The sequence below is a fragment of the Rhizobium fabae genome, from assembly GCF_003985135.1.
In the GTDB taxonomy this organism is placed as follows: Bacteria; Pseudomonadota; Alphaproteobacteria; order Rhizobiales; family Rhizobiaceae; genus Rhizobium; species Rhizobium pisi.
Genome location: NZ_ML133668.1, coordinates 1 through 45,338, shown reverse-complemented (window position 1 = coordinate 45,338; position 45,338 = coordinate 1). Strand labels below are relative to the sequence as shown.

At 57.8% G+C, this 45,338-nt stretch carries 53 protein-coding genes and 4 pseudogenes; 30 read left to right on the top strand and 27 right to left on the bottom strand.

Annotated elements, in window-relative coordinates; translation table 11 throughout:
- Nucleotides 1-353: 353 nt before the first annotated feature.
- The 3 genes from EFB14_RS31980 to EFB14_RS31970 form a co-directional block, all read right to left on the bottom strand.
- A complete protein-coding gene (locus EFB14_RS31980; protein WP_245438356.1) occupies nucleotides 354-599 on the bottom strand; it encodes a hypothetical protein in 246 nt (81 codons plus the stop codon).
- A 393-nt stretch (nucleotides 600-992) separates the two neighbouring features.
- Nucleotides 993-1,448: a hypothetical protein gene (locus tag EFB14_RS31975; protein WP_126830773.1), complete on the bottom strand. Its 456-nt coding sequence runs from the start codon at nucleotides 1,446-1,448 to the stop codon at nucleotides 993-995.
- A gap of 121 nt (nucleotides 1,449-1,569) precedes the next feature.
- Entirely contained in the window at nucleotides 1,570-1,851 is a 282-nt protein-coding gene (locus tag EFB14_RS31970) for a hypothetical protein (RefSeq protein ID WP_126830770.1), read from the bottom strand.
- 342 nt (nucleotides 1,852-2,193) lie between these two features.
- Between EFB14_RS31970 and EFB14_RS31965 the strand changes: the two genes are divergently transcribed.
- Complete coding sequence (locus tag EFB14_RS31965) at nucleotides 2,194-4,125, top strand: adenylate/guanylate cyclase domain-containing protein (protein ID WP_126830783.1); 1,932 nt, start codon at nucleotides 2,194-2,196, stop codon at nucleotides 4,123-4,125.
- 426 nt (nucleotides 4,126-4,551) lie between these two features.
- Here EFB14_RS31965 and EFB14_RS31955 read toward each other — a convergent pair whose 3' ends face one another.
- Complete coding sequence (locus EFB14_RS31955) at nucleotides 4,552-5,307, bottom strand: SDR family NAD(P)-dependent oxidoreductase (protein ID WP_126830768.1); 756 nt, start codon at nucleotides 5,305-5,307, stop codon at nucleotides 4,552-4,554.
- Between the two features lie 211 nt (nucleotides 5,308-5,518).
- Between EFB14_RS31955 and EFB14_RS31950 the strand changes: the two genes are divergently transcribed.
- The 6 genes from EFB14_RS31950 to EFB14_RS31925 all read left to right on the top strand — a co-directional run bounded on the left by EFB14_RS31950 (nucleotide 5,519) and on the right by EFB14_RS31925 (nucleotide 9,503).
- Nucleotides 5,519-6,112 (top strand): L,D-transpeptidase, encoded by a 594-nt coding sequence (locus tag EFB14_RS31950; RefSeq protein WP_164737629.1) that lies wholly within the window; start codon nucleotides 5,519-5,521, stop codon nucleotides 6,110-6,112.
- A 166-nt stretch (nucleotides 6,113-6,278) separates the two neighbouring features.
- Entirely contained in the window at nucleotides 6,279-6,398 is a 120-nt protein-coding gene (locus EFB14_RS33695; RefSeq protein WP_125851033.1) for an ABC transporter, read from the top strand.
- 161 nt (nucleotides 6,399-6,559) lie between these two features.
- Entirely contained in the window at nucleotides 6,560-7,144 is a 585-nt protein-coding gene (locus EFB14_RS31940; protein ID WP_126830764.1) for a hypothetical protein, read from the top strand.
- 64 nt (nucleotides 7,145-7,208) lie between these two features.
- Entirely contained in the window at nucleotides 7,209-7,802 is a 594-nt protein-coding gene (locus tag EFB14_RS31935; protein ID WP_125851015.1) for a protein-S-isoprenylcysteine O-methyltransferase, read from the top strand.
- 10 nt (nucleotides 7,803-7,812) lie between these two features.
- Nucleotides 7,813-8,598: a hypothetical protein gene (locus EFB14_RS31930; RefSeq protein ID WP_126830762.1), complete on the top strand. Its 786-nt coding sequence runs from the start codon at nucleotides 7,813-7,815 to the stop codon at nucleotides 8,596-8,598.
- On the top strand, nucleotides 8,595-9,503 hold the full coding sequence (locus EFB14_RS31925) for an SDR family NAD(P)-dependent oxidoreductase (RefSeq protein ID WP_183605267.1): 909 nt from the start codon (nucleotides 8,595-8,597) through the stop codon (nucleotides 9,501-9,503). The genes EFB14_RS31930 and EFB14_RS31925 overlap by 4 nt, the downstream gene beginning before the upstream one ends.
- A gap of 193 nt (nucleotides 9,504-9,696) precedes the next feature.
- Here EFB14_RS31925 and EFB14_RS31920 read toward each other — a convergent pair.
- Nucleotides 9,697-9,852: pseudogene (locus tag EFB14_RS31920) on the bottom strand (transposase); the annotation flags it as partial.
- Between EFB14_RS31920 and EFB14_RS31915 the strand changes: the two are divergent.
- From EFB14_RS31915 to EFB14_RS31905, 3 genes and pseudogenes are all read left to right on the top strand, one after another.
- Nucleotides 9,825-10,064, top strand: a complete 240-nt coding sequence (locus EFB14_RS31915; protein ID WP_164737621.1) for a hypothetical protein — start codon at nucleotides 9,825-9,827, stop codon at nucleotides 10,062-10,064. The pseudogene EFB14_RS31920 and the gene EFB14_RS31915 sit on opposite strands and share 28 nt — an antisense overlap.
- Before the next feature lie 116 nt (nucleotides 10,065-10,180).
- Nucleotides 10,181-11,017 carry a type IV toxin-antitoxin system AbiEi family antitoxin domain-containing protein gene (locus EFB14_RS31910; protein WP_164737630.1) on the top strand — a complete coding sequence of 279 codons (837 nt, stop codon included), beginning with the start codon at nucleotides 10,181-10,183 and terminating at the stop codon, nucleotides 11,015-11,017.
- Nucleotides 11,007-11,228, top strand: a pseudogene (locus tag EFB14_RS31905) (nucleotidyl transferase AbiEii/AbiGii toxin family protein); the annotation flags it as partial. The gene EFB14_RS31910 and the pseudogene EFB14_RS31905, both read left to right, overlap by 11 nt.
- Nucleotides 11,229-11,298: 70 nt before the next feature.
- Here the strand turns inward: EFB14_RS31905 and EFB14_RS31900 are convergent.
- The 13 genes from EFB14_RS31900 to EFB14_RS31845 all read right to left on the bottom strand — a co-directional run bounded on the left by EFB14_RS31900 (nucleotide 11,299) and on the right by EFB14_RS31845 (nucleotide 22,544).
- Nucleotides 11,299-12,447, bottom strand: a complete 1,149-nt coding sequence (locus EFB14_RS31900) for an alpha-hydroxy-acid oxidizing protein (RefSeq protein ID WP_126830758.1) — start codon at nucleotides 12,445-12,447, stop codon at nucleotides 11,299-11,301.
- Nucleotides 12,447-14,159 (bottom strand): thiamine pyrophosphate-requiring protein, encoded by a 1,713-nt coding sequence (locus tag EFB14_RS31895; RefSeq protein ID WP_126830756.1) that lies wholly within the window; start codon nucleotides 14,157-14,159, stop codon nucleotides 12,447-12,449. The genes EFB14_RS31900 and EFB14_RS31895 overlap by 1 nt, the downstream gene beginning before the upstream one ends.
- A 22-nt stretch (nucleotides 14,160-14,181) precedes the next feature.
- Entirely contained in the window at nucleotides 14,182-14,340 is a 159-nt protein-coding gene (locus tag EFB14_RS33165; protein ID WP_164737628.1) for a hypothetical protein, read from the bottom strand.
- Nucleotides 14,341-14,408: 68 nt separating this feature from the next.
- Entirely contained in the window at nucleotides 14,409-15,392 is a 984-nt protein-coding gene (locus EFB14_RS31890) for a branched-chain amino acid ABC transporter permease (RefSeq protein ID WP_126830753.1), read from the bottom strand.
- Nucleotides 15,389-16,249, bottom strand: a complete 861-nt coding sequence (locus EFB14_RS31885; protein WP_126830751.1) for a branched-chain amino acid ABC transporter permease — start codon at nucleotides 16,247-16,249, stop codon at nucleotides 15,389-15,391. The genes EFB14_RS31890 and EFB14_RS31885 overlap by 4 nt, the downstream gene beginning before the upstream one ends.
- 1 nt (nucleotide 16,250) lies before the next feature.
- Nucleotides 16,251-16,946 (bottom strand): ABC transporter ATP-binding protein, encoded by a 696-nt coding sequence (locus tag EFB14_RS31880; protein ID WP_126830749.1) that lies wholly within the window; start codon nucleotides 16,944-16,946, stop codon nucleotides 16,251-16,253.
- On the bottom strand, nucleotides 16,930-17,691 hold the full coding sequence (locus EFB14_RS31875) for an ABC transporter ATP-binding protein (protein ID WP_245438355.1): 762 nt from the start codon (nucleotides 17,689-17,691) through the stop codon (nucleotides 16,930-16,932). Before EFB14_RS31875 ends, EFB14_RS31880 begins: the two co-directional genes overlap by 17 nt.
- Complete coding sequence (locus EFB14_RS31870) at nucleotides 17,688-18,995, bottom strand: ABC transporter substrate-binding protein (protein WP_208661935.1); 1,308 nt, start codon at nucleotides 18,993-18,995, stop codon at nucleotides 17,688-17,690. The genes EFB14_RS31875 and EFB14_RS31870 overlap by 4 nt, the downstream gene beginning before the upstream one ends.
- 254 nt (nucleotides 18,996-19,249) lie before the next feature.
- The gene (locus tag EFB14_RS31865) at nucleotides 19,250-19,735 is read right to left on the bottom strand and encodes a nitrile hydratase accessory protein (RefSeq protein ID WP_126830748.1); all 486 of its coding nucleotides are present in this window, start codon (nucleotides 19,733-19,735) and stop codon (nucleotides 19,250-19,252) included.
- A complete protein-coding gene (locus tag EFB14_RS33795) occupies nucleotides 19,735-20,088 on the bottom strand; it encodes an SH3-like domain-containing protein (protein ID WP_126830746.1) in 354 nt (117 codons plus the stop codon). The genes EFB14_RS31865 and EFB14_RS33795 overlap by 1 nt, the downstream gene beginning before the upstream one ends.
- Complete coding sequence (locus EFB14_RS33790) at nucleotides 20,078-20,401, bottom strand: SH3-like domain-containing protein (RefSeq protein WP_126830743.1); 324 nt, start codon at nucleotides 20,399-20,401, stop codon at nucleotides 20,078-20,080. Before EFB14_RS33790 ends, EFB14_RS33795 begins: the two co-directional genes overlap by 11 nt.
- A gap of 13 nt (nucleotides 20,402-20,414) precedes the next feature.
- Nucleotides 20,415-21,023 carry a nitrile hydratase subunit alpha gene (nthA, locus tag EFB14_RS31850; protein ID WP_126830741.1) on the bottom strand — a complete coding sequence of 203 codons (609 nt, stop codon included), beginning with the start codon at nucleotides 21,021-21,023 and terminating at the stop codon, nucleotides 20,415-20,417.
- Between the two features lie 135 nt (nucleotides 21,024-21,158).
- On the bottom strand, nucleotides 21,159-22,544 hold the full coding sequence (locus EFB14_RS31845; protein ID WP_164737627.1) for an amidase family protein: 1,386 nt from the start codon (nucleotides 22,542-22,544) through the stop codon (nucleotides 21,159-21,161).
- A gap of 281 nt (nucleotides 22,545-22,825) precedes the next feature.
- On the opposite strand from EFB14_RS31845, the gene EFB14_RS31840 reads away from it, so the two are divergent.
- Both EFB14_RS31840 and EFB14_RS33925 read left to right on the top strand, forming a co-directional pair.
- Nucleotides 22,826-23,551, top strand: coding sequence for a response regulator transcription factor (locus tag EFB14_RS31840; RefSeq protein ID WP_126830737.1), 726 nt, complete (start codon nucleotides 22,826-22,828; stop codon nucleotides 23,549-23,551).
- A 335-nt stretch (nucleotides 23,552-23,886) separates the two neighbouring features.
- Nucleotides 23,887-24,006, top strand: a complete 120-nt coding sequence (locus tag EFB14_RS33925; RefSeq protein WP_126830735.1) for a winged helix-turn-helix transcriptional regulator — start codon at nucleotides 23,887-23,889, stop codon at nucleotides 24,004-24,006.
- Between the two features lie 218 nt (nucleotides 24,007-24,224).
- On the opposite strand, the gene EFB14_RS31830 is transcribed toward EFB14_RS33925, so the two are convergent.
- On the bottom strand, nucleotides 24,225-25,136 hold the full coding sequence (locus EFB14_RS31830; RefSeq protein ID WP_125851023.1) for a LysR family transcriptional regulator: 912 nt from the start codon (nucleotides 25,134-25,136) through the stop codon (nucleotides 24,225-24,227).
- 121 nt (nucleotides 25,137-25,257) lie between these two features.
- Between EFB14_RS31830 and EFB14_RS31825 the strand changes: the two genes are divergently transcribed.
- Nucleotides 25,258-26,121 carry an NmrA family NAD(P)-binding protein gene (locus EFB14_RS31825; RefSeq protein WP_126830733.1) on the top strand — a complete coding sequence of 288 codons (864 nt, stop codon included), beginning with the start codon at nucleotides 25,258-25,260 and terminating at the stop codon, nucleotides 26,119-26,121.
- 265 nt (nucleotides 26,122-26,386) lie between these two features.
- Here EFB14_RS31825 and EFB14_RS31820 read toward each other — a convergent pair whose 3' ends face one another.
- Entirely contained in the window at nucleotides 26,387-27,061 is a 675-nt protein-coding gene (locus EFB14_RS31820; RefSeq protein ID WP_126830730.1) for a nucleotidyl transferase AbiEii/AbiGii toxin family protein, read from the bottom strand.
- A 543-nt stretch (nucleotides 27,062-27,604) separates the two neighbouring features.
- On the opposite strand from EFB14_RS31820, the gene EFB14_RS33685 reads away from it, so the two are divergent.
- From EFB14_RS33685 to EFB14_RS33680, 4 genes are all read left to right on the top strand, one after another.
- On the top strand, nucleotides 27,605-28,204 hold the full coding sequence (locus tag EFB14_RS33685) for a helix-turn-helix transcriptional regulator (protein WP_245438354.1): 600 nt from the start codon (nucleotides 27,605-27,607) through the stop codon (nucleotides 28,202-28,204).
- Nucleotides 28,205-28,230: 26 nt separating this feature from the next.
- On the top strand, nucleotides 28,231-29,556 hold the full coding sequence (locus EFB14_RS31805) for a HipA domain-containing protein (protein ID WP_208661927.1): 1,326 nt from the start codon (nucleotides 28,231-28,233) through the stop codon (nucleotides 29,554-29,556).
- Complete coding sequence (locus tag EFB14_RS31800; protein WP_125850666.1) at nucleotides 29,541-29,753, top strand: hypothetical protein; 213 nt, start codon at nucleotides 29,541-29,543, stop codon at nucleotides 29,751-29,753. The genes EFB14_RS31805 and EFB14_RS31800 overlap by 16 nt, the downstream gene beginning before the upstream one ends.
- A gap of 139 nt (nucleotides 29,754-29,892) precedes the next feature.
- A complete protein-coding gene (locus EFB14_RS33680; protein WP_125850668.1) occupies nucleotides 29,893-30,165 on the top strand; it encodes a hypothetical protein in 273 nt (90 codons plus the stop codon).
- Between the two features lie 84 nt (nucleotides 30,166-30,249).
- On the opposite strand, the gene EFB14_RS31790 is transcribed toward EFB14_RS33680, so the two are convergent.
- Both EFB14_RS31790 and EFB14_RS31785 read right to left on the bottom strand, forming a co-directional pair.
- Nucleotides 30,250-30,444 (bottom strand): hypothetical protein, encoded by a 195-nt coding sequence (locus tag EFB14_RS31790; RefSeq protein WP_125850670.1) that lies wholly within the window; start codon nucleotides 30,442-30,444, stop codon nucleotides 30,250-30,252.
- Between the two features lie 821 nt (nucleotides 30,445-31,265).
- Nucleotides 31,266-32,174: a LysR family transcriptional regulator gene (locus EFB14_RS31785; protein ID WP_125850672.1), complete on the bottom strand. Its 909-nt coding sequence runs from the start codon at nucleotides 32,172-32,174 to the stop codon at nucleotides 31,266-31,268.
- Nucleotides 32,175-32,339: 165 nt separating this feature from the next.
- Between EFB14_RS31785 and EFB14_RS31780 the strand changes: the two genes are divergently transcribed.
- The 3 genes from EFB14_RS31780 to EFB14_RS31770 all read left to right on the top strand — a co-directional run bounded on the left by EFB14_RS31780 (nucleotide 32,340) and on the right by EFB14_RS31770 (nucleotide 34,882).
- Nucleotides 32,340-33,038, top strand: a complete 699-nt coding sequence (locus tag EFB14_RS31780) for a type 1 glutamine amidotransferase domain-containing protein (protein WP_126830726.1) — start codon at nucleotides 32,340-32,342, stop codon at nucleotides 33,036-33,038.
- Between the two features lie 69 nt (nucleotides 33,039-33,107).
- Nucleotides 33,108-33,524, top strand: a complete 417-nt coding sequence (locus EFB14_RS31775) for a GlcG/HbpS family heme-binding protein (RefSeq protein ID WP_125850676.1) — start codon at nucleotides 33,108-33,110, stop codon at nucleotides 33,522-33,524.
- Nucleotides 33,525-33,670: 146 nt separating this feature from the next.
- Nucleotides 33,671-34,882 carry an MFS transporter gene (locus EFB14_RS31770; RefSeq protein WP_245438353.1) on the top strand — a complete coding sequence of 404 codons (1,212 nt, stop codon included), beginning with the start codon at nucleotides 33,671-33,673 and terminating at the stop codon, nucleotides 34,880-34,882.
- Between the two features lie 400 nt (nucleotides 34,883-35,282).
- On the opposite strand, the gene EFB14_RS33675 is transcribed toward EFB14_RS31770, so the two are convergent.
- Entirely contained in the window at nucleotides 35,283-35,501 is a 219-nt protein-coding gene (locus EFB14_RS33675; protein WP_125850678.1) for a DUF6500 family protein, read from the bottom strand.
- A gap of 291 nt (nucleotides 35,502-35,792) precedes the next feature.
- On the opposite strand from EFB14_RS33675, the gene ilvB reads away from it, so the two are divergent.
- The 4 genes from ilvB (at nucleotide 35,793) to EFB14_RS31750 (ending at nucleotide 38,902) form a co-directional block, all read left to right on the top strand.
- Nucleotides 35,793-37,490, top strand: coding sequence for a biosynthetic-type acetolactate synthase large subunit (gene ilvB, locus EFB14_RS31760; protein WP_126830724.1), 1,698 nt, complete (start codon nucleotides 35,793-35,795; stop codon nucleotides 37,488-37,490).
- Nucleotides 37,491-37,549: 59 nt separating this feature from the next.
- Complete coding sequence (locus EFB14_RS33160; RefSeq protein WP_164737624.1) at nucleotides 37,550-37,720, top strand: hypothetical protein; 171 nt, start codon at nucleotides 37,550-37,552, stop codon at nucleotides 37,718-37,720.
- A 272-nt stretch (nucleotides 37,721-37,992) separates the two neighbouring features.
- Nucleotides 37,993-38,331 (top strand): hypothetical protein, encoded by a 339-nt coding sequence (locus tag EFB14_RS31755; protein WP_245438352.1) that lies wholly within the window; start codon nucleotides 37,993-37,995, stop codon nucleotides 38,329-38,331.
- Nucleotide 38,332: 1 nt separating this feature from the next.
- The gene (locus tag EFB14_RS31750; RefSeq protein WP_126830722.1) at nucleotides 38,333-38,902 is read left to right on the top strand and encodes a type II toxin-antitoxin system VapC family toxin; all 570 of its coding nucleotides are present in this window, start codon (nucleotides 38,333-38,335) and stop codon (nucleotides 38,900-38,902) included.
- A gap of 74 nt (nucleotides 38,903-38,976) precedes the next feature.
- On the opposite strand, the gene EFB14_RS31745 is transcribed toward EFB14_RS31750, so the two are convergent.
- Complete coding sequence (locus EFB14_RS31745) at nucleotides 38,977-40,191, bottom strand: AAA family ATPase (protein ID WP_126830720.1); 1,215 nt, start codon at nucleotides 40,189-40,191, stop codon at nucleotides 38,977-38,979.
- A gap of 210 nt (nucleotides 40,192-40,401) precedes the next feature.
- Between EFB14_RS31745 and EFB14_RS33670 the strand changes: the two are divergent.
- Nucleotides 40,402-40,699 (top strand): annotated as a pseudogene (locus EFB14_RS33670) (DDE-type integrase/transposase/recombinase); the annotation flags it as partial.
- 3 nt (nucleotides 40,700-40,702) lie between these two features.
- Nucleotides 40,703-41,335: pseudogene (locus tag EFB14_RS31740) on the top strand (AraC family transcriptional regulator); the annotation flags it as partial.
- Nucleotides 41,336-41,553: 218 nt separating this feature from the next.
- On the opposite strand, the gene EFB14_RS31730 reads toward EFB14_RS31740, so the two are convergent.
- Entirely contained in the window at nucleotides 41,554-42,381 is an 828-nt protein-coding gene (locus tag EFB14_RS31730) for an AraC family transcriptional regulator (protein WP_126830718.1), read from the bottom strand.
- A gap of 73 nt (nucleotides 42,382-42,454) precedes the next feature.
- On the opposite strand from EFB14_RS31730, the gene EFB14_RS31725 reads away from it, so the two are divergent.
- Nucleotides 42,455-43,390 carry an NmrA family NAD(P)-binding protein gene (locus tag EFB14_RS31725; protein ID WP_125850687.1) on the top strand — a complete coding sequence of 312 codons (936 nt, stop codon included), beginning with the start codon at nucleotides 42,455-42,457 and terminating at the stop codon, nucleotides 43,388-43,390.
- A 114-nt stretch (nucleotides 43,391-43,504) separates the two neighbouring features.
- On the opposite strand, the gene EFB14_RS33155 is transcribed toward EFB14_RS31725, so the two are convergent.
- Nucleotides 43,505-43,678: a hypothetical protein gene (locus EFB14_RS33155; protein WP_164737623.1), complete on the bottom strand. Its 174-nt coding sequence runs from the start codon at nucleotides 43,676-43,678 to the stop codon at nucleotides 43,505-43,507.
- 287 nt (nucleotides 43,679-43,965) lie between these two features.
- Between EFB14_RS33155 and EFB14_RS31720 the strand changes: the two genes are divergently transcribed.
- From EFB14_RS31720 to EFB14_RS33150, 3 genes are read left to right on the top strand one after another with little or no spacing between them, the layout of a single operon-like run.
- A complete protein-coding gene (locus tag EFB14_RS31720; RefSeq protein WP_125850689.1) occupies nucleotides 43,966-44,232 on the top strand; it encodes a type II toxin-antitoxin system ParD family antitoxin in 267 nt (88 codons plus the stop codon).
- A complete protein-coding gene (locus tag EFB14_RS31715; RefSeq protein WP_125850691.1) occupies nucleotides 44,229-44,525 on the top strand; it encodes a type II toxin-antitoxin system RelE/ParE family toxin in 297 nt (98 codons plus the stop codon). The genes EFB14_RS31720 and EFB14_RS31715 overlap by 4 nt, the downstream gene beginning before the upstream one ends.
- 34 nt (nucleotides 44,526-44,559) lie before the next feature.
- Nucleotides 44,560-44,997: a hypothetical protein gene (locus tag EFB14_RS33150; RefSeq protein ID WP_164737622.1), complete on the top strand. Its 438-nt coding sequence runs from the start codon at nucleotides 44,560-44,562 to the stop codon at nucleotides 44,995-44,997.
- Nucleotides 44,998-45,140: 143 nt separating this feature from the next.
- Here the strand turns inward: EFB14_RS33150 and EFB14_RS33290 are convergent.
- A partial coding sequence (locus EFB14_RS33290) for a hypothetical protein (RefSeq protein WP_208661925.1) occupies nucleotides 45,141-45,338 on the bottom strand: 198 nt, incomplete at its 5' end.

Here is a 45,338-nt window from a genome sequence, read left to right as displayed (position 1 = left end):
ACTTGAGACAATCGCCACAATGAGCGATGATCCCCTCATCAGCCTGCCAGCAGCAAGCTGACACTCATCCGGCCCTCTGGGATGAGCCGTGGTCGTCTAAGCTACACCACGTCCTGGGACATGATCGAACGACACGCCCATACACGATGTTCCTCGCTGCTCAGTCCCGCCTCGAACACGCAATGAATGAATACCAGGCGCCTCCATCGAAGAGCGGACTTTTCAAAGGTGCAAACAACACGAGCAGTGACGTTTTCTAGGAGTTTTGGCGTATTATGACCAAGCCAGACACTGCCACTATGCTGGAAGATGCCGCCAACCGAATCGAGGATATCGGGCGATATCGAGAGCCGCTATTCAAACACCTTTTCAAAAGCGGGACGACTTTTGACGCCTGAGGCGGCTACCAGCCAGAACAGCCCCCCGGCAGCAATGCCGAACACAGCTATCTCTGCAAGTAATTCGACGGCTTCCAGCAATCCCCACCACGTCATCATCCCGTTATGGTAGGTGATGTGATCATTCGTGTAGGCCTCATCCGGGCCGAAAAATACAGTTAGACAAAACCACGGGAAGGTCGCAATGGAGGCCCCGCCCATCGCACAATTTGCAAGGAATGCCCGTACTCGTCCCCTGACCGAGACGGGCCGAGGACGTGCACATATTTCTGAGAACGCTCCCCATTATGCTGGACCTGTGATTCTCATCGATGATGTCTAGTTAATGGCCGATCCGACGCCTCGCCGGAATGCGAGACGTTAAGAAACCTATTTGGCGAGGCGAAACCCTTTAGAAGCTGGCAGAGGCACAGACGCCAAGGGAGGAGGCGATTATCACTGCCATTAATCCGCAGATCACTGCCGTCAAAAAGAGAGGAAAAATCGCAAACGAAGCACGCAAAGGGCTGGAAGCCTCTCGCTGGCATTGGCCTCAACGAGAAAGATCGCCCGGGGAGGCGGTCTTTCTCACTTCTGAATCAATGAAAGCTTCGTTCACCCAGCAGCCTTGATGCTGGAGTTGCAGAGGCTCCAATATCCGCCGCCCTTCTGGATCCACTTCAGATCACCGAGCGTGCCGGCATCCTTCGCGGCATGATAAGCGTCGACGCAAGTATGAAGGCGGGCTTTAGCGGGCGCTTCGCTCGAGTATTTCTTGTCGATAGCCTTCGGGAGCTTGACGCTCTTCGGCGCCGCTGTCGTCGGCTTTTCAGGTTCCTTTTCGGTTGTTTTTGCGATGTCCGCCTCGTCTTCCTTATCCGCGGCGGCAGCATCCGCGCCACAGAATTTGGCGCGGAAATCATTCCACTTCATGTCTTTGGCGGAACCGTCAGCCTTGGCAGCCTGATACTTTGTGCTGCATTCCTTCATCGTCAACGCATGCGCCGGCGACGATATGACGAAAGCGGCAAGCAACGAGCCGGCAGCAGAGAGAAGCAATTTGTGCGACATGTGATTGGCCTCGGTCGATGATGTTGACGTTTCAGTCTTCTCTCCCGCCTGAGCTATGACGCTGATGACGAAAGAGTGCCCCATTGGGGCTTCCGCTCAATGAACCTCCGATGAACAGTCGTTACAACTGGACCGGAATGAACGTCGATTTTTGACGCGGGGTGGCCGCCTCGGTATTCGACGATCCGCCGGCCTGCGCAGCCCTTTGAAAGCGAATGCTTTCCCTTCCAAAGCGATGCACGATCGGCTGGGAACAGTTGATGGGCTCCTCCGCTGAGTTCAGAAGAGATCGGATTGATTGCCGCCTAGTGGAAGTTGCGCGCTTTACTGAATTGCTGCGGGCATTTGCGGGATAGGTTCTCTCGACGCTGTTGTTGTCGATCTCGATGCGGCGGTCGATCAAGAATATGCAAGCGCCTCCTGCTCCTAGCCCCTGTGCCGCTCACCCGCGGCCGTGGATCTTCACCACGCGTCACCCAAGCGAGGGTCAGAAGGCTTCTACTTTGCAAAGTCGTGCGCATCCGGGCAGCCAGCCGCCGGGGGTGGCAAGCAGATTGTCTAGTGCACGATCGAGGCTAGTCCACGCGCACAAGTGCGGAATTCGGTAGCAGATGCCACCGGCCGAAGTAAATTCGCGGCCGCATTGCGCCGCAAGCAGACATGCCGTTTTGGCGGTGTGCTGGTTGCGGCGCTTCCCTGGGTGTAGACTGCCGACACTGTTGCATGTGCATGCAAGGCAACGATGATGAGTACCCCCACGCTCGACCGGAAGCTGCTTGCGATTCTGGCAGCGGATATGGTTGGCTACTCGAAGGCGATGGAGGCCGATGAAGCCGGCACCATCAGGCGACTGAAGGCCATTCGCGCCGACCTGATCAATCCCGCCATCTCTGAGCGCCATGGCACCGTTATCAAGCTGATGGGCGACGGCGCGCTCGTCGCCTTCGACAGCGTGGTTGATGCGGTTGCCTGCGCCGCGGAGTTTCAGAATAGCGTGGCCGCGCGCAACGCCGACCTGCCGGAGCCTGAGCGCGTCGTATTCCGCGTCGGGATCAATCTGGGCGATGTCGCCTTGGTGGATGGCGATCTGTATGGGGATGGAGTGAATGTCGCCGCGCGACTGGAGCATTTCGCCGAGCCGGGGGGCGTGATGGTGTCGGGGACGGCATACGATCATCTCCAGGGCAAACTCGACTGGCCGCTCGATTTCGCCGGCGAGCAGCAGGTCAAGAACATCAGCCGCCCGGTGCGGATGTATCGGCTGAGACTCGACGGCAAACGGGCGCGGCGCCCGCTTCTGGGAATGATACCACGCTGGGCCGGGACGGCTGCGGCGGCGATGGTCGCGTTGGCTCTGGCAGGCGGCGGGGCCGCCTGGTGGTTCCTCCAGCCGGAAACTCCGATCGGCAAGCCTTCGGTGGCGGTGCTGCCCTTCGAAAATTATGGCGGCGACGAGGCAAGCGGGCGTCTGGCCGATGGCCTGACCGAGGACGTCATCACCGACCTCGCGCGGTTTCCCGAATTCGAGGTGGTGGCGCGGAATTCGACGGAAGCTTACAAGGGCAGGCCGGTGGATGCCCTCCAGGTCGCAACTGCGCTCCATGTCGGCTTTGTGCTGGAAGGCTCGATCCAGCGGCAGAGTGGGCGGGTACGGATCACTGCACAGCTGATCGATGCAAAAACCGGCCGCCATCTTTGGTCGGAGAACTGGGACCGGCCCGCCGAGGACGTGTTCGCCGTTCAGACCGAAATCGCAGAGCAGGTCGCCAACCGTCTCGGCGGCGGAGTGGGACTGATTCAAGAGGCCGGGCGGGCTGCAGCCAAACGCAAACGGCCTGAAAACCTGAACGCCTATGATTACTACCTGCTCGGGTCCGAGAAGATTGAAAAGCTCACCAAAGCCGATGACGAGGAGGCCATCACCTTTCTCAATCGCGCCGTGGAACTGGACCCCGGGCTGGCACGGGCCTGGGTAGAACTTTACCACGCTCATGATCTGATGGGTGTGTTCGGCGTCGATCCCGAGGGCAACCGCAAGGCGGCTGCCGATGTGGCCGAACGCGCGGTGAGGCTTGATCCGCGCGACGCTGAAGCACACGTGGTGTTTGCGATGAGCCTTGCCAATAAGGGCGACATGGGCCGCGCCAAGTCCGAATTCGACACGGCCCTTCGCCTCGCTCCGGGCTCGTCCGAAATCCTGACTTTTTACAGCGGCTTCGCCGCACGCTTAGGAGAGCCGGAACGCGGCGCTCAAATGGTCGACAAGGTCATGCGGCTCGACCCGAACTATCCGATGTGGGCGTCCAACTTCTTCGCACCTGCCTATTTTATGGCGGGGCGGTATCAGGACGCGGTGACGATGCTGGAGCGCATGACGCCCAACAACTACCAAAGGTGGACTTGGGTGGTCCGCAGCAGCTCTCTTGCAGCACTGGGTCGAACCGATGAGGCGAAAGCTTCAGCCATGGAGGCTCTCAAACAGCACCCCGAGGTGACTGTCGAGAGCATGATCAATGAACCCGGTCTGAGCACAATCGAGCGCAACCGGTTCATAGAGACGATGCCGCTCGCCGGCTTCCCGGCATGCGCCAAGCCCGAGGTGCTGGCGAAACTCGCCAAACCTGTGCGACTGCCGGAATGCGAGGCGGGGAAGGCAGAGCCTCTCCAGCAGCCATAAAACGGCCTGCTTGCGAGCCGCTGGTGGCTGTTGCTGCATAAGACCGCACAAGTGCACTCCGCGCGATGAAGGCAGATTGACCGGGATCGAGGCCAAAGTCTTTTCATCTTCGCGAGGAGGAAGGATAACGTTCATAAAGGCAGATCGGTGATCCACACCGCCTTGACGAGCAAGCGAGGCAGATCGCCCTTCTCGAATTGAGGGTCGCGGTCAGCGGCGTCGATGCTCAAATACGTGAAGAGATCAAGAGCCTCACAAAGACCGTCCATGCCAGTGAGGGGGAGGCGGCGCTGCGGCATTGGTTGAGGATCAACTGATTCTTGAACTCGACTGGAGCCACAAACCGAAAAGCCCCCGCAAGTGGCGATAAGTCTCAGGAGCCGATATGAAAAAAGGGTAATCGCCTCTTCTTCTCAACCTCTTTCTTCAATGAGCGGTATAGGCTCCGTCCACCAAATAGTGCGCCCCAGTGATGAAACTGGCCTGCTCGGACAAGAGGAAACACACAAGAGCCGCGACCTCTTCCGGTTTTCCACGCCTGCCCATTGGTTGAAGCGATGCCATGCGACGCGAACTCGCCGCTTCAAGGTGCTCTGACAAAAGTGGCGTTTCGATCCAGCCGGGACCGACGGCATTTATGCGGATACCCAATCGTGCATACTCCATCGCAGCGACTTTCGTCATTCCAACAACCCCGTGCTTGGCTGCGGTGTATGCCGCCGCGGTGGGTAATCCAACGGACCCGAGAGTGGAAGACATATTCACGATTGCGCCGCCACCCAACTTAAGCATCGCGCCAATTTCGGACTTCATGCTATAGAAAACGCTGTTCAGATTGACGTTCATCACCTCGTGCCAACTATCGAGCGGATAGTCTGCGACCGCTGCGCGCACCCCATCGATTCCCGCATTGTTGACCGCCAGATCCAGGCCGCCACATGTCTCGACGGTAAAATCGACAAGTCTCTGCACACTCCCACTGTCACTGACATCAACGACAAATTCACGGGCGAGGCGTCCCTCTGATCTGATTGCGGCGGCAATTGTACGTGCTGCGTCAGCATTGATATCGGCGACAACAACCTCGGCACCTTCCTCAGCGAGTTGTCGGGAAACGGTGGCACCAATTCCGGAACCTGCGCCCGTCACAATCGCGATTTTTCCCTCCAGGGAAAGCTTCATCGTCTCTGTCCTTATTGCTATGCTAATATTCGATCGGCGCAGTTATTGATGCAAGGGGTTTCCCGGATTAATAGAAGCGCATGTTATTGCGCAGCTTCGGATGTTGCCAGTGTTGCGACCTCATCCTCCACAGCGTTGAGTGTCTTTGTCAAAAGATGTCGCACTCTAATTTGGAATGAACGGGATCGACGGAATTACTTGGCAGGTGGGAATGGACAAACACCATATTATGCGCCGGGGGCTCGTGCTGGGGAGCTTGGCTCTGATGCTTTCTGGATGTACTTCAGGCGATGGGCCGCCGCTGGGCTACCGGTTTGGGTTTGCAATGGATCCTGATTTCGATCCCCGCTATCGACGACGGGAGGTTGCGTATACGGGGAGCGAACCGCCCGGAACGATCGTCGTCGATACGGCGAGCCGCTACCTTTACTTCGTGGAGGCTGGCGGACAGGCGACTCGCTATGGCGTTGCGGTCGGAGAGGAAGGGTTGAGTTTCAAGGGCGAGGCCACCATCGGCTATAAGGCAGAGTGGCCTTCGTGGAAACCCACCAGTGACATGATTCAGCGCAAGCCGCGGCTGGCCCAATATGCCGATGGAATACCGGGAGGACCGCTCAACCCTCTCGGTGCAGCGGCCCTCTACCTCTACCAAGGTGGACAAGATACCCTATTCCGGTTGCACGGAACGAATGCCCCCTGGTCTATAGGCCGTGCAGTTTCGAATGGGTGTATTCGCTTGACGAACGCAAACATCGTCGACCTTTACTCTCGTGCACGCATAGGCACACGCGTTGTTGTCATCTGATGGCGTTTACCATTTGAAATCGCAGGGTTGGCCATAGCAATGTGTATCTGCTAATGTAGATTCGTTGCATGTTGCATCATATCTGCCCTATTCAGGGTGATGATTGTCGCTAAACTTTAAGGTGTAGCCCTCAAAAGCTATCCCATGATGAGGAGAGGACTTCATGATGAGCAGAATTCTATTCGTGATCGTTGCAATGTTTGCGGTGGCCAATCTGAGTGCTTGCGGATCGATTGGCAAAGGCAAGGGGAAGGCCCCACCGCCGGCAGCAGCAGTCTACAAGTAGACTATCGCGTTTGAAATTTAGGAAGGGTCGTACAGACCCTTCCTCTTCTTATGCCATAAACCGCCAGGCTTGCGCTCCTTCACAACTCACAGCGCACGAGTGGCATATTAAATGCTGACTTCGGGCTCCTGTTCGTCAGGGCCTGCACATGGAGCTTAGTGATGGCGCTTGGAAGAGGCGGTATGTCGCTAGTTGTTATGTTGGCGGTCGTGGCATCGTCATGCCAGACAGAAGACAAAAGGCCTTTACCGCATTATACGTCGAATGGCAGAGGTGTAGCTCCAACCAATGTGGCTGAAAACAAATCGAATCAGTATTTCATCGAATTCCGCTCACGCTATGCGCTGACCTACGGCCACACCTACGTCGTTTTTGGGCGGGCGGATAAGAACGGAAATATGATCAATCCCGAAGTCGCAGGCCTTGCCCCAGCTTCTCCCGATGCCGCCCAGTATGTAATCGGCCACTTCATACCGGTTCCGGCCACGACCGGAGCTACGGATGGTGACCTGGAAGAGCAGTACAGGTCGGCAAGCTGGCGTGTGATGCTGAGTGATAGTGAATATAACGACACAGTTGCGTATATACGCAAACTGCAGGCAACCTCTCATCTCTGGGAGGCATCGGTTTATAATTGCAACGCCTTTGTGGCGGATATCGCAAAGCACATGGGTTATAAGGCGCCCGGCATTTGGCTAAGGCCGCAACAATTCATTACAAGCCTGCGGGAGATGAATACAGGTTGATTGCATCCAAGACACGGGTTGGCGATCGCGGATGCAGACCACAGAAAGGTTCTGGTGACTTGATTTGAATTTATCAGCAGCCGTCGTCGGCGAGGTCGTCTGGGTTCTCGGAATTGTTGCATGGTACATCATTCGATACCCATTTGAGCGCCGCGCAAAGCGAGTGCCTGTTATCAGCAACCGCCGTACCGGTTCTGAGGCGGTGGGGCTTGCGGCAGCTCTCGCCGGACTTGCGATCGTGCCGGGATTCTACGTCGCGACCGGCATTCCTGAAGCCGCCAACTATACACCTCGTTTGTGGGCCGTCGTGATCGGGGCGATACTCTTCTGCGCCGCAATGTGGGTCTTTCGAAGAACCCACAAGCAATTGGGACGAAACTGGTCGATTACGTTGGAGATCCGACAGCAGCACGAATTGATATGCGCTGGCCCGTACTCCCTTGTCCGCCACCCCATGTACACATCGTTCCTTCTGATGGGGCTTTCACAAGCGTTTCTGCTGTCGAACTGGGTGGCAGGCATGGCGGGTCTAATCGGCTTCGCCGTTCTATTCTTCCTCAGGGTAGACCAGGAAGAACGCATGATGTTGGAAGTTTTCGGCCCGCAATACCGCGCATATATGGCGAAGACCAAGCGCATTATCCCTTATCTTTACTAGAGGTGGCAAGATGAGAGGACGAACGATCAAGCTCTCGGCATCGCGACGACTTGTCGGAGATCTGATGAGATTCTCGATCGGGGTACCGCGTGTGACGGTCCAGCGGCATATGAACCTTCGCCCCCTCCTCGATGCCAGAGACGGACCGGATGCCCGGCCGTCCTGGACTGTGCTTTTCTTGAAGGGATACGCCCTGCTTTCTCAAGAAATTCCCGAGTTGCGGCGCGCTTATATCAAGTTTCCATGGCCGCAGCTCTATGAATATCCGGCCAGTGTGGCCTCCATTGCCCATGAGCGCGAGCATGAGGGAGAGCGGGTCGTTCTGCTGAGCATCATCAAAGGACCCGAGCAACGCTCCATTTCCCAGCTGGAAACGCTGATCCGCGCAGCGAGGTCACTTCCGGTTCTGGAGATTAAAGAGTTTCGGCGCTCTCTGAAGCTTGCTCGCGCACCTGCCCCTGTGAGGTGGCTGCTCATGTGGCTCGGGCTCAATATCGGGCGGAAACGCGCGCGCTATTTCGGCACGTTCCAATTGTCCGTCTATTCGGGCCTTGGAGCGGAGTCCCTCAACCCCCTTACCCCACTGACCACACTTCTCAACTACGGTCCAATCGGCAAGGATGGATCGGTTGCTGTCCGCATCCACTACGACCACAGGGTCATGGATGGAGCGAATGTCGCTCGGGCATTGGAACGGTTCGAAAGGATCTTGAACGGCGAGGTCGCGGACGAAGTAAAACGCCTCGCCCAGAGCGGTACCCCTGCCATCATGTCGGCGGCAGGGACATCGAAATGACGTCGCACAGTGAGCCCCGTTTGGCTGTCGTCGTGGTTGGTGCTTCCCGTGGCATTGGACGAGCAATCGCAAAGGTTGCGGCCCGTGAACGCAATGTCGTCGTACTCGTCGCGCGTTCGGCTGAGGGCCTCGCCGCGGCGGCGGTCGACGTACAGCAGGCCGGCGGGGAGGCGTTCACGCTGGAGCTGGATCTCCTCGCTGCCGATGCCCCGGCGCATCTCGAGGCTTTTCTGACTGCCAACGATTTGGTATGCGGCGTCCTGGTCAACAGCGCTGGGTATGGCCTGCGAGGCGCAGCGACGTTACTCCCCGTCAAAGATCAGATTGGGATCATCGATCTCAATATACGCGCCCTGACCGACATGACCCTTCGCTTCCTGCCTGGAATGCTGGCGCGCGGACGTGGCGGCGTTATCAATCTCGGCTCCATAGCGGGTCTCGTTCCCGGGCCGTACATGGCTTTGTATTACGCAAGCAAGGGTTTCGTGCACTCTTTTTCGGACGCGCTCCATCAGGAGGCCTGCCGCTTTGGCGTTACCGTTACATGTGTCGCGCCAGGACCGGTATCCACCGAGTTTCTTGAAAGGTCCGGCGCGAACCGGGCGGCTCTCTTCAAGATATTGCCCAAGCTGGACGCAGGATATGTCGCTGAGCGCGCCTGGAGTGGTTTCAAGTCCGGTCGTCGCCGCGTTGTCCCTGGCATCTCAGCTAAGTTAATCACTCTTGTCGCCGCATTCTTGCCGACTGCAGCTATTCTCCCCCTGATCGGTCGCCTGCAGCGCAGGAGCAAAGATCCATGTCCATGCGGTTCAGGAAGGAATCTCAAGGAATGTTGCGGTAGCGCTCCCCGGCACGGAGCAAGCTGCAGAAACAGTGCATCTCGGCGAGATGAAGGCCACCTATGATGAGGACCACTCGGAGATCCTACCTAGTCCACCGTATGATCTTCCAGGCCCAACGGGTACGAAGGATTGTAAAAGGGAGGCTCATTCCGATCGTTCGCCAAACTCGTGACCGACAGGATGCTCGGCCCTCAACCAGCGACGTTGCAGTGCATGTCCATCTATCTGAAATTAATTGACCTGCCACTGAAGTTTCATCCGGCGGCAACATGCCGGCGTATTTTTTCTTCCAGTTGAAATAGGTCGCCTGGCTAATTCCCGCCTTCCGGCAGATCTCCGCCACCGGCACACCTTCATCACCCTGTTTCAAAATGAACGCCTTTTGTGCGTCTGAAAACTGCGATGCCTTCATCGTCTTCCGTTCCTTTCCAAGCCCATGGCGGGGTGCTTTATCTCGACAAGCATGGTCGAAGCACGCAGGGCACGCCGGTTCGCGCGTTCTGCTTCGTGAGTACGAAAGAGAAGGATCGCAAGGTCGAAGGCCTGCATTTTCTGCGCGTGGGCATGAAGAACTATCGCGCCTTCCTGCCTCTTTGGGCAAAATGGCTTCAAGATGAACGATGACGGGCTGGTTGTCGTCGCCGTACGATCAGCCGTGATAGTCCGTTAGAAGCGGACATTTTTCTTTCTTTCTAAAGTCTCCTTGCCGGACACTTTAAATAGTGTCATTTTTGTCCGTCATGAGCGATCAAAAACGCGACAAGTTAAAGTCGATGCTGGACGAGGTCCCGGCAGGCTTCATCGTGGATTCCGCGTGGATGCGGAAAATGGAAATCCGCCGGAGCTCGACATATGATTATCTCCGCCGCGGTTGGCTGGAGCCCATCATGCATGGCGTCTATCGGCGTCCCTCAGGGCGGGACGGCTCAGCCGAAGAGCGCATCGACTGGCGCATCGCGGTCATGTCCGCACAGACGATCATGGATTACCCGTTCCATGTCGGCGGCCGCACTGCGCTCGGACTTCGCGGGCATGTGCATTACCTTGCGCTAGGAACCACCGAAAAAATCTTCATCTATGGCGATGCGCCCCGATGGCTCGCGAACCTCCCCACCAATGGCCTCCCGATCCTGCGCAGTACGCGACTTTTCAAGACGGCAGATCTCGAGATCGAACCACTGGCGGCTGAATCGGACGGCAACGCCATCCTGTTTTTACAGAATTGGACGATACGCGCCTCAACGCCGGAGCGGGGCATCCTTGAAGCGCTGGATGAACTGCCGGAAAACGAAAGCTTTCACAACATCGATACGATCTTCGAGGGTCTGACCAACCTGCGTCCGCGCCGCATCACCGAGCTTCTCGCCGAATGCACCAAGGTCCAGGTGAAAAGGCTTTTCTTCGTCTTTGCCGACCGCCACGAGCATGCCTGGCTCAAGCATGTCGACCGATCGATCATCGATCTCGGAAGCGGCGACCGCTCATTCATCAAGGGTGGCAAGCTACATCCCACATACCGCATCACTATTCCCGAAGAGTATCTTCCTGGAAAGCCTGAGGACACCGATGGCCCGTGACCAGTATGTTTCCCAGCTCGAGCTTCTTGTCCAGACCTTGCCGATGATTGCGGATGAACCGGCTTTCGCATTGAAAGGTGGAACCGCCATCAATCTGTTCTACAGAGACCTCCCGCGCCTCTCGGTCGATATCGACCTGACGTACCTTCCTCTCAAACCGAGGGACGAGAGCTTGGCCGAAATCGACGAGGCCCTCGACCGGGTCGAAGGCATGGCCCAACACCGAAATCGAAGCCCTCATGCCGTGGAACTATACAGCCTGAGTGGCCCCAGCTTGTCGCTTACAAAGAACTCAACTGGGGCGATCCTACAACATTAGGCAAAAATGCGCCGGAAGTTGATCGAACAAGTTCCCTCGCCCCTAAAAGGGCTTGCGTTCTATCGATCTCGCTTTTCAGAACCTCCATCACCTCGACTACCCCCTGCTCACCGCCAACGGCGAGGCCGAACAAGGCAGCGCGGCCTATCATCACGGCGCTAGCGCCCAACGAGATCGCCTTCACGATGTCGCTGCCGCGCCGGATGCCGCTATCGACAATGATCGGAGCGTTGAGGGAGGAGAAACGAGGCAGAACGTCGATCGGTGCGGGAGCTATGTCGAGTTGACGGCCGCCATGGTTGGAGACAACGACGGCATCAACGCCGAGGGCAACAGCACGCTCAGCGTCGTCGGGGTGTAAAAGCCCCTTCACCAGCAGGCGACGTGGCCAGCGGTCGCGCAGACGTTTCAAATCGTCCCAATCGAAGCTCGCATCCATCTTGCGGGAGAGGAGTGCTGCCTGCCTATTGGGATCTGTGAACGTGTCCGTGGCGAGATTAGCCATTGACGGCGCGCCATGCCGGCCCACATCCCAGAGCCAGCGGGGATGGCAAAGGACGTCGGCGATTGTCTTCGAGCGGAAGCGGAACGGCATCACGAAATTGTTCCGCTCATCGCGCTCCCGCTTGCCGCCCACCGCAACATCCACCGTCAGAACCAGATGACTGAAGTCGGCCGCAAGCGCCCGATCCACTAGCTGATCGGCGAAATCGCGGTTCATCACATAAAGCTGGAACCACAGATCGCCATTCGAAGCCTTAGCGACCTCTTCGATAGAATTATTCGAGGCCGTCGACAGGGCGAAGGGGATGCATAATCTGGCAGCAGCCCTTGCAAGCAGAATATCTCCGTCGCGTCGGTAAAGGCCGTTAAGGCCGGTCGGTGCGATGACGATCGGCATCGGAAGGCGCTGCCCGAACCAGTCGATGCTCTGGTCGCGAACAGAAACATCGTTGAGCAGCCGCGGCGTCATTTTGATCGCCTCGAAAGCCCTGCGGTTTTCCTTCAGTGCGACCTCGTCTTCTGAACCGCCGTCCAGATAGTCAAAGACAAAGCGCGGTAACCGGCGCCGCGCCGCCTGCCTGTATTCTTCGACGTTGAGAAGGGTCATTACGGCGCGATCCGGATTTCGACGAGAGCCTGGGTCTTGTGTATCGTCACCTGCTCGATTGCGGCTGCCAGAGCCGTGTCGAGATCCTCTGCGCGATCCACCTTGGCCGTCCAGGCACGGCTCGCCGCCGCCACCTTTGTGAAGTCCGGCGTCGGCGCGAGCGAAACCAAAGGCATGGTGTTTGCCTTTGAGGCATAGCCATCCGGGTAAACGCCGAGCACAGACTGGCGTACCGCCCCCCATTCGGAATTGTTGAGAACGAGAACAAGCAGCGGAATTTCCGCCGCTTCCGCAATCTGATGACAGGCGACCGGGTTGGAGAACATGTAGGAACCGTCCCCCATCGTGGCGACGATCAGCCTGTCTGGCTGCGCGAGTTTCATGCCGAGCGCTGCGGGGAAGCACCAGCCAAGACCACCGGAATGCGGTTCCTGAAACCAGGTGTCGGGCGAGTGCAATGTCAGCTCCTCGAGCGGTGCGCCAAGCTCCGAAAGCACTGCCGCGTCGATTCCCTCGATTGCCTTGGAAAGGCAGGTGCTGACAAAAGCCTTCGACATCACGGGCCCACGGCCTGCGGCTGCACGGTCCAGAACGGTTGCGCGGCGCCAGGAGGATGCAGTTGCGACCTTGGTGCGGCGGGCATCGCGGACCATTTTCGTCTGCGGCAAAAAGCTGGAAACGGCGGCAGCGAGTTCAATGATGACATCGGCCGTATCGCCGACAAGTGCCAGATCGCAGGGGAAGTTGCGGACTGGGAAGCGCGCATAAAGCGGATCTTCGCCGATATGGACCACCTTGCAGCCCGGCTTCAGCACGTGAATGTCCGGGGACCATGGCGCCAGGCTATCGATTACCAGCACGAGATCGGCCTCAGCAAGCCATTCGGCAGGGTCGCCGCCCACCGCCATCGGATGGTCGGTCGGCGCTGCAAGCTGGATCGCCCAATATTGGCAAATCGCAATGCCCCAATCTTCGGCAAGGCGCGACAATGTTGCAAATCCTTCGACCGACCCTGCGCCGCGTTGCGCTATGATCAGCGGGGCCTTTGCTTCGCTGAGGAGTTTCGCAGCGGCCTCGATGTCGGCGCGGCGCGGCCCTGCACTGGCTGCGGCAATCGTTGCGGGCGCCTCAAGCTGGTCCGAAGGGCATGGCCCGCAGAGCACCTCACGCGGCAGGCTTAAATAAACCGGCCCACGCGGCGTGGAGTTGGCGACCGCGAAGGCGCGATCAACAATGTCCACGGCCTGCTCAGGGAATTTCAGCTCATAGTCCCATTTTACGGTTTCGCGGATCATCGCGGCCTGGTCCCGCATTTCCTGACCCCAGCCAATCGGTACGGTTCGTGCACCGAGTCGCCCCTTCTCCACGACGGGCGTCCGTCCGGAAAAAAGCAACATTGGAACGTGTTCGGTCGCAGCGTTTATGGCGCCAATAGCGCAATTGGCGAGACCGACATTGGTGTGCGCCATCACGGCTTGCGCACGTCCCGTCGCCAGATAATAGCCGTGCGCCATGCCCATGGCAGCATTTTCATGGGGAATAACGATCGCCTTTGGCAACGGTATCTGCTTGGCGGATGCTTCCGCCAGGCCCTCTATGATCGGCGGGAAATCCGTGCCGGAATTGGCGAAGATGTAATCGACGCCAACGGCCTTCAAGCGCGCCAGCAAAGCGCCCCCGGCAGTAATTGTGGCAGCCTTTTTGTCCATCATGAATTGACTCGCTTTCGTATTTTTAGAGATGGGCCGGAAGCCATGTCGCCAGGATGGGAAAGGCGATCAGCAGCCCAAGGCGGATGAGGTCGGTGACGATGAACGGCGCAACGCCCTTGTAAATTCGGGAAAAGGTCAATTCCGGCACGACGCCCGTGAATACCAGACGGTCACCACGCATAACGCCGACCAACCTTTTCTCTTGTCAGCATCATTGAAGTAACCAATCCGGTCGGAAGTATAGGGAGATCAAGCGCCCCGCCCTGCCTCACGCATTTGGCGGCGGATGGGGAGCAGATCAATCTTGATCAGAGACTTCAGCAGCCCCCAGGCACCGCCCGGTGCGAACAATGTGACGCCGATCGCCAACAGGCCGAGGATGATGAAGTAGAGAGATCCGATGTTGCCCATCGTTTCGCGCAAGAGAAAGTAAATGGCGACACCAACGATCGGGCCTTCGAGCGTTCCGATTCCGCCCAGGATTACCGCGAAGAGGATAATCGCCATCCAGTTCATCGAAAAACCTGCCGTCGGGCTTACCTGCAGAGCAACCATATAATAGCAGGCTCCGGCAGCACCTCCAATCGCCGCTGCGATGAGCAGCACATAGGTCTGCGTCTTGCGAATCGTCACGCCCATCGCTTCGGCAGCAAGTGGGCTGTCCTTCATCGCTCGCAAGGCGAGACCGAAGCGGCTCCGCATCAGCCCGAGACAGGTCAGAAGCGCGATCAGCAAAATGGCAACAGCTGTGCCATAAGTCGCAAAAAGCCTGACGGAACGATCAATACCACGCACAGCCGTCAGCGCGATCCCACCACCGCCGCCGAGCGGGCCCGTATGATAGACGATCAGTCTGACGACTTCGGAGATGACCCAAGACCCGATGGCGAGCTGAGCACCCGACAGCCGAAAAAGGATCGGTGTGATCAGCAGTGCAAAGCCTGCACAGACGATCGCGGACAGCAGCACGAAAGGAAATGGCAACATGCCGAAGCCGTTGGCGGCGATGAAGAGCGTGTATCCACCGATGCCAATGAAGACCTGAAAACCCATGAAGACAATACCGCCGAAACCCGCAAGCAGGTTCCACATGAGAGCAATCGCCAGAACCGCCGCAATTTCGGTCGTTAGTAAGACAGCGTATCGGGAGCCTGTAAATGGAATGGCAAGCAGCACTGCGGCAAGGAAGCCTACAGCCACGAGAGACCGGGCGAGAGGCGAAGCGAGCGTCATACACGTATCCTTTTGGTGAAGAGGCCACCCGGCATCAGCAACAGGCCGATGAGGAAGACGATGTGGCCGACAAGTGGGCCGAGGCTCGGGGTAATGAAGGTGCCCGCCGCCTGGGCTATGCCCAGAATAATCCCGCCGGCAAGCGTTCCCCAGATGGAACCAAGCCCGCCGAGGATCACCGCTTCAAAGGCAAAGAGCATGCGTTCCGGGCCGGTCGAGGGGTCGAAAGTGCCGCGCATGCCATAAAAGATTGCCGCGATGGCGGAGATGGCGAGCGCAAAGCCCATGGCAGTGGCGAAGACTTTCCGCGTCCCAATCCCCATCAGCTGTGCCACGGCTTCATTGTCCGATGTTGCGCGAACCGCCCGGCCAAAGCGCGTGCCGCCGAAGACAGCCGCCGTGAGAGCAAAGATGGCAATCGACACCGCGAGTGTGAGAAGTGGCAGAACACCGACCGCCACCGAGCCGAAATTGACCGCCGCCGTTCCAAGCGCACCTGGATCAAGGCTCTTGGTGTCGGCGCTGAAGAGTTCGAGCATTACGTTCTGGAGAATGACCGAAAGCCCAAACGTCACCAGAATAGGTGGCATCTCACCGCGCCCCAGTGTCCTTTCGATGATGAAGCGCTGCAAGACCCAGCCGACCGCAAACATAAAAGGCATGACCACTGGCAGCGCCAGCAGCGGGTGAATCCCGAAGCGTGTCATGAGTTGCAAGGCGAGGAAGGCGGAGAAGACGATAAAATCACCATGCGCAAGATTGATTTGTCGCATGAGCCCGAGGCAGAGCGACAGACCGAGGCCATAGAGGCCATAAAGTGCGCCGACCAATGCGCCATTGATCAAGGTTTCCAGCATATCAACGCATCCCGAAATAGGCGTTAGAGATTTCCGCCCTGTCCGCGGTCACAGACGGCCCCGACAGCGCAATCTGTCCATGGCGCATGCACGCGAAGCGGTCCGAGACGGAAAGCGCGCGGGCAATGTCCTGCTCGACAATGACGGTTGTGAGCCCCTCTCCACGCAGCTTCTGAAGCGCAGTGTAGACAGTGTCGACGGCCGCAGGCGACAGCCCAAGCGAGAGCTCGTCACAGAGCAGAACCTCAGGGTTGGACATAAGCGCACGACCGATAGCAACGAGCTGCTGTTGACCTCCCGAAAGTGCTGTCGATGGGCGATTGCGGAACTCGGCGACGGTCGGGAAAATCTCGTAGACGCGTTCAAGGCTCCATCCTCCCGACCGCCGCGAATGCGCCCCGACCAGCAGGTTTTCCTCCACAGTGAGGCTCGGAAAAAGTTGCCTCCCCTCAGGCACCAGCGCCAATCCGTGGCTGACAATGTCCATTGGTGTCAGCCCTGCAATGTCTCGGCCGTTGACCGATACGCGGCCTGTCTGCGGCTTCAGCCGGCCTGTCATCACCGCAAAAGTTGTGGTCTTCCCCGCACCATTTGCGCCTATCAATGCCAGCGTTTCACCGCGCGCGACACTGAGGTCGAAGCCGAAAAGGACGGGCAGCGGCCCATAGGCGGCCCTGAGGTCATTGATCAAGATCATCGATGTCAGGCTCCATACCCAGATAGATTTGCCGCACCTTGGGCGTGCGCATCGTTTCGTGCGGTTCGCCCTGCGCGATGATGCGTCCCTCACCAAGGACTGCGAGCTCGTCTGCGGCATGGGTGAGCACATGAACGAGATGTTCGATCCAGATGACAGCAATCCCGCTTGCTGCCAGCGCCTTGATGATTCTCGCAACGTCCGCAGCCTCGTCGTCGGTCAATCCCCCTGCGATTTCATCCAGAAGAAGAACGGAAGGCTTGGTGGCAAGCGCGCGGGCAAGTTCGAGACGCTTGCGATCGAGTAGCGGAAGGGTGCCGGCGACTAGATTTCCTCGGCTCTCCAGCCCGCAGACCTTCAGGGCCTGAAAAGCCGCCTCTTCCCCTTCGCGACCCTTTAGCCCCGCAGCAAACTCCGCGGCAACAAGCACATTCTCGTAGACCGACATATGCGAGAAGGTCTGCGGAACCTGAAAGGTCCGGCCGATGCCGGCAATGGCGCGCGCCGAAGCGCCAAGTGCGGTGACGTCTCGGCCGGCAAGGAAAATCTTGCCGGAAGAAGGAGTAAAAGCACCGGAAATCACGCTGAAGAGCGTGGTCTTGCCGGAACCGTTGGGACCGATGATCCCGAGAATTTTCCCGGGATCGATCGCAAGGCTGACACCGTCTAACACGATCGGTCCGCCATAGGACTTCACGACATTTTCGACAGTGAGCGCCCTCATCGCGTCGGACGCCGCCATCATCCGGCCTTCCTGGCCAAGTCCATCGTAAAATCGGCTTGGATCGGAACTTCAGGGGCATTCTTGTTGTAGGTCACCTTCAGGTCGTAGGTGCCATCAGGCTGGAGACGCCACTGACCCCCAGCAATCTTCAGCTTGGCAACATTCTTGATCGGGCTCCCGGCCCAGTCGATATCGCCGACAACCGTCGTCATTTTGGTCGATTTGATGACCGCCTGGATGGCGTCTGGATCGGTAGGATCAGTTGCGTTCTTCAGCGCGTGGATACCGAGTTCCCACAGGGCATGGACGACACCGATGGGCTGCGTCCAGCGCTTTCCAGTTGACTTGGAATATTCCGCTGCGATCTCGCCGCAGGACTGACCCGTCAATGTCGACTTGAAGGGATAGCCTGGCGTCCACCAGATTTCGGTCGACATACCGTCGCCGCCCTTGCCGAGTGCCTCGATGCCGGCGGGGAAGAGCAGCGCCTTGGCCGGCGTTGCGATCTTTGGCTTGAAGCCGAGCTGCTGCGCCTGACGCCAGAATACTGCCCATTCCGGCGGAGAGAAGAGACCCGTCACGATATCGCAACCGGCATCGCGGAAGGCGACGATTTGCCGGGAGAAATCATCCGCGCCCGGCTGGAACTCCCCGACATCGACAATCGAATAACCGCCCTTGCCAAGCGACGCGGGAAAACCAATTTCGGTATTGCCGAAGACCTTGCCGGGCGGGTCGTTGGACCAGACAGTCCCAACCCTCTTGTTGGTGCTTTGCAGGTCCCACATCCCGATGAAGGTTGAGATAATATCCTCGATACCCCAGAAGAAGTGGTTCACATAGTTGAACCCAACATCCGGCGTCCCCTTCAGCGGGAACATCCAGCCCTGCCAGGGGTCCATCGTGGTAATGCCCGGCACGCCCGCCGTTTCACATTGCGAGGCGACCGGAACATTGGTCAGCGCGCCCTGCGCGAGCATGAGATGAATACCGTCATTGTTGATCAACTGGCTTGCCGAGGTGGCGGCACGGTCGGAATTCGACTGGTCATCGATATCGCTAATCTCGACCGTATAGGTCTTGCCGTTGTTGACAATCCCGTCCTTTAGCACCTCGCGGACCTTGCCAAGGATGAAAGGATCCGCCTCGGCAAACGGAGCCAGCGCACCGGTCTTCGAGCTGATATAGCCGATCTTAATCGTCGGGCTGGCAGCGATAGCCGGGGCCGGCAGAACGGACGTTGCCGCACTGGCGGCGGCACCGGCTCCCACGGCGTGAAGGAACTTGCGGCGGGTGAGCCTCATGTTGTCGTGCGAAAATGTCATGGTTCTTCCTCTGTCGATTTTTATTGCCGTCAATGCGGTTTTCCGGCCGCAAGTTCGCCGCAAGGCGGCTGCTTGCGGGGTCGGCTTCAGTATATTAGGAGCCGTGTCCGAGGTCCGGGATCAACAGTTTTGCGGATAATCCGGCAGCCGCCTCGCCCCTAATTTCTTCTTTGAAATCAAACGGAAAAGGAATGCGGACCCTTTAGGTCCCGCAGTCGGCCGCACAGGTCGGCTATCACCTTATGGAGGAATGGTTACGCCGAAGCGTGTCTGCGAGCAGGGCTCACTGCAACCGGACCGGAATGTGTTTCGTGGTCGCCAGCATGGCAATGCTCGTGGTGGTGGTCATGCTCGTGTTCGAGCTCTTCCAAGGCCCCGGGCGGGATCGGCGCGAGCCCCTTCCGGAATTCGACAGGCCTGCCGTGTTCGGTGTGGAAATAGGAGCGCCGCCAATGTTCCTGATAACTGGCGACTTCTTCGTCTGTCGTCATGCCACGTCCCGCGACGATCTTTTCAAGGGCCTGCATCCACTGGCGATAATAGGCCGTGTTGATGTCTTCGTCTTCTCTTTGCGGGGAGGCCTTGATCTCGCTCGAAAATGCCGCAACCCATTCCGCCCAGGTGAAATGTCCGGCGTGCGACAATTGCATGGTCAGCGCAAAGGCCTCAGCCTGCCATGGCTCGGAAAAGGCCGGCCCGTTGTCGAGCCATCGCGGATCAATTGTCAGATCATCTGCCATCACGACACATCTCCACTCACTAGATAGCTTTCCCAGAGGCTCAAATACACGGCCCCCGGCCCGTCACTCCCTTTGCCCCAGAGCGTTTCGCTGTCGAAACGGACGCGATAGAGATGATCGGGACATTCTCCACGTCCCGCCGAATGTGCATCCGGAAAGACATGCGCGCCTTCATAACCGACGATAGTTCCGCGCTTGTCACGCGCATAACCCGGCAGGCGCGTGTGGGTGGAGACGTGGTCATTGGTCGTCATGATGTCATCGCCCACCTTGAACTTCGGCGCAGTCCCGATTGCGCGCAGCGTCGGCGCACCGGTGGCTATCGCAATGGCGACCATTTCCTTAGGCAGCATGGCCAGCCTCCTTTTCGGTAAGTTCGGCGATCCGCGCCCGATATTCCTCCTCGGTAAGGACGCCCTTGGAAATCAGCAGATCTTCCAGCGAGTAAAGCCAATGTTCGAAATAGGAGGTCGTCAGGTAATCGGCCGGTGGCATGTTCTCCATAGAGTAGCGGCTTTCATCGATGTTGAAGCAACCGGCTGCGAGCGAAAGAAGATTGACGGCGAATGTTTTCGCTTCCCACTCCGCCTTGAACCTGGTGTCATCGTCGGCGCGATCGACGGGGCCAAAGCCCTGCATGCCGCCCATATCGGCGATTGATCTCATGACATTGCCCTCCTCAGATCGCCGACGCTGCAAGCGGCACACCGGTGCCGATCATCGAATCACGGGTCACCAGCGCCGCCAGTCTGTCCTCGCTCCAGCCCTCCGTGCCGGCCGGTCGCTCCGGCAGGACCATGTAGCGGATTTCCGCATTGCTGTCGAAGACGCGCACCTCGCGGTCGTTGGAAATGTCCAGGCCGAATTCCGCGAGCACGGATCTCGGCTCGATGACGATGCGGCTGCGATAAGGTGCGGATTTGTACCATGTCGGTGGCAGACCGAGCACGGTCCAGGGATAGCAGGAGCACAGCGTGCAGACGATCACGTTGTGAACCTGCGGCGTGTTTTCAAGGATGATCATTGCCTCACCCTGCAGGCCGCTGACGCCCATGTCCTTGAGCGCTTGTGTTCCGTCTTCAAGCAGTCGCGCCTTGAATGCGGGATCGGACCAGGCACGCGCCACGACACCAGCGCCGATGCGCGGACCAAGCTTGTTCTGGAAGATATCGACGATCTCCGTCACCGCACCGGGATCGATCTTCCCCTTTTCGACCATCAGCGTTTCGATAGCCTTTATTCTGAGCGCGAGTGTGGAAGGTGGCATCGTGTGATCGTCGTGGCTCATCGAAGTCCTCTGCAAATATCACGAAATTGATCAAGGATAACGCTGATCGAGGCTTTCATCATCAGCAATATTGAGGACAGGCGGCAGGCCGATCTTCGCTGGAGACGAACGCGATCGAGCGCTTGCGGCATCGCTTCATACCGGGGGCGACGGCACGGGGAAAAGCGTCTCGATCGCAAGCGAGAATGCCAAAAGCGCCTCATCCTGTCCGAACGGGAAGTCCAGTCCCAGGCCCACGGGCAGGCCTGCCCGCGTGAGGCCGACCGGAATGGAAACCCCCGGTAGGCTCGCAACGCTGCCGATATCCGTATTGTGAATGAGGGCTGGAAAAATAGGCAGGACCTTACCGGCGATTACGACCCTTGAAGACTGCTCAAGCTCCGGAGCCGGCAGTCGGCAGACGGGGAACGCGAGCGCATCGATGCCATTGGCCTTGAACAAATCAGCATAGGCCGAAGTCAGTGCGGGGAGATGCTCCGTTATGGCGATCTCGTAAGCCAAGGGACTGACGGCCGTCGCCGGATCGAGCTGGGCGATAAGAATTTCGCGCACATCCGGGCTCGCCACCTGATCGGCAACCTCCGCAAAGGTCAACGGTATTTCGTGATCAGCCAGGAATGCGGATAGTGCGAGCCTTCCTTCGTATACTGAAATGGACATCGCGGCTGCGGCATAAGGAACAGGAAGCGCTCGAGAATCGACTTCAACAAGCTCCGCGCCTTCGGCGACGAGCTGTTGAAGCGCCTCCATACAGATCGCGGCGACCTCGGAATCGACGAAGTCCCAGAAATGTTTGTGCGGAATGCCGAGCCGAGTGCCCTTTATACCTGAGGCCAAAACCGGCGGCGAGGATGTTACAACACTGTTCAGCAGCACCATGTCTGTCGCGGAGAGCGTAATCGGACCCGGCGTGTCCCGCGTCGTTGAAATCGGCACGATGCCGTCAGTCGGCCAGCGACCGGTTGTCGGACGATAACCCCATGCGCCGCAGAAGGCAGCAGGAATGCGCACTGAGCCGCCGGTATCGGTTCCGATGGAGGCCGGTACCAGCCGCGCGCCGACGGCTGCTCCACTGCCGCCGCTGGAGCCGCCAGAGGTGCGGGCCTCATCGAAGGGATTTCGCGGCGTGCCATAGGCAACATTGGCGGAGGTGGCGCCATAGGCCAACTCGTGCATGCCGTTCTTGCCATAGGCAATCGCGCCTGCGTTCAAAAGTCGGGCCGCGACCAGGGCATCCCCCAAAGGCCTGAAGTTGCGAAGCGCGGGCGTTCCGCCCGTCGTGACATAGCCGGCAACGTTGATGTTGTCCTTGAAGGCGATGGGCAGGCCATGCAACGCCCCCCGCAACCGTCCGGTCGCCCGCTCCGCATCCGCCTGACGCGCATCTCGAAGCGCCCGCTCCTCGTCCAGCGACACAAAGGCGTTGATCGAAGCAAGTTTTGCTTTTCTAATCAACAGATCGGTGACGAGCTCCTCAGCGCCAAGCGTGCCCTGCGCCATGGCGGCGGCAAGCCCGGTCAACGTGAATGCCTTGAGTGTCATCGTAGTCCCCGCACAAAATTTCGACATGTGAAGACCTAGCCAGATCGCGCAGGCACCACCATCCGCAATTTTGTTGGTGAACGCTTCTTCCCTTAGGCCTCCCGATGAAAAGTTCCGTGGCTGTGGTGACGGCAAACATTGCGGTAAATGAGCTTGTATCAGGCAAGCCGAAAATTCTTGATTTTTGGCATGTTGTTTGCTTCCATGCCTGAAAAGGGAACTAGGCGGACAAGAAGATTCCGCCAATCACTGGGGGTCTCATGAGCGGGACTGTATTCGATTTGACATTCGATGAGGCGAGTCTGTTCGCCGATATTGTCGGTAGGCTGACAAGCCCCGGGTCGGCGGAGATCAGGGAAACTATCTTTCCCGACATTCTGCGCTTGATGCGGGCGGATGTGCTGGCGTCTTACAAATGGAATCCGAAAATAAACTCCTATGACGCGCCCTTCACAATCAACCAGTCCGCGGATAGCATCCAGGCATATCGGAACTGGTTTCAGTATCGAGATCCGATGACACGGCAGTTGCGCAGTCTTTGGCGTCCGGCCTATGTCGATGAGGTCATTTCCAAACCGGATTTGAGCAAGACGGAATTCTTCAATGACTTCCTGATGAAGGACGGGCTCGACCATGGCATTAATGTCTTCCTGAAGGACAACGGACGAGCTTTGGCGGATCTGCGCATCTGGCGTACTAAGCGCCGACCGGATTTCGCGGACCGTGAAATCAGCCTCTTGAAGGTTCTGGCGCCTTTGCTCAAGCGCGCTCTTTCCGGCGCTCCTGACGTAACACTCTCCGTCCTGACCGACCGCGAGCGAGACGTCGCGCTTCTTGTCTCGCGCGGCTGCTCTGACAAGGACGTTGCGCGCGTTTTAAATATCGGTTTTGCAACGGTACGAACACATCTCACTCGCTGCCTTGAGAAGATGGGCTGCTCTAACAGGGCAGAACTCGCCGCCCGCGTTACAAGGCTTTCGCAATAAATGGAAGAAGCTGACAACGGGGCCCGTCCTTCCATCCACTGATAGAGTGACGCTTTAATCACATCGATGACGGCGAGGTACGTGCCCCGCTCACGGAAATTTCGGTACCGATGCGGCTTGGTGCCGGCGAGAAGATCGTTGCGCTCTGTCGTACCTGCTATCGCCTCAAGAACCAGCTCTGGCTTGAGGACGTGAACCTCCATCAGGAGCTCTTGTCCGGGACCTGGGCTATCGGTGATCGGACCCATGGCAATACTCGATAGCTTCGGGGAATGCGGCACTCTCGGGGTCGAGGATGCAACCTGAAATCCCGCGTCTTCACCTTAATCTGATCGATGTGCGTAGGCTCAATAATATCTCGTGGTTTGGGCGGCCGCGAAAAGCGGTTCAGCGAGATCAAGCGGAGCGTCCCTGGCATTTCGCAGTGGATGCTCACCTTCATGGTAAGGGACTAGAACGTGACGGGCTCCTCACCCGCACCGTCTACCCGACACCCCTCCTGGCGTGGATCACGAACTGACGCCCCTCGGCAGCACATTGTGGAAGGCGCTTGAGCCCTTCGCCAATTGGGCACGGGCGCACGGCGAGATCATGGCGGCTCGGAACGACTTCGACACACGTGAGGGCAGCGTTTGATCTGTAGCCGGTTGAGTCCTGCGGGCGGGAATAGGCTTTAGGGGTTGCGGGGAGCCGCTATCTCCTCGCAGAACGCAAGGAAGGCCTCGACTTTGGCAGGCGGCAACCGCCGGGACGGCCGGACGGCGTAGAGAGGGAAAGTTTCGTCGGGCCAATCCGGAAAAAGCTCGACCAGCGTCCCGGCGGCCAGATGGCCTCCGACTGCAAAGGCGAGGACCTGGGCTATCCCCAACCCTGCCAGACACGCTTCGACCATCGTGTCCACGTCCGTGAAGGTGAACCGACCGCTTGCCTTTACCATGACCGTTTCGGGCGAACGCTGAAACTCCCACTCGAACGGCCTGCCGCGCTGCGGGTCCACGAACTGGATGCATTCGTGGGTTACAAGGTCCATCGGCCTTTGGGGGCGTCCCTTTGCCGCCAGATAGGATGGCGAGGCGACGGTCAGCACGCGCGTTTCCAGCAGCAAGCGTGATGACATGGTGGAGTCCGGCTGAGGACCGAACCGGATCGCCACATCCACGCCCTCTGCGACCAGATCGCCGGCGTCGGGTTGCTGGACAAGGATAAGCCGAAGCTCCGGGTAGCGGGCCGCAAACGCCGGCAGGCGAGGCGCCAGCACGTTGCGCGCAAAGATCGGGTTCACGCTTGCCCGGAGCAAGCCTTGGACTTGCCCCACAGCGCCCGCCGCCAGACCTGCCGCCTCTTCGATCCCGGAGAGATGGGGCGCGGCAAGCTCGTAAAGCCGTGCTCCCTCGTTGGTGAGTCTCAACGATCGCGTGCTCCGATCGAGGAGCCGCACACCGATGCGCTCTTCCAGCCGTGACACCGAACGGCTCACTCCCGATGCCGTGAGACCCAGAATTTCGCCGGCGCGAGTGAAGCTGCCACTCTCCACGACGCTCGCCAGAACGCTGACGCCGGCAAGTAATCGGCTATCGAAAGCCATTCATCATTCCTCGCATTTATTCAAGTTTGGTTTGCCTCTCCGCACCCTAATGCAAAGATGATGAAATCGGTACCTTGGGGCCATTGAAATCGAAACGGCGCGGATTAGCGCAGAGGTGATCATGTTCGTAATTACGGGAATAACCGGCAAGGTCGGTGCAATCGTCGCCACCACTCTCCTCAACGCCGGCCAGCAGGTCCGCGCTGTCGTGCGGAGCGAGGAAAAAGGTGCTCCTTGGCAAGCTCGTGGCTGCGAGATCGCAGTCGTTCCGGAAGCGGACGATAGCGCAGGGCTTGCGCGCGTCTTTTCTGACGCGGGCGGCGTCTTTCTGATGAACCCGCCTAACTATGATTCTGCGCCGACCTTTCCCGACAGTCGCCGCCGAGCCGAAGCATCGGCTAAGGCAATCGCTGACGTGAAACCAGGCCGGGTGGTGCTGCTCTCGACGGTCGGGGCGCAGGCGACCGAGTTCAACCTGCTAAACTGGGCGCAGTTTTACGAACCCGCGCTGGCCGCCACTGGCGTTCCCACCGCCCTGCTCCGCGCCGCCTGGTTCATGGAGAACGCGGCTTGGGATGTCGCAGGCGCACGCGAGGGCCGGTTCGATAGCTACCTCCAGCCGCTGGATCATGCGATCGAAATGGTCAGCGTCCATGACATCGGTCGCACGGTCGCCGATCTGCTCCGGGAGAATTGGTCTGGCGTCCGCACTGTCGAGCAATCCGGCCCACGCAAGTACTCAGCCAACGACGAGGCCGCGGGCTTTGCCGCCGCGCTGGGCCATTCTGTCGAAGCGGTCATCGTACCGCGCGAGAGGTGGGAAGCGACTTTCCGCGCGCAGGGCATGCAAAATCCGCAGGGCCGCATCCGCATGCTCGATGGCTTCAATGAAGGCTGGATCGACTTCGAGCGACAAGGCACCGAGCAACGCAACGGGACCGTCACTTTCGAGAGGGTGCTTAGTGAGTTGATCGCCGAGGGCTGAGCATGGCGCCCGTTGCTCTCACAGCCCAGCCCGATCGAGCTTCACACCGGCGAAGATTTCGCTCTTTGCCGGGCAGTGCGGATTGATCGCGATGGGCAGCTACTACGCCCAGCCTCTCGAACTGGGCATTGGCGGCGAGCTCCGGCTCGCCCCTCATTTCGCTGGTCTTATGGTGACGGCCAGCCAGATTGGCTAATGTCGCTGGTTTGCTGCTGATCGCCCCCTTAGCGATCTCCTGGAAAACCGTCGCCTCGTTTTGGTGGTACTAGGCGGCTCGCTGGCCGGCATAGTGCGCACTCTGATCGCCGCGGTGCTCGGCATTTGCCCTCGTGATCACATTCTCCTCTAGTGACAGATAGTGCTCGAACGCAGCGACAAGCCGCTCTGGATGGAGGGAAAGCTCCCGGAACCCTTCGTGTAGATCGAACAGATCGCGGTTCTTTCTCCGCTGTAGATGCGCCCGGAGCTTTGTGACGAACAGCTCTTCCTTGTCATAGGATATGATGTCGGCGACGCCGTTGAACCATCCATTCTCCACCTTGAATGGATATCCTTGCGTGCCATACAACGACGCGTGTTCGCGTGTGTTGATCTCGACCTTGAGCTTAAGCGACGTTCCAGGCTCGGCCTCGGGCGCAAAGCGGAAAACGAGGTGCGCAGAATGACCCGCTTGCTCCGCTTTGCACTTTCCAATCCAGGCAAGAGCACCGCGGATCGCGTCGATTGTTGGTCCGATGGGTTCGGCCGTGATCTGAACGAGGTCGATATCCTCGGAATAATGCATGGGCCGTTTAAAGAGCAGCTTGTTGATTGCGGTTCCGCCTCGAAATGCGATTTTGCCCTTAAGCTTTGGCGCCGAAAAAAGGTCGCAAAGAGCGCGGGAAATAATAAGGTCCTGCTCAATCTGACGAGAATCCGGCCATGGCGCCTGAGTACCCAAGCTGTGAGGTGAGCATTTGGGATTGGACGTTTGGCATGTTGTCGTAGGCTTTAAGGATGGTCTCCATTGGCGTCAGGTCTGGTCGCGGTCCCAATAGACGATCTTCAACCATGTGGCCGCACGCTCATATTGGCCGTCTCCCAACCATGTTTCCTCGAGATTGGCCCGCAACATTCGCTGTCCGGCCTCCGACAGGTCATTTTCGCCAAATCGCGCCCGCCCTAACTTTTTGAGACAAAGCGCACACCGAAACTCACACTGGGGAACGCTCAGCGCCATCTTTCAGCACGGCGACCAAGTGTTGGCCCGCATTTCAGCACACGAAGCCACGCCCGTGCCAGCGTGGGGCACGGACGTCGTTGAGACCACCGGCCATAGGGCTCTGCTCCCGAGCGGTAACGAAATGACTTTAAATAAGGCATACTCAGCCCGCTGAGCCCGTACGGTAACATCCCCCGCACTCTGATCCCGTAAGGGTGCAAGCTGGCTTGCAATGACCTACTGAAGTTGATATGTTCCCGATCGGGAGCAAAAGGTGTGATATTGCCCAAGAAAACGCTCGATTCGCCAAGAGACATCCAGAAACTGGTCAACCAAGCCAGTCCGGCAATCGAGCTGGCCCGCACGTTTGCCTCGATCGACGCCCCGGCAAAAGCCTTGAACGCTCTCAATGAGAGTTTTGCGTCGAACAACGACCTAATCAAGTCGATCGAGTCTGCCTCAGACATTGCAAGGCGATTATCGCACCATTCCGATCTGGCTGCCAAATTAACCGAAACGTTGCCGAAGATTAAACTGAACCTACCGAACGTTTCCGCAACGATAATGGCATCCTTGCCCAAGCAATTGGCGGATTTCTCCGCCGAGGCAGCGGAAAATGCCCCGGTTGCCATACAAAAAGCAAGTCCAGAGACCTTTGCACAAGCGGAAGTCCAACTCGATAGCACCAAAGATCTCGGAAACATGGTCCGTCGCCTACGGGAAAGTCGAAAACTATCGCAGCAGGAATTTGCAGATCTGGCAGGCGTTGGACGCCGCTTCCTCTCTGAACTTGAAAACGGCAAGCCGACTTTGGAATTCGCAAAAGTTCTTCAAGTCGCTCAGGCGGCCGGGATATCCCTCCTTGCGCGCGACCGGTCATAATGGAAATACTCGCTCTCGATGTCCGCTTGGACAGTTCGGAAAACCCGGTGGGCGTGCTCGTCCGCGATCAACGCGGCGGCTTGGCCTTCGCCTACGACAGAGCTTATGTGTCACAGCCGGGGGCGATCTCCCTTTCTCTTTCCCTGCCCTTAACGGCAGAGCCGTTTGAGGAAGCGGTTGCCCGGCCCTTCTTTGACAATTTGCTTCAAGAGCGTGATGGAGCGCTTTCCGACATCATGGCTCGCGAAGGTATAGCGCGTGATGATATCGCAGGCTTGTTGTTTCATCTGGGCAAGGATTGTGCAGGAGCGCTTTCGGTTCTGCCCGCTGGCTCACCTCCGACCAAGGTTCCTGGTGATTATCAGAAAGACTATCAGCGCCTCGAGGACGACCGGCTGATCGCGATCGTCGACTCGCTTCACAAGCGGCGGCGATTGCCCGCCGGCACGGACGACCCCTCCCCCCTTGCTGGCATGCAAAGCAAAACCGCTCTCACTCTCCTGCCGGACGGATCCCTCGCGGGGCCGTTGCCCGGTTCTGGTGCGCCGACGACACATATCCTGAAAGTTCCCGACCAAGAGCATATTCATGACGGCTCTCTTGAATATGAAGCAATGCGACTGTCCCACGCGGTCGGATTTTCTACAGCCGATGTCTCCTTGCTTCCACTCGCTGGCATCGAGGTGCTTTTGGTAACGCGGTTTGACCGCGCGCTCGACAGAGACGGCCGCGTTGTACGAATTCACCAGGAGGACTTTGCGCAAGCCCTTGGTCTTCCCTCGGCGCTCAAATACGAACGACGAGGGGCTCCCGGCCGGCGTTTCGATGTCGACGCGGTCCGGCGAATTCTCGATGCGACAGACGATCCTGCGGGAGAACGAGAACTCTTTATTCAAGCGACGCTTTTTGACCTTCTCGTGGGAAACGTGGATGGTCACGCAAAGAACTTCGCGCTTTTCCATGAGCCAGGTGGGAGGATCCGTACTTCACCCCGTTACGACATTCTCCCTACACGGCTTGACGATACACTCACAGATGAACTTGCTTACCGAATTGGTGATGCCACGACGCTGGACGAGATAAGTGGAGAAGATTTTGATCTCTTCCTCCAGACTGTTGGCATTTCGAGCGCCGCGGCGCGCCAGCGCCTTTCGAAAAGATACGCCACAGAGATTGCCACCAAGCTTGCCGGACATTTAGACCGGCTTGGGAAGGGCGGACAAAAGCCGCTTGCCGACCTCATCGCCTCCAATATGCGCACGCTTCTCGGTGCACTGGATATCGAAGTCCCCGGCCCTGCAAGAGACCGTGACGCATATATTGGACGAACCGGTGGGTGGTTGTTGAGTTGAGGGTGCCCTGCAACCTGCGCACCGAAGGCGAAGTCCTGAAATGGGCGCGCAGGGAGAGCACGCATCTCGGCGGCCGTCGCCCGATCGAGACGGATGCCGGCGCAGTCGAGGTGTTCGACTACGTCGAAGCATATATACGCGACCACGCCACGCAGCCCCCCGATATTTCGTCCGCTGATGCGTGGAACAGGATGTGAAGAACGAAAATCTGCGTCGCTTCTTCCTGGAATGTCCGCTGGATAGGTGATGGGAACTTCGGTGTCTCGCGGCCGTTTAGTTGCAGATGCGGTGTATCGGGCGGGACATCCTGCGCCTCGGGCGGCAGAAGAGATCGTCATGGCAAGGGATGCCGACATAACCATATTAAGAAAGCGCGGAATGCTGGCGACCGTGCGCGGCGTCGTTGCGCATAGCGTGGGCGGGGCCGAAGTCGAGACTGCGCCCTGCGATATGCTACTGGGTAATGCAATTCTGCATGTCGCGAGATTGGACGCTTCGGTTTGCACGACCGCCGCCGCGAGTGTCGTTGCGGAGGGCATTACGTTGAATTGCGAGGATTGCCGTCGGCTTGCCTTGAAATATGGCGATAAGCTTGAAGTTCGCGAGTAGGACGCAAGAGCCCTGAGCCCTGGCCGATCAGCTTGCTGGGCCCAAGGAACCTCAATCGGACATCAGAAGAATATCTCCTGCCATTCAGTGCGAGGTGATCGCACGACCGCTGGACGAGAGATGCTCTGTAATGGCGCGCCGGATTTCGGTGACCGTGTCGAAGAGCCTGTTGTCCAAGTCGATGACATTGAAGCGGACAGCGATGAATTTGAGGCGGTTTTCGACAGGGACCGCGATCCCGACTTCCTGACCGTTGAATACGACAGCTTGCTTTTGCATAACAAACCTCGGGGCGCGCCACACGGGAGCACCATCTTAGAAAAGTGGAACAAAGGGTTTACGACGCGTCAGATTGCCGTCGTAGGTCGGTATCGGATCGAGACGAGATCACGCACGCGCTGCACCATTGCGAAGAAACGAAGTCGGACAAACAACGTCATCATCCTCCTCAAGCGAGGTCAAACGACCGCTGAGTACCGCCGGCGAAGGCCGGTTATTTCGGAACTCTTCTGTAAAAAACGTAGTCGAGAAACCTCGAGTAAGCAACTGATTTTTGTTATTATTTAGCGTTTTGAATCGTATGACAATTACCGCAGGTGCGAAGTAAAAAATGATGTACGTTCGTCCGACCCCATCATCGAAGGCCCGTCAACGGCTTTACTGGGCGATATTGTAGACTAGGCGGCATCCATTACGTTGTATCTTTCAGCCTCCTTCGGACTTGGGGCAATCAAATGGTCACTTCTACTTTTAAACATAGATAGTCTTTGCGTCCTTCTCATCGAAAGGACCACGGACCTGGGATGTTAAGGGACCGATAGACTCGAGGGTTTCGCAAGCGTCGGGACGTCTAATTGCTTTAAAATCGAAATCTACGCCCCCGGGCTCTCGTCAGTGGGGGCCGACCGCAGACAGTTCACTGCCAGGACACGCAACGCGAAAAGCAGACATTAAAGCGTTCGGCGCCAAGGTCTGGGGTTGGGCCATTGAAGCTGCTTGCTGATAGCTCGGGCAAGTCAGAAGCCGGCGATCGGCATACGGCACGATGAATGGCACGGTTTGGCCTTTGCGGACATCAGCGCGAATACAATTAGGCCATCTTAGGTCTCAGAAGTCATTTCTTTTGCCAATTCGCCGATCATCGACCGCAACCATCTGTGGGCTGGGTCGTGGCGGTAGCGAACGTGCCAAGCCATCTGGACCGGGAAAGTGCCGAGATCAACGGGAGTCGCTAGTATCTTCAGCCGCGGATCCCGCTCAAGGCGGCGGCAGATCAGGCTCGGCAGCGTTGCGCAGTAATCCGTGACGGCAAGCATCTCTGGCACGGCCAGGAAGTGCGTGACAGAAACGGCAACCTCTCGCTTGAGGTTTTGTTGCCCCAATGCCTGGAAGAGGCCGGCGCGCAGCCGGCCCGGCGGAAGCACGTTCACGTGCTTGAGGCCTTCATATTGTTCTCGTGAAATACGGTCTCGAACGTCAGGATGGTCCTTGCGCACCACGCAGGCAAGTCCGTCGTCCATCAGATGCTGGACGACAAGATTGTCGGGCGGATCGACGATCCGGCCAAGCACCATTGCGGTGGTACCAGAGATCACCCCGGTTTCGGCAAGGTCATTCCCAAATGGTGTCATACGGAGCTTAATTCCTGGCGCATGCTCCCGAAGCCGCGCCACAAGGGCAGGCATCAGCACGAGCTCGACATAACTATTGGGCGCGAGCGTGAACAGACGTTCGGCGCTTTGCGGCTGGAACTCCTGCTGGTTGAAAATGAGATCGTCCAGTTGAGCCAGCGCTGCTTCGATCGTCGGAGCGATCTCCTCGGCCAGTTGCGTCGGCCTTATGCCGTACCTTTCCCGGATGAACAGCGGATCCCGCAGGGTATCGCGCAGGCGGTTCAACGAATTGGACAGCGCCGGCTGGGTGATGCTCAGTCGCGCTGCAGCCCGTGTCACGCTCCGCTCTTCCATCAGGGCCAGGAAAACCGGGAGCAGGTTCAGATCGTATCTCATCGAGATATAATTCCATATGAATATCTAAAATCAAAGAAGTAAATTTCTGAAATATGTGGGCAGGTGTCACTATGAGCTCATCGACAAGCCGCTGCAGCTGGTCGACTCCAAATCAACCGGCACGACGCCTCATGGCGCGGCATCATCTGACGAAAGGATCCGACAATGAAAGTCCTCATGGTGCTTACCTCCCACGATACTCTCGGCAACACCGGCAAGAAAACCGGCTTCTGGCTCGAGGAGCTGGCAGCGCCGTACTATGTCTTCAAGGACGCAGGCGCCGAGATCACCCTCGCCTCGCCAAAGGGCGGCCAGCCGCCGCTCGACCCGAAGAGCGACGAGCCGATGTTCCAGACCGACCTTACGCGGCGCTTCAATGCCGACGAGGTTGCCAGGGCGCAGGTTGCAGAAACTGTGCGCCTGGACAGCGTCGACCAGAAGGACTTCGATACGGTCTTTTACCCCGGCGGCCACGGACCGCTGTGGGATCTGGCCGAAGATCCGAACTCGTTCAAGCTGATCGAATCCTTCGTCAAGGCCGGCAAGCCGATTGCCCTCGTCTGTCATGCATCGGGCGTCCTGCGTCACGTGACCAATGCCGACGGCACCCCGTTCGTTCAAGGACGCTACGTCACCGGCTTCACCAACAGCGAGGAAGAGGCTGTCGGTCTCACGAAGGTCGTGCCGTTCCTGGTCGAGGACGAACTAATCGGCCTCGGTGCGGTCTTTTCCAAGGTCAAGGACTGGGGCGTGCACACAGTCGTCGATGGCCAGCTTATCACCGGTCAGAACCCGGCGTCATCGAGCGAGGCAGCGGAGGCGCTGCTAGGCGCTTTGAGCCAGAGGAAGGTCAAGACCGCCTGAACAAACTGGAACACCGTGATCTGCCGACGGCTTGTGTCGGCGGATCACCTTCAGAAACTGGAGTTTGCCATGTCCACTACCGTTGCAACGATATTGCTGTCGGACGCCCAACAGATGATCGAAAGGTCGATCGCCGCCGCCCGCGCGCTGGATCTTGCCTGCTCAATCGCCGTCGTCGACTCGTCTGGGCACCTGCTGTCCTTTATTCGCCAGGACGGGGCGATGGCAGGCTCAGCGGCGCTTGCCATCGACAAAGCCTTTACCGCTCACCTTTTCAACAACCCGACGGACGCGCTGAATGCACTGGCGCAGCCTGGCGCCGAACTCTACGGGATCCAGCATTCGCATGGTGGAAGGGTCGTGGTCTTTGGAGGCGGCATTCCCATCCGATTTGAAGGGCGGACGATCGGCGCAATTGGCGTGAGCGGCGGGACCGTCGCGGAAGACATCGCCATCGCCGAGGCCGGCTCGGCAGCCTCCTCGTAATTTCCGGCGAGCGCCTGTCTCCGAAAAGAGCCCAGCGCCCTCGCTCAGTCATCAAATCAACCACTCGTCGCGCTTCGAAGACTGGACCAACCAGTCAACGGCTTCGCGCATCCTGCAAGCAGGTCATCAATCTCGGGAGAAAGCAAATGAATGGAGCTGATTGCGATAAGGAAGGCGACCCCAAGTTCTCTGAATTGACCATGTCGGTCGCCATCACCTGTATGGTGCTGGTTGCTATCGACCTGCGACCGGCCATCGTGTCGATCGGTCCGCTTCTTCCTTCTATCCGGGACGAGTTTGCGATTTCGAACGCACAGGCATCGTTGCTGACCGCAATCCCTGCACTGTTGATGGGGCTGTTCGCTTTCCCGACACCATGGCTTGCCCGTCGCTTCGGGCGCGACAAGGTGATGCTGGTTGCGCTCGCCACCCTCGCCATCGCCACGCTCGCGCGTGCGTTCGCGGACAATGTTACGTCACTTTTCGCCGCCACAGCGGGTGTGGGCGCGGGAATTGCCGTTGCTGGGGCTTTGGTCGCCGGCTTCATCAAGAAGAACTATCCGCGTCACGTGGCACTGTTCACAGGGATCTATGCTTCCGCGCTCGGGCTGGGGAGCACAATATCTGCTGCGCTGGCTGGACATCTGGCTGAAGCAAGCGGCGGATGGAGAATTGGTGCGGGCATCTTCACCCTGCCTGGTTTTATCGCGATCGGCGCCTGGATGGTCATTGCGCGAGCGGAGCGGCGAGCCGGGACGGTTAAGTCGGGCACGTTTGCGCCCCAGAAGGGTAGTTCGCTCCCGTTCACCAACCGAATGGCGTGGCTGGCCGCGTCTTATTTCGCGCTTAACAACTTCCTATTCTTTGGTCTGGTCGCCTGGACTGCGCCCATGTATATCGAGCGCGGCATGAGCGGCGCGGATGCGGCGTTACTCCTCGCCAGTTTCACTGCTGCATTCACGATGGCAAATCCGCTTGCCGGTTTCATCAGTCGGAACAACGATCGGCGGCGTCTAATTGCCCTGTTCGCGTCTACGTCTCTGTTCGGCATCTTAGCGATTGTTCTTATGCCGTCGATGATGCCGTATCTTTTCATTCCCCTGATTGCCGTTGGCGTCGGAGGCTCCTTTACCTTTGGCATGGTGCTGCCGCTCGACCACGCTCGGGATGCGAACGAAGCGAACTCCTGGACAGCCTTTGTTCTGGGCATCGGCTACTTCGCAGGAGCTTTGGGTCCATTCCTGCTTGGTGTGGCGCGCGACAGCACCGGGGGGTTCACTGTTCCAGTCTGGATGCTGGTTATCGCTGCAGTTCTCAAGCTGTCACTAGCCCCGCTGCTTCACCCCGGCCGTATCTAGCTGGGGAAAGCAGCAATCACCGAGTCCACCGCTTTTTTTGGTCGCCTCCAAACACACGTCAAAACAGTGACTTCATTCGTATCTTCGCCGTCTACTATAGCGCGACCTGAGCCGAGCGGCTGCCCACCCCCTTTTCGGCCTCTGAGCAATACGAAAGATCGACCCAAAGCCGGTGACAAGCAAAGGGACGACGCCCTGTATGACCGACAACTGTCGGATCACTTAGCGCAGATGAAGGACAGCTTCCCCCTGAGCAGCCACCCAAAGGCTGCCAGGCCGTTGCCCACCATCATCGCAGACCCCTGCTTGAGCACACTGGCAGCAGGGAGGGGCTGGACCGCAATTGACCCCATTGCAGGTGTTTAACGCAGGCAGACACGATTCTGAAAGCGGTCATCACCTACTGCCCAGATCTAATCATCTCACGAATTTTAGTCGCCTTCTCGAAATGATCGAGAGCATGGGTTTTAATCCACCACTCAGCGGCTTCCATAAGGAGGTCGGGGTCGTCGTTCTTGTTTGCAAAGAATGCATAGAATGACAGGCCAACGCCTTCACCCCTTTTTGAGATTTTTTCGTCGCAGACTGAAATGGCTTTCGCCCTTAGGGTTAGTCTCATGATGTGGCCCTAGCTTCACATGGAGGTTCAAATGTCCCGCAGGATGTTACCTCATTTCACTATTTTCCATCAATGGTGGTATTGCGTAGAAGCAACGTTGACGACGTGTAGATTTGCAAGTAACTCTGCCACTCATGGTAATCGCAACGGTTCTCGTAGTGGTGATGTCGCGCATGGGCAGGACGGTGTAACCGTCCGGCAGCTGCCGCCCGTGCGCCGAAAACAAGGTCCCTGACGGGCCTTTTTTTATGCCCGTCGCACACCTCATCTTTCACCATGACGGACCCTAATATGACCAGCGGTAAAGCTAATTCCTTTTCTAGCAGCGCCTCCGATGCGCTGATGAACGGAGGCGAGATCGTTCTGCAAGCGTTGCGCGACAACGGTGTCGAACACATTTTCGGTTACCCCGGTGCAGCGGTGCTGCCGATCTATGACGAAATCTTCCAACAGGAGGACATCAAACATTTCCTGGTGCGCCACGAGCAAGGCGCCGGACACGCAGCCGAAGGCTATGCCCGCTCGACGGGAAAGGTCGGCGTCATGCTGGTGACATCGGGACCGGGCGTTACAAATGCGGTCACGGCGCTGCAGGATGCCCTTATGGACTCCGTTCCGCTCGTCTGCCTCTCCGGTCAAGTGCCGACAAATCTGATCGGCACGGACGCTTTTCAGGAATGCGATACGGTCGGCATCACCCGCCCCTGCACAAAGCACAATTTCCTGGTCCAACACATCGACGATCTGGCCAAAACGATACATCTGGCTTTCCGGATCGCGGCGGCCGGTCGACCCGGTCCTGTTCTCGTCGACATGCCGAAGGACGTGCTCTTCGCCAGCGGGACCTACGTCTCACGTGACAAGGTGGCTCTGCTGCCGAGCTGCCAGCCTGCAATGCAAGACGATCAGAACGCGATCCAGGCGGCTGTCGCATTGATGGCCGAAGCCCGGCGCCCGATCATCTATACCGGCGGCGGCGTTATCAACGCCGGACTGGAGGCGTCGAGATTGTTGCGCGAGTTCGTGGACCTCACGGGCTTTCCCGTAACGTCCACCATCATGGGGCTTGGAGCGTACCCCGCCACCGGACCGAACTGGCTTCGAGTCGCCGGACAGGACGGATCGCATGAAGCCAATATGGCCATTGGCGATTGCGACCTGATGATCGCCATCGGCGCGCGCTTTGACGACCTTGCGACCTCGCGTGCCCAGGAGTTTTCACTTCGCTCGAAGAAAATCCAGATCGATATCGATGCGTCATCGATCAACAAACGCGTTCTCGTCGACATCGGCATTCAGGGCGACGCCGCGCATGTGCTGGCTGATATGATCCATGCCTGGCGGTCGCTCCCCAATATGCCCGACCAGAAGCGGTTGCGGGCGTGGTGGACAAAGATCGATCATTGGCGAGCCCACCATTCCTTTTCCTACGAGCGGCTGGACTATGCAATTACGCCGCAACATGCCCTGAAGCGCCTGCATGCGCTGACAAAGCCGCACGACCCCATCATCGCGACGGAGATCGGTCAGCAGATGTGGGTGGCGCAGTTCTTCGGTTTCGACAAACCCAATCGCTGGATTACCTCGGGCGGGCTGGGGACTATGGGTTTCGGCCTTCCCGCCGCGCTCGGGGCGCAAATCGCAAATCCCGGCCGTCTTGTCATCGATATTGCCGGCGACGCGTCGGTGCTAACGACGATGAAAGAGCTGTCGACGGCGATACAGCATCAAGCCCCGATCAAGATTTTCATCTTGCGCAATGAGCATCCGGGCATGGCGCGAGAATGGGGTCAGGTTGCAGATGGCAATCATCGATCCCGCGCTTATGCGGCTTCGCTGCCTGATTTTTCCAAGCTCGCGGAAGCCTATGGCGCCATCGGCCTTCGTTGCGAGAACCCCAGCGAACTCGATGCCAGGATAGAGGAGATGATCGACGCGGACCGACCGGTGCTCTTTGACTGCCGAGTCGCAGGCCTTGCCGACGCCTAGGCGCGGTAACGCCCGCAGTTGCCTTTTTCATATGCTCAATTTGTCCCGAGAAGGGCCACGTGACGATCGAATTGCAGTTGCCGAGGTCGCGCACTTGCGTGGTGATCGCGGTCAAGACCGTTCTCGACTGGAGCCAGATTCCGGTGAAGTTTGCAATTACCCACATCTGCGTGTCGGCGATACGGGCGAGAACATCGCCCAGCCATTCCTTCGGATCGATGTTGCCCTGATCTGGTGGACGCCTCCGCTCCCGGCATCGCAATGTGCAAAGTGTGGCTGCCGGAAGTCATATAAGGGAGACCGTCCATGGAGCGAACATCGACGCAGCGCACCTCCTGATAAAGAGCTCAGGTTTGCGGCTGGTTGAACGCGCGACTGAAAATGGAGAGCGGCACTTCTCTGGTGATACGGCAGGTTGGCAGCTTCGACAGCTTGAAAATTGGCCAACTAGTGATATGTTAGACAAAATCGCATTTTGTTAGACAACGGCAGTCGTCGGATCATGAAGAAAACTCCAACAGAAAAAATCATTCCGGCAGCACCGCGTGTCGCCGCGACAGCAGCGCGAAAGGCTCGTACGGGGGACGTGACCGTCAAAGCACGCATTAGTGCCGTTATGGAAGCGGCTGAGCACTCCGGGCTACTGGGTGAAAAGAGCAAACGCATTGGCGGCCGCATTAGCTCAGCTTTAGTTGAGCAGGCTAAGAAGCACACCGGGATCGAGACGGACACCGACCTGATCGAATTTGCCCTCGCCAGTGTTGCTCTCGAGGATAAATTCGCCGAAACCTTTCGAAAGACGCGCGGCACCGTCGATCCCGCATTAAAGCTCGGGTTCTGACTTGCCAGCTTTCGATGTCGACTCCGCGCTTCGATGGGCGCGCCTCGATCCAGGAAGGACGCTCGCCCGACGAGCAGACGAGCACCTCCCTTTCATTTCGGACACAGCAGAAGCTGGAAACGAGCTTCTTTTGGATACCTGCGTTTATATCGATGGAATGCAGGGCAGATCCCCTGACGTAGTGGCAGACCTCTTGGACATACGCCAGATCAATCACTCAACCGTCGCGATCCAGGAGTTGATGCACACCATTGGTGTTCTGGATCCGGGGCATCCGGGAACAAAGACAGCTATTGGGCAGATCAAAACAACCATCGCCGCAATGCCTGAGCATCGCATCTTCACACCGGATGCCGATGTTCTCGGCCGCGGCGCAATGCTCTCGGGTATCTTATGCCGAATTCAGGGCTATCAGTATGACGCACGCTTGAGAGCGCTTCACGATTGCGTTCTTTTCCTCCAGGCACAAAAGCTCGGCTTGGCGGTTCTAACCGCGAATGTGAGCGATTTTGACTACCTGCTGCAATTGATGCCGACTTCTAGGGTTTTGCTATATCGGGTGGCTGCGTGACGAACGCCCTCGCCTTGAACGGAGTCAAACCGGCTCTGTTGCAAATTTCCATTTTGGAATAACGACGCGCCGCCTCATCCTATTTTTGGGACAGCTCCAAAGCTGCCTCCCAGATATTTGCGATAGTAGTTGTCTGATCGCTTCACGGATTGGATGTCGCGAAGACCGTAGACCGTGGTTCTGCCCTGGTAGTCCTTATCGCAGAATAGAACTTCCTCTTTCAGAAAATCCTCTAAGAGCGAGGGATTGTGGCAACTCATCCAAAGCTGCGCGTTGTGGGGGTTGCGTTCAGAATCGTAGAACCACCGAAGAATCTCAGGCAAAAGGAGCGGATGTATGGTTGCGTCGAGTTCGTCGAGAACGGCAATGCCGCCGCTTTGCAGCGCCCCGAGAATGAATGGATACAACCGGATGAACTGTCGAGTTCCGTGACTCTCGTAGATGATAGGCATGGGAACGGCCAGTCCCTCATGCTCAAAAAGAGCTATCGGGCCATTGTGACCCTGCTCGATCCGCATCTCACGTATTCCTACGTCAATTCGTTGTATCTCTCGATTGAAGACAGCTACCAGATCGGGGTTACCAGCGTAATGTCTTACGGCAGTGTCATCGGTGCCATCGAACTTCTCAATTAGGATGTTCGACACGACCAAGCTGGCTGTCTGCCACAGTAGCTTCGCATAGGGGTGATCTAGCTGTGCAAGGGTGGAAATTACGCTCGCGTCCGGCCGCAATACCTTTTCCAGCGCCTGGCGATATCCTGACAGCCCGAATGGCTTCGACGCAGCTACCTCGCCGGCGGCATTCCGTTCAAACAACCGTACTTTGCGGCTCGCCGTCGACGGCCAATAGTAAAGGGCTTCGTGGTCAACCGTCTGGTGACCATCGCGCCCGCCAATGACAAATTCATACGCATATCGGCACTGCGCTGCATCCGGGTCATCGACCTTCTCAATATCCTCGATGCCTGAAAGTTGTATCGCGATCCGCGTCGGAGCAACAAGCATTTCTTCGCTGTTGAAGCGATCGAAAGGCATACGGCTGCCCCGAGGCGCGGAGAAGCTGTCTTTCGCAAACCATTTTATGAAAGAAAGGGCCTTTGAGACCGTCGATTTTCCCGAGGCGTTCGGACCAAAAAGCGCAATGACTTTCGGCGCCTTCTCATTAGATCCCCTCCATAATGGAGCAAAGCGACCGGGCTCATCGGGCGCGTTCGCAGCAACCGTCAAATCGATGACCTGGCGATCATGGATTGAGTAGAAATTCTCGATCTCGACACGATGAAGCATGTGGATATCCACCACTCGACACGATTTATGACAAAGCAAGGAAAGCACTTTGACAAAAAAATCAAATGATCCTCCTCATTCCGAATCATCTACCGCTCATCTCTTCGCACTAGGAGACAAGACGATGTATGGTGCGGTATCGCGCGCGCCACGCACCAACAGCAGCCGGCAAATCATGGCAACTCATCGCGGAGAACATTGCGTTTCGGTCGCGATACAAAGGCGGCCAAGCGGTTGTTGATTAGACTGATGAAGAAGCAAGGCCTGCCGTCAAAGTGCATAGTCACCGACAAACTGCGCTCTTACGCGGCGGCGAAGCGAGATGTGATGTCCGCTGTCGAACATCGATCGCACAAAGGCCTGCAATCGCGCGGAAAATCCCCATCTGCCGCTCCGAGAGCGGGTGATGCAGGGTTTCCGATCTGTCGAAGGCTTGCAACGTTTCATCTCGGTCTTTTCCGCAGTCAGAAATCTTTTCGTCGCCCCGCACCGTAAAAGCTCAGCCCTGGACAGTCCACAGCGGCCACTGCTGGCCGTCTATCTCCAGTTCGATATGCAGATGGCGGCCGAGATTGACTTGCAGGTCGAACAATACGCCGGCCCCGAAAAGGCCGAGCCGAGAGGTCTCTTTTCGAGCAAAATGGATAGCGGCATCGAAGACGTCTTGCTGCGATTACTGACGGCCCTCGGCAGCCCGCTTGATGTCGCTGTGCTCGGCACCTCGATCCTGCGCGAATTGCACTACCGCGTCATGGTCGGCCCGCAAGGCGGCGCGGTGATTGCGGCCCTTCAGCGGAAAGGAACGTCCGGAAAACTTGTTGAGAGCGTGGCGTGGCTGCGGGCTAACTACGGCTCCGAAATTGCGGTCGCGGATCTGGCTCGAGACGTGGGAATGAGTGTTCCTTCCTACCACGTTCATTTCAAGAACCTGACCGGCTCGAGTCCGATGCAATACGTAAAAGCGATGCGGCTCCATGAGGCGAGACTTATGATCGCCCGCCAAAGTGGGACGATCGCGACGGTGGCGGCTTCAGTCGGCTATGTCAGCCCGACGCAGTTCAGCCGCGATTTTAAGCGGCATTTCGGGCGCACGGCGTCGGAAGAGGCGAAATGGGTTCAACAGCACCTCGGAGAACAGATCTGACCATTCCCCGAGGCTTCTTTGCGAGCGCGTCGCATAGTCAAAATGCCTGGCATCTCATTGCAGAGCAGCCTGAAGCGCAGCCTTGCAATGACCCAGGGTGGTATCGAATACGGGGACGCCGACATTATCCTGATTCAAGAGTATCCCCACCTCACTCCGGCTTCAGGCAGAAAGTAGACTTAGGAGTGTCGCCGTCGATACTTCAGATGGGCAACGTCTCACGCGCGCTCGGCGCTCAAAAGCCGATCGGCAAAATAGCGTGATGGCGTGGTCCCAAGCGCCTTCCTGAACATGACGATGAAGGCCGTCGTGGATTCGTACCCTAAGTCGCCTGCCACCTTTTGGACTGTTGCACCGCCGGCAAGTTCCCGCAGCGCGATGACTAGATGTAGCTGGCGCCGCCAACGGCCGAAGCTCAATCCTGTCTGTTGGACCATAAGCCTCTTCAACGATCGCTCACTGACGGCGACATGCTCAGCCCATTGGCCGAGAGTACGGCGGTCGCTCGGGTCTGCCAAAAGAGCCGCAGCGATCAAGGCGATCTTCGGATGGTCAGATATAGGTAGCTCCAGCCCCTCACGTGGCATCAGCGCGAGTTCATCGAGCATGACCCGCACGAGGCGATCGACATGAGCGTCGCGCGCATCACTTTCTGATAGTTCCGCTACCCGAAGTATCATCTCCCGAAGCATCGGCGATACCGAAAGCGTGCAGCATTCAGCCGGAAGCATGGCCGCGCCGGGCTCGACAAACAGGTATGTTAGACGAGCATTGGACGTGACCTGATTGCTGTGAGGAACGCCACCGGGTACCCAAAAACCGCAGTCGGGCGGAACGATCCAGACCCCACTTTCCGCTCTGCAGGTAACCGCGCCATGGAGCGCCACGATCAGTTGACCCTGCCGGTGCTGGTGCAGCAGTCCCTCGGCTTCATAGTCGGCGAAGTCCATCCTGATTGCCATCGCCGGCCCGTGCGAGAGGCTCAGATCGCAAGCGGTACTGCAGGGAGGTCGCTTATTCGACGATTGGCCCGATTTCGAGATCATATGGCATTATCTCCAATTTTGCTCGTGATGCAAACCTTTAGGATGTTGGTCAAATAACTCTAGGAGATTAGCCATGCGTATTGCCGTGGTTGGCGCGACCGGCAGGATCGGTGCCAAACTTACCGAGAACCTCTTGGCCAAAGGCCATTCAGTCAAAGCTCTTTCGAGAGGAGGGCCCGCGCTCGATGTACTTGTCGCGAAAGGAGCAGAACCGTTCCTTGGTAGCTTCGACACAGGTGCTGGTGAGCTTGGCACGTTCCTCGAAGACGTTGACGCTGCGTTCCTAATGGTCAAAACCATTTGGGAGGCGGAGGACCTTCATGGGCACTACCCTACGGTAGCGCTTCGGTTTTTCGACGCACTTCGGAATTCCCCAGTGAAATTTGCCGTGAGCCTGACCGGAATGGGATCCGAGGTCAGCGGGAACACCGGCCATTTTCAGGGCTTCCATATCCTGGATCAGATCCTCAACCGACTACGCGACATCAACTTGGTGCACCTGCAGGGTGGCTGGTTCATGGAGGACCTGTCCAGGTGGGTCGATTCGATCGCGCAGCACGATAGGATCGGCTGGTCGCTTGACCCCAACGTCAAAGCTCCTTGGGTTGCCATTCAAGACATCGCGGATTTCGCGGCGAAGGAGTTCGACACGCCCACTGACCGGCACCGATCCGTAAAGCAACTGGGCATCGATTACACGATGCCTGAGATCGCCGCGATTATCGGCCGGGCACTCGGTAGAGAGGTGGACTATCGCTTCGTCGATACGAGCGATCGCGAGGTCGAAACGGTATTCCGGGAGAGGTTCGGAACTCTCGAACGGTGGGTCTATGATAACAACACCTTGGCTGCTCTTAACGATGGGCGTGTGAAGTTTCGCGATGATCGTCCGGCGCTGCGCACGACAATGGAAGAATTCGCCAAAGACACCCTCAGACCGCTGATCGAGAAGGCGCGGACGGATGGCGTCAAACCAGAGACCTTCCTGACGTGGAACTCACAAGAATAATTGCTGAGTTGGATCGGCGGCCTGAAAGAGCTCGACGCCTCTCAGGAAGGCGATGTCACGTTGTCAGTGGCTTAACGGTTGGCAAGGAACCTCAACATCGTTCTGGATCCGCCTTCATCCCAAATCGATCTCGTCGGCGGCCTTGCGGGCGCGATCGTCGACGAACTGGTTCATTGAGCGCTGACGATGGGTCTCGATCTGGGCGGCCATGTCGAGGACGTCTTGCATCCAATCACCGGCCCTGAAGCCCTTCACGTCGGAGAATTGCCACTCGGAATAGTCCTTCATGAGATCCTTGGTGACATCGAACTTCGCAACAGACAGTTCGCCCGCGAAGAAATGGACTTCGCCTGTGTAGTAGGGTCACCGGGGGCCGATGATAAGCCTTCGTCTCGGAAAACGAGGCAATAAGGCCGATCCTTGAACGTGAAGTGGTTCATGGTCACAAAACTGGGCCTTAAATGGCATTTCCGCCAAAACTCTCCAGAGGTGAACAGTAGAAACCCGGATGATCACGCTTGATAATAGTTGATAAAGCAACTAGGCTCCTTTCGTTACCTTAGATGGAGGACTGCATGATCAGTGCCGATTTAGGAAAGCAGCTAGAAAGCTATATTCAGCAGCTCGTGGATACAGGTCGCTACGGCTCAAAAAGCGAAGTGCTGCGTGAAGGTGTGCGATTGGTCCAGGACCGTGAGACTCGACTAGCCGCGCTCGATGCTTCCATAATGCGCGGCATTACCGATGCGGACGCCGGCCGGACCAAGCCGGCAAGCGATGTATTCAGCCGTCTTGACGCTAAATACCGTGCGATGGCTGACAAGGCCGAAAAATCGGCATGATCCTTGAGTTTTCCAGCGAGGCCGAAAGCGATCTTGAGCAGATCGCCGATTACATTGCCGAGCACAATGCAAGTCGCGCTATTTCATTCATCCAGGAGCTGCGGAGAAAGTGTGAAGATCTGGTCATTAACCCGAATGGCTGTGCCCTCGTCCCGCGCTACGAAAACCATGGTATCCGTCGGCGCGTTCACGGAAACTACCTGATCTGTTATCGCGTTGAACCCGGTAAGTTGGTCATCATCCATATCCTGCATGGCGCCACCGACTATGGCGCCCAACTGTTCGGCGAATGATTCAAGATGCCCCGCGAGGACGTAGTCTCCGCTCTTGATGCGAATCGAACCTGAAGCCCCGCCGTTCAATTGGTCTGCTTTTGACGTTCGGGAGCGAGTGCCCTCGATCTGCGCCGGTTCGGCAGTACGGCGGATGCTCGAGCAAACCAGTCCCGTCGGCGTCATCACGATCCACGACATCAACCTGGCGATCCGGAAATGCGATCAGCTTGCGGTCCTCGATCGAGGGGAGATCATCGCCAGCGGTCCACCAGCCAACGTGATTACACCGGAGGTTCGTCCCGAAATCCGCAATCTGGCCGATCTGCGCCCCACCAGCTTGGATGATCTTCGAAAGCGCGTCGTTGATGTTGTCCATCTGGAAACAAAGGTGCCCGAGGCCCGGTTCGTTGACCCTCGGCTGATCACGATGGTGGGTGGTCGTATGCTGATATATTTCGAGAAAAGGGCGTTCAAGTGCGGGAAATTTTAGCCAGATGGTGTAAATCTCCGAATTCGGCAGTCCATTACCTCGCGAGACTTAAGGAGCGCGAAGCAATTCGCATTTCATGACATGCATGTAGAACGCTGCAAGTGCTTCCGCATCGTGAGCTACCAAGTTGATGTGAGCAAGTTTTATGGCGTTCGGCCTCTCGTTTTCGCGGGACCATAGCAACTGGTCAAAGGCAACGAAAGAAGTCCGCAAAGGGCCGATACCGTTGATAAAGTCGCGTCGAGATCGTGCGGCAGCTCTGGATTGCGGCTGGCGCGCCAAGGTGTAGCTCCCTTTATGCTGGTTTCGGCATCGGCGTCGGGATTAGCTTTGCGAGTTTC

What these genes read in the sequence shown, in the direction of transcription:
- EFB14_RS31980 (WP_245438356.1), bottom strand. Translation starts at nt 599, where the DNA reads ATGGGCGGGGCCTCCATTGCGACCTTCCCGTGGTTTTGTCTAACTGTA.
- EFB14_RS31975 (WP_126830773.1), bottom strand. Translation starts at nt 1,448, where the DNA reads ATGTCGCACAAATTGCTTCTCTCTGCTGCCGGCTCGTTGCTTGCCGCT.
- EFB14_RS31965 (WP_126830783.1), top strand. Translation starts at nt 2,194, where the DNA reads ATGAGTACCCCCACGCTCGACCGGAAGCTGCTTGCGATTCTGGCAGCG.
- EFB14_RS31955 (WP_126830768.1), bottom strand. Translation starts at nt 5,307, where the DNA reads ATGAAGCTTTCCCTGGAGGGAAAAATCGCGATTGTGACGGGCGCAGGT.
- EFB14_RS31950 (WP_164737629.1), top strand. Translation starts at nt 5,519, where the DNA reads ATGGACAAACACCATATTATGCGCCGGGGGCTCGTGCTGGGGAGCTTG.
- EFB14_RS33695 (WP_125851033.1), top strand. Translation starts at nt 6,279, where the DNA reads ATGAGCAGAATTCTATTCGTGATCGTTGCAATGTTTGCGGTGGCCAAT.
- EFB14_RS31940 (WP_126830764.1), top strand. Translation starts at nt 6,560, where the DNA reads ATGGCGCTTGGAAGAGGCGGTATGTCGCTAGTTGTTATGTTGGCGGTC.
- EFB14_RS31930 (WP_126830762.1), top strand. Translation starts at nt 7,813, where the DNA reads ATGAGAGGACGAACGATCAAGCTCTCGGCATCGCGACGACTTGTCGGA.
- EFB14_RS31925 (WP_183605267.1), top strand. Translation starts at nt 8,595, where the DNA reads ATGACGTCGCACAGTGAGCCCCGTTTGGCTGTCGTCGTGGTTGGTGCT.
- EFB14_RS31910 (WP_164737630.1), top strand. Translation starts at nt 10,181, where the DNA reads ATGAGCGATCAAAAACGCGACAAGTTAAAGTCGATGCTGGACGAGGTC.
- EFB14_RS31900 (WP_126830758.1), bottom strand. Translation starts at nt 12,447, where the DNA reads ATGACCCTTCTCAACGTCGAAGAATACAGGCAGGCGGCGCGGCGCCGG.
- EFB14_RS31895 (WP_126830756.1), bottom strand. Translation starts at nt 14,159, where the DNA reads ATGATGGACAAAAAGGCTGCCACAATTACTGCCGGGGGCGCTTTGCTG.
- EFB14_RS33165 (WP_164737628.1), bottom strand. Translation starts at nt 14,340, where the DNA reads ATGCGTGGTGACCGTCTGGTATTCACGGGCGTCGTGCCGGAATTGACC.
- EFB14_RS31890 (WP_126830753.1), bottom strand. Translation starts at nt 15,392, where the DNA reads ATGACGCTCGCTTCGCCTCTCGCCCGGTCTCTCGTGGCTGTAGGCTTC.
- EFB14_RS31885 (WP_126830751.1), bottom strand. Translation starts at nt 16,249, where the DNA reads ATGCTGGAAACCTTGATCAATGGCGCATTGGTCGGCGCACTTTATGGC.
- EFB14_RS31880 (WP_126830749.1), bottom strand. Translation starts at nt 16,946, where the DNA reads ATGATCTTGATCAATGACCTCAGGGCCGCCTATGGGCCGCTGCCCGTC.
- EFB14_RS31875 (WP_245438355.1), bottom strand. Translation starts at nt 17,691, where the DNA reads ATGATGGCGGCGTCCGACGCGATGAGGGCGCTCACTGTCGAAAATGTC.
- EFB14_RS31870 (WP_208661935.1), bottom strand. Translation starts at nt 18,995, where the DNA reads ATGACATTTTCGCACGACAACATGAGGCTCACCCGCCGCAAGTTCCTT.
- EFB14_RS31865 (WP_126830748.1), bottom strand. Translation starts at nt 19,735, where the DNA reads ATGGCAGATGATCTGACAATTGATCCGCGATGGCTCGACAACGGGCCG.
- EFB14_RS33795 (WP_126830746.1), bottom strand. Translation starts at nt 20,088, where the DNA reads ATGCTGCCTAAGGAAATGGTCGCCATTGCGATAGCCACCGGTGCGCCG.
- EFB14_RS33790 (WP_126830743.1), bottom strand. Translation starts at nt 20,401, where the DNA reads ATGAGATCAATCGCCGATATGGGCGGCATGCAGGGCTTTGGCCCCGTC.
- nthA (WP_126830741.1), bottom strand. Translation starts at nt 21,023, where the DNA reads ATGAGCCACGACGATCACACGATGCCACCTTCCACACTCGCGCTCAGA.
- EFB14_RS31840 (WP_126830737.1), top strand. Translation starts at nt 22,826, where the DNA reads ATGAGCGGGACTGTATTCGATTTGACATTCGATGAGGCGAGTCTGTTC.
- EFB14_RS33925 (WP_126830735.1), top strand. Translation starts at nt 23,887, where the DNA reads ATGTGCGTAGGCTCAATAATATCTCGTGGTTTGGGCGGCCGCGAAAAG.
- EFB14_RS31830 (WP_125851023.1), bottom strand. Translation starts at nt 25,136, where the DNA reads ATGGCTTTCGATAGCCGATTACTTGCCGGCGTCAGCGTTCTGGCGAGC.
- EFB14_RS31825 (WP_126830733.1), top strand. Translation starts at nt 25,258, where the DNA reads ATGTTCGTAATTACGGGAATAACCGGCAAGGTCGGTGCAATCGTCGCC.
- EFB14_RS33680 (WP_125850668.1), top strand. Translation starts at nt 29,893, where the DNA reads ATGGCAAGGGATGCCGACATAACCATATTAAGAAAGCGCGGAATGCTG.
- EFB14_RS31790 (WP_125850670.1), bottom strand. Translation starts at nt 30,444, where the DNA reads ATGCAAAAGCAAGCTGTCGTATTCAACGGTCAGGAAGTCGGGATCGCG.
- EFB14_RS31785 (WP_125850672.1), bottom strand. Translation starts at nt 32,174, where the DNA reads ATGAGATACGATCTGAACCTGCTCCCGGTTTTCCTGGCCCTGATGGAA.
- EFB14_RS31780 (WP_126830726.1), top strand. Translation starts at nt 32,340, where the DNA reads ATGAAAGTCCTCATGGTGCTTACCTCCCACGATACTCTCGGCAACACC.
- EFB14_RS31775 (WP_125850676.1), top strand. Translation starts at nt 33,108, where the DNA reads ATGTCCACTACCGTTGCAACGATATTGCTGTCGGACGCCCAACAGATG.
- EFB14_RS31770 (WP_245438353.1), top strand. Translation starts at nt 33,671, where the DNA reads ATGAATGGAGCTGATTGCGATAAGGAAGGCGACCCCAAGTTCTCTGAA.
- EFB14_RS33675 (WP_125850678.1), bottom strand. Translation starts at nt 35,501, where the DNA reads ATGAGACTAACCCTAAGGGCGAAAGCCATTTCAGTCTGCGACGAAAAA.
- ilvB (WP_126830724.1), top strand. Translation starts at nt 35,793, where the DNA reads ATGACCAGCGGTAAAGCTAATTCCTTTTCTAGCAGCGCCTCCGATGCG.
- EFB14_RS31755 (WP_245438352.1), top strand. Translation starts at nt 37,993, where the DNA reads ATGAAGAAAACTCCAACAGAAAAAATCATTCCGGCAGCACCGCGTGTC.
- EFB14_RS31745 (WP_126830720.1), bottom strand. Translation starts at nt 40,191, where the DNA reads ATGCTTCATCGTGTCGAGATCGAGAATTTCTACTCAATCCATGATCGC.
- EFB14_RS31730 (WP_126830718.1), bottom strand. Translation starts at nt 42,381, where the DNA reads ATGATCTCGAAATCGGGCCAATCGTCGAATAAGCGACCTCCCTGCAGT.
- EFB14_RS31725 (WP_125850687.1), top strand. Translation starts at nt 42,455, where the DNA reads ATGCGTATTGCCGTGGTTGGCGCGACCGGCAGGATCGGTGCCAAACTT.
- EFB14_RS33155 (WP_164737623.1), bottom strand. Translation starts at nt 43,678, where the DNA reads ATGAAGGACTATTCCGAGTGGCAATTCTCCGACGTGAAGGGCTTCAGG.
- EFB14_RS31720 (WP_125850689.1), top strand. Translation starts at nt 43,966, where the DNA reads ATGATCAGTGCCGATTTAGGAAAGCAGCTAGAAAGCTATATTCAGCAG.
- EFB14_RS31715 (WP_125850691.1), top strand. Translation starts at nt 44,229, where the DNA reads ATGATCCTTGAGTTTTCCAGCGAGGCCGAAAGCGATCTTGAGCAGATC.